The organism is Paucibacter sp. M5-1, from assembly GCF_027498415.2.
Lineage (GTDB): Bacteria > Pseudomonadota > Gammaproteobacteria > Burkholderiales > Burkholderiaceae_C > Roseateles_E.
On sequence record NZ_JAPZLM020000001.1, the window covers coordinates 4,574,254 to 4,629,792 of the forward strand.

Annotated in this window: 49 protein-coding genes (2 of these 49 cut by a window edge); 21 read left to right on the forward strand and 28 right to left on the reverse strand. The window is 68.7% G+C overall.

Translation table 11 applies throughout. The features are described from left to right. On the reverse strand, positions 1-1,108 hold the 5' portion of the coding sequence (locus O5M90_RS21770) for an ATP-binding protein (RefSeq protein ID WP_269838078.1). It extends 263 nt beyond the left edge of the window; only the first 1,108 of its 1,371 coding nucleotides appear in the window; it begins with the start codon at positions 1,106-1,108; the stop codon falls past the left edge of the window. Beyond that, a complete protein-coding gene (locus tag O5M90_RS21775; RefSeq protein WP_137941364.1) occupies positions 1,105-1,782 on the reverse strand; it encodes a response regulator transcription factor in 678 nt (225 codons plus the stop codon). Before O5M90_RS21775 ends, O5M90_RS21770 begins: the two co-directional genes overlap by 4 nt. A gap of 194 nt (positions 1,783-1,976) precedes the next feature. Between O5M90_RS21775 and O5M90_RS21780 the strand changes: the two genes are divergently transcribed. Then, the gene (locus O5M90_RS21780; RefSeq protein ID WP_269838077.1) at positions 1,977-2,744 is read left to right on the forward strand and encodes a MipA/OmpV family protein; all 768 of its coding nucleotides are present in this window, start codon (positions 1,977-1,979) and stop codon (positions 2,742-2,744) included. Positions 2,745-2,772: 28 nt separating this feature from the next. Further along, positions 2,773-3,459: a haloacid dehalogenase type II gene (locus tag O5M90_RS21785; protein WP_269838076.1), complete on the forward strand. Its 687-nt coding sequence runs from the start codon at positions 2,773-2,775 to the stop codon at positions 3,457-3,459. Here O5M90_RS21785 and O5M90_RS21790 read toward each other — a convergent pair whose 3' ends face one another. After that, positions 3,460-4,677: a 6-phosphofructokinase gene (locus O5M90_RS21790; RefSeq protein ID WP_269838075.1), complete on the reverse strand. Its 1,218-nt coding sequence runs from the start codon at positions 4,675-4,677 to the stop codon at positions 3,460-3,462. Between the two features lie 193 nt (positions 4,678-4,870). Here O5M90_RS21790 and O5M90_RS21795 point away from each other — a divergent pair, with 193 nt between their 5' ends. The 3 genes from O5M90_RS21795 (at position 4,871) to O5M90_RS21805 (ending at position 8,001) form a co-directional block, all read left to right on the forward strand. Continuing rightward, positions 4,871-6,415 (forward strand): methyl-accepting chemotaxis protein, encoded by a 1,545-nt coding sequence (locus O5M90_RS21795; RefSeq protein ID WP_269838074.1) that lies wholly within the window; start codon positions 4,871-4,873, stop codon positions 6,413-6,415. 102 nt (positions 6,416-6,517) lie between these two features. Next, positions 6,518-7,639, forward strand: a complete 1,122-nt coding sequence (ald, locus tag O5M90_RS21800) for an alanine dehydrogenase (protein ID WP_440402330.1) — start codon at positions 6,518-6,520, stop codon at positions 7,637-7,639. Positions 7,640-7,689: 50 nt separating this feature from the next. Continuing rightward, positions 7,690-8,001 carry a DUF883 family protein gene (locus tag O5M90_RS21805; RefSeq protein WP_137941369.1) on the forward strand — a complete coding sequence of 104 codons (312 nt, stop codon included), beginning with the start codon at positions 7,690-7,692 and terminating at the stop codon, positions 7,999-8,001. On the opposite strand, the gene O5M90_RS21810 is transcribed toward O5M90_RS21805, so the two are convergent. Further along, the gene (locus tag O5M90_RS21810) at positions 7,988-10,261 is read right to left on the reverse strand and encodes a GGDEF/EAL domain-containing response regulator (RefSeq protein WP_262971403.1); all 2,274 of its coding nucleotides are present in this window, start codon (positions 10,259-10,261) and stop codon (positions 7,988-7,990) included. The genes O5M90_RS21805 and O5M90_RS21810 overlap by 14 nt on opposite strands. A gap of 209 nt (positions 10,262-10,470) precedes the next feature. Between O5M90_RS21810 and O5M90_RS21815 the strand changes: the two genes are divergently transcribed. Together O5M90_RS21815 and O5M90_RS21820 are read left to right on the forward strand one after the other, a co-directional pair. Continuing rightward, entirely contained in the window at positions 10,471-10,869 is a 399-nt protein-coding gene (locus O5M90_RS21815) for a phage holin family protein (protein WP_269838073.1), read from the forward strand. Beyond that, entirely contained in the window at positions 10,869-11,180 is a 312-nt protein-coding gene (locus O5M90_RS21820; protein WP_269838072.1) for a YqjK family protein, read from the forward strand. Before O5M90_RS21815 ends, O5M90_RS21820 begins: the two co-directional genes overlap by 1 nt. A gap of 2 nt (positions 11,181-11,182) precedes the next feature. On the opposite strand, the gene O5M90_RS21825 is transcribed toward O5M90_RS21820, so the two are convergent. Both O5M90_RS21825 and O5M90_RS21830 read right to left on the reverse strand, forming a co-directional pair. Continuing rightward, positions 11,183-13,510: a YgiQ family radical SAM protein gene (locus O5M90_RS21825; RefSeq protein ID WP_262971401.1), complete on the reverse strand. Its 2,328-nt coding sequence runs from the start codon at positions 13,508-13,510 to the stop codon at positions 11,183-11,185. 91 nt (positions 13,511-13,601) lie between these two features. After that, a complete protein-coding gene (locus O5M90_RS21830; protein ID WP_262971400.1) occupies positions 13,602-14,312 on the reverse strand; it encodes a TetR family transcriptional regulator in 711 nt (236 codons plus the stop codon). A 147-nt stretch (positions 14,313-14,459) separates the two neighbouring features. Here O5M90_RS21830 and O5M90_RS21835 point away from each other — a divergent pair, with 147 nt between their 5' ends. The 4 genes from O5M90_RS21835 to O5M90_RS21850 are packed head-to-tail and all read left to right on the forward strand — an operon-like array spanning position 14,460 to position 20,910. After that, positions 14,460-15,695: an efflux RND transporter periplasmic adaptor subunit gene (locus tag O5M90_RS21835; RefSeq protein WP_440402522.1), complete on the forward strand. Its 1,236-nt coding sequence runs from the start codon at positions 14,460-14,462 to the stop codon at positions 15,693-15,695. A gap of 18 nt (positions 15,696-15,713) precedes the next feature. Further along, on the forward strand, positions 15,714-18,878 hold the full coding sequence (locus O5M90_RS21840; RefSeq protein ID WP_269838071.1) for an efflux RND transporter permease subunit: 3,165 nt from the start codon (positions 15,714-15,716) through the stop codon (positions 18,876-18,878). A gap of 1 nt (position 18,879) precedes the next feature. Continuing rightward, complete coding sequence (locus O5M90_RS21845; RefSeq protein WP_269838070.1) at positions 18,880-20,259, forward strand: efflux transporter outer membrane subunit; 1,380 nt, start codon at positions 18,880-18,882, stop codon at positions 20,257-20,259. A 39-nt stretch (positions 20,260-20,298) separates the two neighbouring features. Then, entirely contained in the window at positions 20,299-20,910 is a 612-nt protein-coding gene (locus tag O5M90_RS21850; protein ID WP_262971397.1) for a trimeric intracellular cation channel family protein, read from the forward strand. Positions 20,911-20,926: 16 nt separating this feature from the next. Here the strand turns inward: O5M90_RS21850 and O5M90_RS21855 are convergent, their stop codons facing one another. The 3 genes from O5M90_RS21855 to O5M90_RS21865 form a co-directional block, all read right to left on the reverse strand. Then, positions 20,927-21,151 (reverse strand): hypothetical protein, encoded by a 225-nt coding sequence (locus O5M90_RS21855; protein WP_137941378.1) that lies wholly within the window; start codon positions 21,149-21,151, stop codon positions 20,927-20,929. A gap of 292 nt (positions 21,152-21,443) precedes the next feature. Next, positions 21,444-21,650, reverse strand: coding sequence for a cold-shock protein (locus O5M90_RS21860; protein WP_137941637.1), 207 nt, complete (start codon positions 21,648-21,650; stop codon positions 21,444-21,446). Positions 21,651-21,866: 216 nt separating this feature from the next. Continuing rightward, positions 21,867-24,095: a molybdopterin-dependent oxidoreductase gene (locus O5M90_RS21865; protein ID WP_269838069.1), complete on the reverse strand. Its 2,229-nt coding sequence runs from the start codon at positions 24,093-24,095 to the stop codon at positions 21,867-21,869. Between the two features lie 166 nt (positions 24,096-24,261). Between O5M90_RS21865 and O5M90_RS21870 the strand changes: the two genes are divergently transcribed. Then, a complete protein-coding gene (locus O5M90_RS21870; RefSeq protein ID WP_137941380.1) occupies positions 24,262-25,371 on the forward strand; it encodes a serine hydrolase domain-containing protein in 1,110 nt (369 codons plus the stop codon). Positions 25,372-25,477: 106 nt separating this feature from the next. Next, positions 25,478-25,855: a DUF3060 domain-containing protein gene (locus O5M90_RS21875; protein WP_269838068.1), complete on the forward strand. Its 378-nt coding sequence runs from the start codon at positions 25,478-25,480 to the stop codon at positions 25,853-25,855. Positions 25,856-25,885: 30 nt separating this feature from the next. On the opposite strand, the gene O5M90_RS21880 is transcribed toward O5M90_RS21875, so the two are convergent. From O5M90_RS21880 to O5M90_RS21900, 5 genes are all read right to left on the reverse strand, one after another. Continuing rightward, positions 25,886-26,431: a protein tyrosine phosphatase family protein gene (locus tag O5M90_RS21880; protein WP_269838067.1), complete on the reverse strand. Its 546-nt coding sequence runs from the start codon at positions 26,429-26,431 to the stop codon at positions 25,886-25,888. 103 nt (positions 26,432-26,534) lie between these two features. Continuing rightward, positions 26,535-27,299 carry a LytR/AlgR family response regulator transcription factor gene (locus O5M90_RS21885; RefSeq protein ID WP_137941383.1) on the reverse strand — a complete coding sequence of 255 codons (765 nt, stop codon included), beginning with the start codon at positions 27,297-27,299 and terminating at the stop codon, positions 26,535-26,537. Beyond that, positions 27,296-28,417 carry a histidine kinase gene (locus O5M90_RS21890; protein ID WP_269838066.1) on the reverse strand — a complete coding sequence of 374 codons (1,122 nt, stop codon included), beginning with the start codon at positions 28,415-28,417 and terminating at the stop codon, positions 27,296-27,298. The genes O5M90_RS21885 and O5M90_RS21890 overlap by 4 nt, the downstream gene beginning before the upstream one ends. Continuing rightward, entirely contained in the window at positions 28,414-29,535 is a 1,122-nt protein-coding gene (locus O5M90_RS21895; RefSeq protein ID WP_137941385.1) for a sensor histidine kinase, read from the reverse strand. The genes O5M90_RS21890 and O5M90_RS21895 overlap by 4 nt, the downstream gene beginning before the upstream one ends. A gap of 85 nt (positions 29,536-29,620) precedes the next feature. After that, positions 29,621-29,998, reverse strand: coding sequence for a YciI family protein (locus O5M90_RS21900; RefSeq protein WP_269838065.1), 378 nt, complete (start codon positions 29,996-29,998; stop codon positions 29,621-29,623). 106 nt (positions 29,999-30,104) lie between these two features. On the opposite strand from O5M90_RS21900, the gene O5M90_RS21905 reads away from it, so the two are divergent. Then, positions 30,105-30,953 (forward strand): alpha/beta fold hydrolase, encoded by an 849-nt coding sequence (locus O5M90_RS21905; RefSeq protein ID WP_269838064.1) that lies wholly within the window; start codon positions 30,105-30,107, stop codon positions 30,951-30,953. A gap of 3 nt (positions 30,954-30,956) precedes the next feature. Here the strand turns inward: O5M90_RS21905 and O5M90_RS21910 are convergent, their stop codons facing one another. From O5M90_RS21910 to O5M90_RS21925, 4 genes are all read right to left on the reverse strand, one after another. Further along, positions 30,957-32,186, reverse strand: a complete 1,230-nt coding sequence (locus tag O5M90_RS21910; RefSeq protein ID WP_137941638.1) for a glycerophosphodiester phosphodiesterase — start codon at positions 32,184-32,186, stop codon at positions 30,957-30,959. Positions 32,187-32,309: 123 nt separating this feature from the next. After that, positions 32,310-32,708, reverse strand: a complete 399-nt coding sequence (locus tag O5M90_RS21915; RefSeq protein ID WP_440402523.1) for a PilZ domain-containing protein — start codon at positions 32,706-32,708, stop codon at positions 32,310-32,312. Between the two features lie 9 nt (positions 32,709-32,717). Beyond that, a complete protein-coding gene (locus O5M90_RS21920) occupies positions 32,718-33,161 on the reverse strand; it encodes a hypothetical protein (protein WP_137941389.1) in 444 nt (147 codons plus the stop codon). A 148-nt stretch (positions 33,162-33,309) separates the two neighbouring features. Further along, positions 33,310-34,341, reverse strand: coding sequence for an MBL fold metallo-hydrolase (locus O5M90_RS21925; protein WP_269838063.1), 1,032 nt, complete (start codon positions 34,339-34,341; stop codon positions 33,310-33,312). 146 nt (positions 34,342-34,487) lie between these two features. Here O5M90_RS21925 and O5M90_RS21930 point away from each other — a divergent pair, with 146 nt between their 5' ends. From O5M90_RS21930 to O5M90_RS21945, 4 genes are all read left to right on the forward strand, one after another. Continuing rightward, positions 34,488-35,132, forward strand: coding sequence for a TetR/AcrR family transcriptional regulator (locus O5M90_RS21930; RefSeq protein ID WP_440402332.1), 645 nt, complete (start codon positions 34,488-34,490; stop codon positions 35,130-35,132). Further along, on the forward strand, positions 35,129-35,710 hold the full coding sequence (locus tag O5M90_RS21935) for a DUF1134 domain-containing protein (RefSeq protein WP_137941392.1): 582 nt from the start codon (positions 35,129-35,131) through the stop codon (positions 35,708-35,710). Before O5M90_RS21930 ends, O5M90_RS21935 begins: the two co-directional genes overlap by 4 nt. A gap of 149 nt (positions 35,711-35,859) precedes the next feature. Beyond that, the gene (locus O5M90_RS21940) at positions 35,860-37,356 is read left to right on the forward strand and encodes a PhoX family protein (RefSeq protein ID WP_137941393.1); all 1,497 of its coding nucleotides are present in this window, start codon (positions 35,860-35,862) and stop codon (positions 37,354-37,356) included. A 35-nt stretch (positions 37,357-37,391) separates the two neighbouring features. Continuing rightward, positions 37,392-37,967, forward strand: coding sequence for a PEP-CTERM sorting domain-containing protein (locus O5M90_RS21945; protein ID WP_269838061.1), 576 nt, complete (start codon positions 37,392-37,394; stop codon positions 37,965-37,967). A 7-nt stretch (positions 37,968-37,974) separates the two neighbouring features. On the opposite strand, the gene O5M90_RS21950 is transcribed toward O5M90_RS21945, so the two are convergent. Further along, positions 37,975-38,748 carry a GGDEF domain-containing protein gene (locus O5M90_RS21950; RefSeq protein WP_269838060.1) on the reverse strand — a complete coding sequence of 258 codons (774 nt, stop codon included), beginning with the start codon at positions 38,746-38,748 and terminating at the stop codon, positions 37,975-37,977. A gap of 208 nt (positions 38,749-38,956) precedes the next feature. Here O5M90_RS21950 and O5M90_RS21955 point away from each other — a divergent pair, with 208 nt between their 5' ends. Further along, complete coding sequence (locus tag O5M90_RS21955) at positions 38,957-39,391, forward strand: globin family protein (RefSeq protein ID WP_262971385.1); 435 nt, start codon at positions 38,957-38,959, stop codon at positions 39,389-39,391. Here O5M90_RS21955 and O5M90_RS21960 read toward each other — a convergent pair. Further along, a complete protein-coding gene (locus O5M90_RS21960; protein WP_269838059.1) occupies positions 39,381-44,717 on the reverse strand; it encodes a diguanylate cyclase in 5,337 nt (1,778 codons plus the stop codon). The genes O5M90_RS21955 and O5M90_RS21960 overlap by 11 nt on opposite strands. A 170-nt stretch (positions 44,718-44,887) precedes the next feature. On the opposite strand from O5M90_RS21960, the gene O5M90_RS21965 reads away from it, so the two are divergent. Next, positions 44,888-46,075 carry an esterase/lipase family protein gene (locus O5M90_RS21965; protein WP_269838058.1) on the forward strand — a complete coding sequence of 396 codons (1,188 nt, stop codon included), beginning with the start codon at positions 44,888-44,890 and terminating at the stop codon, positions 46,073-46,075. 6 nt (positions 46,076-46,081) lie between these two features. On the opposite strand, the gene O5M90_RS21970 is transcribed toward O5M90_RS21965, so the two are convergent. From O5M90_RS21970 to O5M90_RS22005, 8 genes are read right to left on the reverse strand one after another with little or no spacing between them, the layout of a single operon-like run. Then, positions 46,082-47,083 carry an aldo/keto reductase gene (locus O5M90_RS21970; RefSeq protein WP_269838057.1) on the reverse strand — a complete coding sequence of 334 codons (1,002 nt, stop codon included), beginning with the start codon at positions 47,081-47,083 and terminating at the stop codon, positions 46,082-46,084. Positions 47,084-47,099: 16 nt separating this feature from the next. Next, entirely contained in the window at positions 47,100-47,480 is a 381-nt protein-coding gene (locus O5M90_RS21975; RefSeq protein ID WP_269838056.1) for a hypothetical protein, read from the reverse strand. A gap of 7 nt (positions 47,481-47,487) precedes the next feature. Next, positions 47,488-48,543 carry a DMT family transporter gene (locus O5M90_RS21980; protein ID WP_262971380.1) on the reverse strand — a complete coding sequence of 352 codons (1,056 nt, stop codon included), beginning with the start codon at positions 48,541-48,543 and terminating at the stop codon, positions 47,488-47,490. Between the two features lie 12 nt (positions 48,544-48,555). Continuing rightward, positions 48,556-49,593 carry a Cj0069 family protein gene (locus O5M90_RS21985; RefSeq protein ID WP_269838055.1) on the reverse strand — a complete coding sequence of 346 codons (1,038 nt, stop codon included), beginning with the start codon at positions 49,591-49,593 and terminating at the stop codon, positions 48,556-48,558. Between the two features lie 39 nt (positions 49,594-49,632). Continuing rightward, entirely contained in the window at positions 49,633-50,331 is a 699-nt protein-coding gene (locus O5M90_RS21990) for a Fe-Mn family superoxide dismutase (protein WP_262971378.1), read from the reverse strand. A gap of 9 nt (positions 50,332-50,340) precedes the next feature. Further along, the gene (chrA, locus tag O5M90_RS21995) at positions 50,341-51,693 is read right to left on the reverse strand and encodes a chromate efflux transporter (RefSeq protein WP_269838053.1); all 1,353 of its coding nucleotides are present in this window, start codon (positions 51,691-51,693) and stop codon (positions 50,341-50,343) included. After that, positions 51,690-52,610, reverse strand: a complete 921-nt coding sequence (locus O5M90_RS22000; RefSeq protein WP_269838052.1) for a chromate resistance protein ChrB domain-containing protein — start codon at positions 52,608-52,610, stop codon at positions 51,690-51,692. The genes chrA and O5M90_RS22000 overlap by 4 nt, the downstream gene beginning before the upstream one ends. 59 nt (positions 52,611-52,669) lie before the next feature. Next, entirely contained in the window at positions 52,670-54,679 is a 2,010-nt protein-coding gene (locus tag O5M90_RS22005; protein WP_269838051.1) for an amidohydrolase, read from the reverse strand. A gap of 208 nt (positions 54,680-54,887) precedes the next feature. On the opposite strand from O5M90_RS22005, the gene O5M90_RS22010 reads away from it, so the two are divergent. Beyond that, positions 54,888-55,539 carry the 5' portion of a tetratricopeptide repeat protein gene (locus tag O5M90_RS22010; RefSeq protein WP_269838050.1) on the forward strand. The gene runs 629 nt beyond the window's last position, so the window shows 652 of its 1,281 coding nt (coding positions 1-652); it begins with the start codon at positions 54,888-54,890; its stop codon lies beyond the right edge, outside the window.

The window sequence follows — 55,539 nt, forward strand, 5'->3', positions numbered from 1 at the left end:
CACCCGCGCTGTAGCGGATCGCGTTGTCCACCAGGTTGTCGACCACCGAGCAGAAGCCGCTGCGCTCCAGCAGCGCCTCGTGATGATCGGGGGCCAGCAGCTCCAGCTGGGTGCCGCGCTGGCGCGCCAGCGGGGCCAGCAGCGCGATGCGCTCGCGCAGCAGCGCGGCCGCGTCCAGGCGCTCGGGCTTGAGCGTCTGCACCGTGGTCTCGGCGCGCGCCAGGGTCAGCAGCTGGGCCAGCAGATGCGAGACCCGCGCGATGCCGGCGCGCAGCGCGCCGGCCGCCTCGGCGCGGGCCTGCGGCTCCTGTTCGCTGAGCAGCAGATGGGCTTGCGCGTTGGCGGCGGCCAGCGGCGTGCGCAGCTCGTGCGCCGCGTCGGCCAGAAAGCGCCGCTCCGCCTCCAGGCGCTGGCCTTCGCGCAGCAGCAGGCCGTTGAGCGCGCTGACCAGCGGGGCGGTCTCGGTGTAGAGCTTGTCCACCTGCACCGGCGCCAGATCGCCGGCGCCGCGCTTCGCGATGCGCTGGGCCAGCAGGGCCAGCGGGCGCAGGCCGGCGCGCACGCTGAACCAGATCACCAGGCCGTGCCAGAGGAAGACGCCCAGCTGGGACTGCAGGACCAGCCAGAGCACCGGCAGCACCGCGCCGAGGTCGGCTTCGCGAGGCTCGGCGATCAGCAGCACGCGCCCCTGGCCCGGGTCTGCGCGCTGCACCAGCCAGCGCGCGGCCTCGCCCGCCGCAGGTTCCGCGTCCAGCCGGGTGGCCGGGGCGTTGACGCTGCGATAGAGCAGCCGGCCCTGAGCGTCCCAGACCTGGTAGGCCGGATGCAGGCCCGCGCCCACGTCATCGCCCAGACCCAGCAGGGCCAGCACCGCATCGTCGGTGGCCTTCAGGCGCTGCGCCAGCTCGGCCTCGGGGCTGGCCGCGGCGGACACGAGCACCGTGGCCATCTGCTGCAGCCGCGCCTCCACCTCGGTCTCGCCCCAGGCCACGCCGCGCCAGGTCAGCAGCCCGGCCAGCACCAGCCAGGCCACAAAGAGGGCAAACGCCTGCCAGGCGATCAGGCGACCGCTCAGCGAGGCCGGCGCCCAGCGTGCCGCCGGGTTCACGAGGAGGCGGCGCAGGCCGGCGCCTCCAGCACATAGCCGACGCCGCGCACCGTGGCGATCCAGTCATTGCCCAGCTTCTTGCGCAGCTTGTAGACATGGACATCGATGGCATTGCTGTCCAGCAGCTCGCCGCCGCCGAGGCCGCGCTCGATCTGCTCGCGCGTCAGCACCCGGCCGGGCTCGGCCGCCAGGGTCAGCAGGATGTCGTACTCGCGCGCCGACAGGGCCACCTCGACCTCGGCCAGCAGCACGCGCCGGCGCGCGGTGTCTATCACCAGCTCGCCGAGCTGCCAGGTGTTGCTGGACTGGCCGCTGTGGCGGCGCAGCAGCGCACGCACCCGCGACAGCAGTTCCTCCATCGCGAAGGGTTTGCCCAGATAGTCGTCGGCGCCGGCGTCCAGCCCCTCGACCCGCTCCTCGACGCTGTCGCGCGCGGTGATCAGCATCACCGGCGTGGCCCGGCCCAGCGCGCGCCACCAGGCCAGCAGCGCCAGCCCGCTCTCGTCCGGCAGGCCGATGTCCAGCAGCAGCAGATCGAAGGGCAGCTCGGCGAGAAAGCGCCGCGCGTCGCCGGCGCTGCGCAGCCACACGACCCGGTGGCCGGCCATGCTCAGCACGCGTTGCAGTGAATGCCCCAGAGGCAGGTCGTCCTCGATCAGAAGAATGCTGGACATGGTGGGTCTGCCCCCTCCTTGGTGGGCCGCGCCGGCAACGGCAGCGGATTCTAGAAGCGCCGCCCGCGCATCGCCGTGGCGGCGCCACCGCAGGCCTTCATCAAGGCTTCATGCGGGGCCGCGGCGCTTCATCGCCGCTTCATTGCCGGCTTTGCACACTGACCGGTGTCATCAACTGCGAGACCGAAACCCTCATGAGAGTTAGCCTTGTTCTGCCCCTGGTCCTGCTGGCCGCCTGCGGTCCGGCCACCGCTGCCGACAGCGACTGGCGCTTGCGCGGCGGCGTCGCTGCGCTGGCCCAGCCCAAATACGTCGGCGCCGACAAGCAGCGCCTGCTGGCCGCGCCGTTGATCGAGGCGCGCTGGCGCAAGCAGGTCTTCCTCGGCAGTTTGCGCGGCCTCGGCTACGAGGCCGAGCTGGGCGAGGGCGCCAGCGTCAGCGCCGCGCTGGCCGTCGACACCCATCAGCGCCGCCGCAAGGACGGCCTGCGCGTGCAGGCGCTCGACGAGATCAAGCTGGCGCCGGCGTTGCGCCTGGGTGCCGAGCTGGCGCTGGGGCCGGTGTTCGTCAATGCGGTCAGCAGCACGCGGCTGGGCAAGGACAGCAAGCCCGGCGGGCGCGGCAGCAGCGTGGAGCTCGAAGCCGGCTACGGCCTGCTGCCCGCTCCCGGCCTGGCGCTGGCCTTCGGCGTCTCGGCCAAGCTGATGGATGCCAAACTGGGCCAGGCCCTGCTGGGCATCAACAGCGCCCAGGCCGCCGCCTCGGGGCTGCGGCCGCACCAGGTCGGCGCCGGCCTGCACAGCCTGGGGGTGTTCGGCCAGGCCAGCTACCAGCTGGGCGCCGACTGGCAGCTGTTCGCCAAGCTGGGTGTCGCCAGCCTGCGCGGCGATGCGGCCGGCAGCCCGCTGGTGCAGCGGAAGAACCAGCCGACTTTGGCCGTCGCAGCCAGCCGCAGCTTCTGAGGCGAGGCCGGGCCATGCACAATGGCTCATGCCCAATGTCCTGCTCTTCGATGTCTTCGGCACCCTGGTCGACTGGCGCGGCTCGATCGCGGCCGAGCTGCTGCCGCTGCTGGGCCGCGCGCGTGCCGAGGCCTTTGCCGACGCCTGGCGGGCCCAATACCAGCCGGCGATGGAGGAGGTCAGAGCCGGCCGCCTGCCCTTCTGCAAGCTCGATGTGCTGCATCGGCGCAATCTGGACATCGTGCTGAAGGACTTCGGCCTTGACCATCTGGACGAGGCGGCGCGGCGCGAGCTGAATCTGGCCTGGCACCGGCTGGCGGCCTGGCCCGATGTCGGCGCCGCGCTGCAGCGGCTGCGCCGGCGCTTTCGCCTCGCGCCCTGCTCGAACGGCAATATCTCGCTGATGGCCGATCTCGCCCGCCTGAACGGCTGGCATTGGGACGCGATCACCGGTGCCGAGCTGGCGCGCGACTACAAGCCCAAGGCCATCGTCTATCTGACGGCCGCGCTCGCCTTCGACGCCGCGCCCGAGGACGCGCTGATGGTGGCCGCGCACAGCTCGGACCTGGCCGCCGCCCGGGCCGCGGGCCTGGCCACGGCCTTCATCGCGCGGCCCGATGAGCAGGGGCCGGGACGCGGCGAGAGCCGGGCCGTCGGGCCGGTTGACTATGAGGCGCAGAGCCTGACCGAACTGGCCGACATGCTGGGCTGCTGATCAGCCCGGGTTGAGCACCTTGGCGACCGGGTTGGGCCGCAGCCGGAATGCATCGGGCATGCCCGAGCCCAGCAGCGGGCGCAGATAGAGTCGGAAGGCATCGGTGACGTCGGTGCCTTCGGCACTGATGAACTCGTCCTCCATCACCCGGGTCTTGCCGGCCACGGCGGCCAGCGGCAGCAGCTCGTAGTCGACCGAGTAGAAGCCGGTGCGCTTGATCGCGACCGAACCGTCGCGGTCGCCGTGGAAGGCGAACTGCACCGCCTTCTCGCCGACCTCGCGGGCCTCGCGCTGGTCGACGTCCGACACGCAGCCGATGAAGCTGCGCTGCAGATAGCCGAAGGTGTCGCCGCGCACCCGCTTGATGCCCAGCTTGCTCTTGATCTCCTCGCACAGCAGATCGGCCAGCGCGCCGGTGCCGGAGAGCTGCACATTGCCATGGTCGTCGCGCTCCAGGTCGCGGGCCAGCTGGGCCAGCATCGGGGCACCGGAGGCGTCATGGATGCCCTCCGAGACCGCCACCACGCAGCGGCCATGGCGCTCGTACATCGCTTTCACATCGGCCAGGAAGCGCTCGGTCTCGAACACCCGCTCGGGCAGGTAGATCAGATGCGGGCCGTCGTCGGCGAACTTCTTGCCCAGCGCCGAGGCGGCCGTCAGGAAGCCGGCATGGCGACCCATCACCACGCCCAGATAGACGCCCGGCAGCGCGGCATTGTCCAGATTGGCGCCGGCGAAAGCCTGGGCCACGAAGCGCGCGGCCGAGGGGAAACCGGGCGTGTGGTCGTTGCCGACCAGGTCGTTGTCTATGGTCTTGGGGATGTGGATGCAGCGCAGCGGATAGCCGGCGGCGGCGGCCTCCTCGGCGACGATGCGCACCGTGTCCGAGGAGTCATTGCCGCCGATATAGAAGAAGTGGCTGATGCCGTGGGCCTGCAGCACCTTGAAGATCTTGTGGCAGTAGGCGGCGTCGGGCTTGTCGCGGGTCGAGCCCAGCGCCGACGAGGGCGTGCTCGCGACCAGCTCCAGGTTGTGGCTGGTCTCCTGCGTCAGGTCGACAAAGTCCTCGCTGACGATGCCGCGCACGCCGTGCCGCGCGCCGTAGACCAGGTCCACCGGGCGGCTGCGCCGCGCCTCCAGCACCACACCCACCATCGACTGGTTGATCACCGCCGTCGGGCCGCCGCCCTGGGCGACGAGGATTTTGCAGGCTGACATCCATCACTCCCTGACTGGTTTGCAGTGGCGCCGATTGTGGCCCAAAGCCCGGCCGCGGTGCGCTCAGCGAGCGCTTTGGGCGCTCTGCGTAGCGGGGCGCCGTATGAAGGGTAACAAGGGGTTTTTTCATGCGAGCCGGGAGCCCGCAAGCGTCGCCTACTGGCTGAAGGAACCCCAACTCAGAGAGACACTGATGAACTTAGACCAGATGAAGATATCGACCCGACTGGGTTTCGGATTTGGCGCGATGGCCGCGCTGATCCTGCTGCTGGGCCTGCTGGCCTGGGCCAAGCTGGACGCGATGGACAGCCACTTCAAGCTGGCGATGGAAGACCGCTATCCCAAGGTCAAGGCCTTCAACTCGATCAAGGCCACCAACAGCCAGGTGGCGCTGTCGCTGCGCAATCTGGCCATCATGACCGAGCCGGCCGATATCGAGGCCGAGTTCGCGCTGATCGACGCGGCCTCCAAGTCGACCGGGGCCACCATCGACGCAATGACCAAGATCATGACGACGCCGGGCGGCAAGGCCGGTATCGCCAAGCTCAACGAGGCCCGTGCCGCCTACCGGGTCGAGCGCGAAAAGGTCACCAAGGCCTTGCGGGCCGGCGATGTCGAAACCGCCAAGGCCGTGCTGCTGAAGGACATGAAGCCCAAGCAGCAGGCCTATATGGCGGCCGCCGATGAGCTGATCACGCTGGGCAACAAGCTGATGGACCTGTCCAGCCAGCAGGCCGAGCAGGAGGCGCGCAGCGCCAAGCTGCAGATGGGGCTGTTGATCGGCGCGGCGCTGGGCCTGGCGCTAGGCCTGAGCTGGTGGCTGATACGCTCGATCACCACGCCGCTCAACGAGGCCGTGCGGGTGGCCAGCGGCGTGGCCGCCGGTGATCTGTCGCTGCCGATCTCGGCCGGCGGCAGCAACGAGACCGGCCGCCTGCTGAACGCGCTGCGCGAGATGCAGGCCCGCCTGTCGGCCATCGTGCGCGAGGTGCGCGATGGCGCCGAGAGCGTCGCCACAGCCTCGGCCCAGATCTCCTCGGGCAACCACGATCTGTCGGCCCGCACCGAGCAGCAGGCCTCGGCACTCGAAGAAACCGCCGCCTCGATGGAGCAGCTGGGCAGCACCGTCAAGGGCAATGCCGACAATGCCCAGCAGGCCAATCAGCTGGCGCTGGCCGCGTCCCAGGTGGCGGGCCAGGGCGGCGAGGCGGTCAGCCAGGTGGTGGGCACGATGCGCGAGATCAGCGCCAGCTCGAAGAAGATCGCCGACATCATCGGCGTGATCGACGGCATCGCCTTCCAGACCAATATCCTGGCGCTGAACGCCGCTGTCGAGGCGGCCCGCGCCGGCGAGCAGGGCCGCGGCTTTGCGGTCGTCGCCAGCGAGGTGCGCTCGCTGGCCGGGCGCTCGGCAGAGGCGGCCAAGGAGATCAAGTCGCTGATCGTCGCCAGCGTCGAGCGGGTCGAGCTGGGCAGCAGCCAGGTGGACCGCGCCGGCAGCACCATTGAGGAGGTGGTGGCCTCGATACGCCGCGTCACCGACATCATGGGCGAGATCAGCGCCGCCAGCAGCGAGCAGAGCTCGGGCGTGGCCCAGGTTGGCGAGGCCGTTACCCAGATGGACCGCGCCACGCAGGAGAATGCCGCCCTGGTCGAGGAATCGGCCGCCGCGGCCGAGAGCCTGAAGCAGCAGGCCCAGCAGCTGGTGCAGGCGGTCGCGGTGTTCCGGCTGCGCTGAGATAAGCCGAGCTAATGCCTGTGAAGCGGTGCGAATGCCGCTTCACAGCAGGGCCGCTCGGTCGTACAAGACGGGCTCCCAACACAAGATCCGGAGACCCTCATGCGCATCGGCTGTCCCAGCGAAATCAAGAACCATGAGTACCGCGTCGGCCTGACGCCGGCCAGCGTGCGCGAGCTCAGCGCGCGCGGCCATCAGGTGCTGGTGCAGGCCGGCGCCGGCGCGGCGATCGGGCTGAGCGACGCGCAGTACCTGGCCGCCGGCGCGCGTCTGGCGCCCGATTCGGCCGAGGTGTTCGCCTGGGCCGAGATGATCGTCAAGGTCAAGGAGCCGCAGCCGCAGGAGTGCGCGCTGCTGCGCGAGGGCCAGATCCTCTACACCTATCTGCATCTGGCGCCCGACCCCGAGCAGGCGGCGGCGCTGCAGCGCTCCGGCGCGGTCTGCATCGCCTACGAGACCATCACCGGGCCTGGCGGCGGCCTGCCGCTGCTGGCGCCGATGAGCGAGGTGGCGGGGCGCATGGCTATCCAGGCCGGCGCCGCGCATCTGGAGAAGAGCAAGGGCGGCATGGGCGTGCTGCTGGGCGGGGTGCCGGGTGTTGCCCCCGGCCATGTGGTCATCATCGGCGCCGGCGTGGTCGGCAGCCATGCGCTGCAGATGGCGGTGGGCCTGGGCGCGCGCGTCACGGTGCTGGATCGCAATGTCGACGCGCTGCGCCGGCTCGATCTGGTCTATGGCAACCGCATCACCACCCTGTTCTCCAGCGCGCAAGCCCTGGAGGACGCGGTGCTGGCGGCCGATCTGGTGATCGGCGGGGTGCTGATCCCGGGCGCGGCCGCGCCCAAGCTGGTGACGCGGGCCATGGTGTCGCAGATGCGCCAGGGCGCGGTGCTGGTGGATGTGGCGATCGACCAGGGCGGCTGCTTCGAGACCTCGCATGCCACCACCCATGCCGATCCGACCTTTGTCGTCGACGGCGTGGTGCACTACTGCGTCGCCAATATGCCCGGCGCGGTGGCCCGCACCTCGACGCTGGCGCTGAACAACGCCACCATCGCCCACGCGCTCGCGCTGGCCGACAAGGGCTGGCGCCGCGCGATGGCGGACAACCCGCATCTGCTGGCCGGCCTGAATGTGGCGGCCGGCCAGATCACCCATGCGGCAGTGGCCGCAGCCCTGGGCCGCGAGCATGTGGCGGCCGAGCGCCTGCTGGTCGCCCAGTGAGGGAAAACGCGGTAAGGTAGGGGCAGTGTTCAACCCACCAGGAGAGGTTCATGATCGAAACCCAGCAAAGCCAGAAAGACCGTCTGATGAGCGATCTGCATGCCGTCGTGGCCGAGGCCGAGAGTCTGCTGCGGGCCACGGCCGGCCAGGCCGGCGAGGGTGCCAGCGAGATGCGTGCCAAGGTTCAGGCCAGCCTGGACCGCGCCAAGCGCAATCTGCATGATTTGCAGGACGCTGCGGTCGAAAAGGCGCGCGCCGCCGGCCGCGCCACCGATGCCTATGTGCACGACAACCCCTGGCAGGCCATGGGCGTGGCCGCCGGCGTGGGCCTCTTGCTGGGCCTGCTGATCAGCCGGCGCTGATCTGCAAGGGCAGGCCCGGCGCCCGGGTCTGCTGCATCCAGGACTCCAGCTGTTCGGCCGGCATTGGCCGGGCGAACAGCCAGCCCTGACCCTCGTGGCAGCCCAGCGCCAGCAACTGCTGGCGCTGCTGCTCGGTTTCCACGCCCTCGGCGATCACGGTCAGGCCCAGGCCGCGGCCCAGGTTGATGACCATCTGCGCGATCGTCAGGCCGGCGCTGGAGTTCTGCGCCTCGCGCACAAAGGCGCGGTCGATCTTGAGCCGCTCGACATCGAGCTGGCGCAGATGGCTGAGGCTGGAGAAGCCGGTGCCGAAGTCGTCGATCGCCACGGTGGCGCCGGTGCGCTTGATATCGGCCAGCAGATGCAGCACCAGCTCGGTGTCCTCCATGGCCATCGATTCGGTGATTTCCAGCTCCAGATTCCTGGCGTTGACGCCGGTGTCCTGCAGCGCGCTGTTGAGGCTGGCGACAAAGCCGGGGTGGCGGAACTGGGCCAGAGAGATGTTCACGCACATGCGGAAATCGCCATAGCCCTGGTCTTCCATGCGCTTGAGTTGATGGCAGGCGGTGCGCAGCACAAACTCGCCGATGCTGATGATCAGCCCGCTCTGCTCGGCCAGCGGGATGAACTGGTCGGGCGGCACGAACTTGCCGTCCTCGGTGCGCCAGCGCAGCAAGGCCTCGGCACCGAGCGGCAGCGCGCTTGCCAGATCGACCTGGGGCTGGTAGACGACGAACAGCCGGTTTTCCTCGAAGCCGGCGCGCAGGCCCTTGAGCAGCTTGAAGCGCTCGCGCGCATCGGTGCCCATGGCCGGCGAGAAGTATTGCGAGGCGCCACGGTGCTGCTGCTTGGCACGCTTGAGCGCGATCTGCGCGTCCAGCAGCAGTTCGGAGCCCACCGAGGCGGACTCGGCCAGCCGCACCAGGCCGGTGGTGGCCGAGATCTGCAGGCGCTCGCCGGCCACGTCGAAGGGCTCGGCAAAGACCGCGCGGATGCTGTCGCTGTTGACCACCACCTCGGGCCCCATCAGGCCGAACACATCGGCGGCGACCCGGGCCATCGAGGTGTTCAGCCCCAGGGTCTCGCCCAGGCGCAGCGCCACCGACTGCAGCACCTGGTCGCCAAAGCCGTGGCCGAAGGCGTCGTTGACGTCAGAAAAATCGTCCAGATCGATCAGCGCCAAGGTGATGCCGGCCGGGTCCTTCAGGTTCTGGTCCAGCAGCTCGATGAAGCGCACCCGGTTGGGCAGGCGCAGCAGCTGGTCGCTGTAGGCGTGGTCCAGCAGCTGGCTGTAGAGCATCACGTTCTCGAAGCCCACCACGATATTGGAGCAGAAGGCGCGCAGCAGCTGCAGCTCCATGGCATCGAGCTCGCGGCCCACATCGACCAGAGCCGCCATCGAGCGGCCGCTGGCCAGCCCGAAGTACAGGCAGGTGCCGTTCTCGAACAGATGGCGGCGCTGCTGCAGGCAGCGCTGCAGGCGCTCGCGCACCGTGACCACCTGAACCGAGGCCAGCGGCGCGTTGATCAGGCCGCTGTACTGACCGGCCGCCGCGACGATGCGCACATCGCCGAGCTTGCCACCCGCGTCGGTGCCGGCCTGGGCGCAGACCAGGCCCTCGGGCAGGATGCCCAGCAAGGCGCAGAGCTGGGTCACCACGCCCTCGGCGAAGCGGTGCAGGCCACGCAGCCGGCTCAGCTCGGTGCTGGCCTCGACAATCATCTCCAGGCCCTGACGGTTTGCCTCCAGCGCGCAGATCTGCTTGTAGGAACGGATCGCGGCGGTCAGCACCGTGTAGAGCCGGGTGCGGGTCAGCTCGGACTTGGTCTTGTAGTCGTTGATGTCATAGGCCTGCACCGTCTCGATCTCGGGTGCATAGCCGGGCTGGCCGGTGCGCAGCACGATGCGTACCGCATGCTGGTTCAATTCCTCGCGGATCTGGCGCACCAGCTGCAGGCCGGCATTCTCGGACTCCATCACCACATCGAGCAGCACCACCGCCAGCTCATGCTCCTGGCTCATCAAGGCGCGCGCCTGCGAGGCCGAGCTGGCGTGCAGGAAAATCAGCGGCCGGCCTTCGATCTTCAGGCCCTGCATGGCCAGCTCGGTGGCCTTGTGAACATCGGCATCGTCGTCGACGATCAGCACCCGCCAGGGACTGAGCGGCTCGTGGCCGGCCTGGTCTGCACCTTCCGGATGGTCCAGGAACTCCAGCAGATCGTCCTCTGGGGCGCTGGCTGGATGCATGTTGTCGGGCATGGGTTGGATCCTGTGCTGCCGCTCTATGGCGGCAATCTCCTAGATTAGGGGAAGAATGGCAGGCCGCACATCGGCGCTATCGCTCTTGACCGTTTGCGCTCGTTATAGACGATTTGCCGCCGCATCCTGCGACGATCTAACAACAACCGGGGCGCGGCTCCGTGATATTGCCGCTAAGCTGGCCGGCAAGTGAAGACCAAGGAGATGGCATGGACAACAAGAACGAGGCGGATGCAGCGCCGAGCGGTGGGCTGATCGGGGCCTTGCAGCGCCTGGGCGAGCACGGCCTGGAACTGCTGCAGGTGCGGCTGTCCCTGCTGGGCACCGAGCTGGAGGCCGAGAAGCTGCGCCTGCTGACCGCCTTGCTGCGGGCCTTGCTGGCCCTGGTGCTGGTGGCCTTGGCCTTGGGCCTGCTGAGTGTCGCGCTGGTGCTGCTATGCCCCGATCCCTGGCGCTGGCTGGCGGCCTTGCTGCTGGGCCTGGTCTATGTCGGCGGGGCCTACGGCCTGTGGCAGAAGGCGCGGGAGCAGATGAGCGCGCCGGGCGGCTTGTTCGCGGCCAGCGTGGCCGAGCTGGCGCGCGATCGCGACGCGCTGAGGGGCTCCTGATGTTCAGTCTGGCCGAGGCACGGGTCCGGCAGCGCCAGCTGGAGCTGCGGCTGCGCAGCGCCGAGCTGCGCGCCGCCTTGCAGCAGGACGGGCGGGCGCTGCAGACGCCGCTGCTCTGGGCCGACCGCGGCCTGCAGGCCTGGGCCTGGCTGCGCGGTGTGCCCTGGACGGGCCGACTGCTCGCCAGCGGGGCGGCTCTGCTGCTGCTGCGCCGGCCGAGCCGGCTGCTGGGCCTGGCGGCGCGGGGCTTTGGCTGGTGGCGGCTCGGACAGCGGTTGCTGGCGCTGTGGCGCCGCCCACCGCCGACCTGAACTCAGCGCCCCGGCTTGGCCTTCCTGACGGCGGGCCGGGGCGGGCGGCTGCCGGTATCCCGCGGCGGCAGTCCGGTGTGTTGGGTCAAGATCTGACCCTTGAGCGGCGGGGTGCGCACGGCCTGCTTGGCCAGTGGTTTGGCGACCGAGGTCTTGACGCCGGTCGGCGTCGAGTTCTTGCGCCGGGCGCTCTCGTAGCTGCCGTCGGTGACCGGCTGGAAACTCGGGATCAGGTGGTGCTTGCCATTGCCGATCAGGTCGGCCCGGCCCATGGTCTTCAGCGCCTCGCGCAGCAGCGGCCAGTTGTTGGCGTCGTGATAGCGCAGAAAGGCCTTGTGCAGGCGGCGGCGGCGGTCGCCGCGCACGATGTCGACCGTCTCGCTGTCGTGGGTGACCTTCTTCAGCGGGTTCTTGTTCGAGTGGTACATGGCCGTGGCCGTGGCCATCGGGCTGGGGTAGAAGGTCTGCACCTGGTCGGCGCGGAAGCCGTTCTTCTTCAGCCAGACCGCCAGATTCATCATGTCCTCGTCCGAGGTGCCCGGGTGGGCGGCGATGAAATAGGGGATCAGGTACTGCTTCTTGCCGGCCTCTTCGCTGGCCTGCTCGAACATCTTCTTGAACTTGTCGTAGGTGCCGATGCCCGGCTTCATCATCTTGGACAGCGGCCCGCCCTCGGTGTGCTCGGGCGCGATCTTCAGATAGCCGCCGACATGGTGGGTCACCAGCTCCTTGACGTACTCGGGCGACTGGATCGCCAGGTCGTAGCGCAGGCCCGAGCCGATCAGGATCTTCTTGACGCCTCGCAAGGCCCGCGCGCGGCGGTACATCTTGATCAGCGGATCGTGATTGGTGTTCAGGTTCGGGCAGATGCCGGGATAGACGCAGCTGGGCTTGCGGCAGGCGGCCTCGATCTCGGGCGACTTGCAGCCGATGCGGTACATATTGGCCGTCGGGCCGCCGAGGTCGGAGACCACGCCGGTGAAGCCCTTGACCTTGTCGCGCATCTCCTCGATCTCGCGGATCACCGAGTCTTCCGAACGGCTCTGGATGATGCGGCCCTCGTGCTCGGTGATCGAGCAGAAGGTGCAGCCACCGAAGCAGCCGCGCATGATGTTGACCGAGAAGCGGATCATCTCCCAGGCCGGGATCTTGGTCTCGCCCTCGTGGCTGCCGTTCGCATCGGCATAGCTCGGGTGCGGCGCGCGGGCATAGGGCAGGTCGAAGACATGGTCCATCTCGGCCGTGCTCAGCGGGATCGGCGGCGGATTGATCCACAGATCGCGTTCGCCATGGCGCTGCACCAGCGCGCGGGCATTGCCCGGATTGGTCTCCAGATGCAGCACCCGGTTGGCATGGGCATAGAGCACTGGGTCGCTCTTGACCTGCTCATAGGCCGGCAGGCGGATCACGGTCTTGTCGCGCGGCGGCAGCGTGATCTTGGCCGGGCGGTGGATGGTGATGGGCTTGGGCGCGTCTGCCGCCGGCTTGTCGCCGCTCGCGCTGCTGCAGGAGGCGCCCTGGTCGGCGGCGGTCTCCTCGATGGTCTGGTAGGGGCTGATCAGATCGTCGATGCGGCCCGGCGTGTCGACCGAGGTCGAGTCGAGCTGGAACCACTCGTGCGAGCTCGGATCATCGGTGCGGCGCATGAAGGCGGTGCCGCGCACATCGGTCAGGCTCTCGATCGGCTCGCGCCGCGCCAGCCGGTGAGCGATCTCGACAATGGCGCGCTCGGCATTGCCATAGACCAGCAGATCGGCCTTGGCGTCCACCAGGATGGAGCGACGCACCTTGTCGCTCCAGTAGTCGTAATGCGCGATGCGGCGCAGCGAGGCCTCGATGCCGCCGATCACGATGGGCACCTCGTTCCAGGCTTCCTTGCAGCGCTGGGTGTAGACCAGCGTGGCGCGGTCGGGCCGCTTGCCGCCCTGGCCGCCGGGCGTGTAGGCGTCGTCGGAGCGGATCTTGCGATCGGCCGTGTAGCGGTTGATCATCGAATCCATATTGCCGGCCGCCACGCCAAAGAACAGATTCGGTTTGCCCAGGGCCTTGAAGGGGTCGACGCTCTGCCAGTCGGGCTGGGCGATGATGCCGACCCGAAAGCCCTGCGCCTCCAGCGTGCGGCCGATCACCGCCATGCCGAAGCTGGCGTGGTCCACATAGGCGTCGCCGGTGACGATGATGATGTCGCAGCTGTCCCAGCCCAGCTGGTCCATCTCGGCCCGGCTCATCGGCAGGAACGGCGCCGGCCCGAAGCGCTTGGCCCAGAACGGGCGGTAGGCCGTCAGGGCCTTGTTGGGCTTGGGCGGGGCGATGGTGGTGTGGGCGGACATGGCGGTGGGGCTGGCGGGCAACCCGCTATTGTCCTTGACCTGGGGCAAACCCGGTCATTGCCAATGCAAATCAAGGGGATTGGCGGTGTATTTATTCCGCCTGCCGGGCGTTGCTGCAGGCGCCGGCCAGTCCCAGCCGGGCGTGCTCGGCCGCGCTGAGCGGCGGCAGCAGCCCCGCATCGTTGCCGCGGGCCAGGCTGCCGAGAAAGCCCTCGATGGCGGTCTGGCCGACCTCGATCAGGTCGAAGCCGTCCTGATCGATCACCCACTGGTGCAGCAGCCCGTCGACCAGGGCCACCAGGGCCACGGCGGCCAGCGACACATTCAGCCCGGCCGGCAGCAGGCCTTCGGCGATGGCGCGCTCGAAGGCGGCGCGGTTCTGGGCCCGCCAGCCCTGCATCGCCTGCAGCTTGCGCTCCTGCAGGGCCTGCAGTTCGCCGGTGTACTCGACCTTCTTCATCGCGATCTCGAAGACCCGACGGGTGCGCTCGTTATGGACCGCGCAATGGAAGATGTTGACTAGGCCCCAGCGCAGCTCGGTCAAGGTCAGCGGCGGCGCCTCGCCCTCGGACTGCAGGCTCATGCCTTCTTCCAGCGGCATCGTGGCGCGGTCCATCATGGCCTGGAACAGCTCGGCCTTGTCCTTGAAGTGCCAGTAGACCGCGCCACGGGTCAGGCCGGCGGCCTCGGCGATCTGCTGCAGCGAGGTGCGTGACACCCCTTGCCGCAGAAACAGGTGTTCCGCTGCATCGAGCAGGTGGTGGCGCGTCTCCTGCGCCTCTTGTTTGGTTTTGCGTGCCATGACCCCAGGATTTTATACGGGTTTACATACATCCATGAATGTATGTGTATATACTCCGGGTCAACCCCGAGTTCAAGCCGCTGGCGTCATCCGTCGTACCCCTGTCGGCCGCGAGGCGCACCAATTTCAAGAGAGGCCCCACCCGTGATCTGTTCAGCATCATCCCAACAGCAGCCCGCCCCCCTCAGCCTGGGCAGCCGTGTGCTCTATCTGGTCCCGCTGACGGTGGCGATCGCCGCCGTGCTGCTGGGCTGTTCCAAGGAAGGCGCAGCCCCGGCCAAGGGTGGCGGCATGCCGCCGCCGGCGGTGGGCGTGGTCACGGCGGCCTTGCAGCCGGTGGCCGTGCAGACCGAGCTGCCGGGCCGGGTCGAGGCCCAGCGCGTTGCCCAGGTGCGAGCCCGTGTCAACGGCGTCGTGCTCAAGCGCCTGTTCACCGAAGGCGCCGAGGTCAAGGCCGGTCAGGCCCTGTTCCAGATCGATCCGGCGCCGTATCAGGCGGCCTATGACAGTGCCCAGGCCCAGCTGGCCAAGGCGCAGGCCAATCTGAGCCAGGCCGCCGCCCAGGCGGAGCGCAACAAGCCCCTGGTCGAGGCTCGGGCGATCAGCCAGCAGGAATACCTGGTGGCGGTGGCTGCTGCCAAGCAGGCCGAGGCTGATGTGGCCGCCGCCAAGGCCGCGATCACGACGGCCAAGCTCAATCTGGACTATGCGGCCGTCAGCGCACCGATCGCTGGCCGCATCGGCCGTGCGCTGGTGACCGAGGGCGCGCTGGTCAGCGCCGCCGAAGCCACCCAGCTGGCGCTGATCCAGCAGACCTCGTCGGTCTATGTCAACTTCACGCAAAGCGCCAATGAGGTGCAGCAGTTGCGGCGTGCGCTGGCGGCCGGCCAGCTGCGCTCGGCCGGCGGGGCAGATGGAAAACAGGCCGCCCAGGTGCAGGTGCTGCTGGACGACGGCAGCACGAAGACCGGCAAGCTGCTGTTCACCGATCTGACGGTGGACACGAGCTCGGGCCAGGTCTCGCTGCGCGCCGAGGTGCCCAATGCCGACAGCGCGCTGCTGCCCGGCCAATATGTCCGGGTGCGCCTGGCCCAGGCCGAGCGGCCGGCGGCCATGCTGCTGCCGCAGCAGGCGGTGACGCGCAGCAACACCGGCGACACGGTGCTGGTGGTCGGCGCCGACAACAAGCCCCAGCAGCGCCCGGTCAAGATTGGCGGCGCCCAGGGCAATCAGTGGGTGGTGCTGGACGGCCTGAAGCCCGGCGAGAAGGTGATTGCCGACGGCTTCCAGAAGATGTTCGTGCCCGGCGCACCGGTCAACCCCGTGCCCTGGTCGCCCGCTGGCTCGGCGCCCGCAGCCGCGGCCTCGGCCGCCAGCCGTTAAGACAGGCAGGACTCAGCTATGGCACGTTTTTTCATCGACCGCCCGATCTTCGCCTGGGTGATCGCGCTCTTCATTCTGGTCTTCGGCGGGGTCGCGATCACGCAATTGCCGGTGGCGCAGTACCCGACGGTCGCGCCGCCTTCGCTGGCCATCAATGTGGCTTATCCCGGGGCCTCGGCCAAGACGCTGGACGAGAGCGTGGTCTCGGTCATCGAGCAGGAGCTCAATGGCGCGCCCGGCCTGGCCTATATGGAATCGGTCAGCCAGGCCAATGGCACGGGTGCGATCACCGTGACCTTCGAGCCCGGCACCAATATCGACCTGGCCCAGGTCGAGATCCAGAACCGCCTGTCGCGCGCCAACCCGCGCCTGCCGGCGGCGGTGACACAGCAGGGTGTGCGCGTCGACAAGGCGCGCAGCAACTTCCTGCTCTTCGTCACGCTGTCCAGCAAGGATGGCTCGATGGATCCGGTGGCCCTGGGTGACTACGCGGCGCGCAATATCGTGCCCGAGATCCAGCGCATTCCCGGCATCGGCCAGGCCCAGCTCTTCGGCACCGAGCGCGCAATGCGCATCTGGCTGGAGCCGGCCAAGATGTTGTCCTTCAACATCAGCCCGGCCGAGGTCAATGCCGCGATCCGTGCGCAGAACGCGCTGGTGCCGGCCGGCACGATGGGCGATCTGCCCAATCTGTCCAGCCAGACCATGTCGGCCACCGTGGTGGTCAAGGGTCAGCTGGAGAATGTCGAGCAGTTCGGCAATATCGTGCTGCGCGCCAATGCCGATGGCTCCAGCGTGCGGCTCAAGGATGTCGCCCGCATCGAGCTGGGCGGCCAGGGTTACAGCACCTATGCGCGCCTGAACGGCAAGCCCTCCACCGGCATCGGCGTGCAGCTCTCGCCCAGCGGCAATGCGCTGGCGGCGGCCACCGCCGTCAAGCAGCGCATGGCCGAGCTGGAGCGCTTCTTCCCGGCGGGCGTGATCTATGAGACGCCCTACGACTCGTCGAAGTTCGTCGACATCTCCATCACCCAGGTGGTGCACACCCTGGTCGAGGCCATCGTGCTGGTCTTCCTGGTGATGTATCTGTTCCTGCAGAACTGGCGCTACACGCTGATTCCCACCCTGGTCGTGCCGGTGGCCCTGCTGGGCACCTTCGCGGTGATGCTGGGCATGGGCTACTCGATCAACGTGCTGACGCTGTTCGGCATGGTGCTGGCGATCGGCATCCTGGTCGATGACGCCATCGTCGTGGTCGAGAACGTCGAGCGCATCATGAGCGAGGAGGGGCTGTCGCCCCGCGAGGCCACGAAGAAGGCGATGGGCCAGATCTCGGGCGCCATCATCGGCATCACCGTGGTGCTGGTGGCGGTGTTCGTGCCGATGGCCTTCTTCAGCGGCTCGGTCGGCAATATCTACCGCCAGTTCTCGCTGGCCATGGTGGCCTCGATCTCGCTGTCGGCGCTGATGGCGCTGACCCTGACCCCGGCGCTGTGCGCGACCCTGCTGAAGCCGGTCGAGGCCGGCCACCACCATGACAAGCGCGGCTTCTTCGGCTGGTTCAACCGCGGCTTCTCGCGCACCGCCAAGGGCTATGAGGGCTGGGTCGCCAAGCTGCTCAAGCGCGCCCCCAGCATGATGGTGGCCTTTCTGGCCATCGTCACCGTGGTGGGCTGGCTCTATCTGCGCCTGCCGACCTCCTTCCTGCCCAATGAGGACCAGGGCTATCTGATCGTCAATGTGCAACTGCCCCCGGGCGCAACGGCGGCCCGTACCGAGGCAGCGGTCAAGTCGGTCGAGGACTTCATGCTCAAGCAGCCCGAGGTGCAGTCCACCATCGGTGTGATCGGTTTCTCGTTCTCCGGCCAAGGCCAGAATGCCGCGCTGGTGTTCGTGCCGCTGAAGCCCTGGGAGGAGCGGACCAAGCCCGAGAACAGCGCCAGCGCGCTGGCTGGCCGTGCCTTTGGCGCGATGATGATGGGGGTGCGCGACGCCTTTATCTACCCGCTGTCGCCGCCGCCCATTCCCGAGCTGGGCACGGCCACTGGCTTCGCGCTGCGCCTGCAGGACCGCGCCGGCCTGGGCCACGAGGCCTTGCTGGCCGCGCGCAACCAGCTGATGGGCATGGCGGCCCAGAGCAAGATCATCACCGGCATGCGCCCCGATGGCCTGGAAGACGCGCCCCAGCTGCAGATCGACATCGACCGCGACAAGGCCAATGCCCTGGGCATCAGCTATGACGCCATCGCCGCGGTGCTCGGCACCCAGCTGGGCTCGTCCTATGTCAACGACTTCCCTAACCAGGGTCGTCTGCAGCGCGTTGTCGTGCAGGCCGATGCCCAGGCCCGCATGCAGCCCGAGGACCTGCTGCGTCTGAACGTCAACAACGCCCAGGGCAAGTCGGTGCCGCTGTCGGCCTTTGCCTCGACCCGCTGGATCAGCGGCCAGATGCAGGCCACCCGCTACAACGGTTATCCGGCAATGCGCTTGGCCGGCGATGCCGCTCCCGGCGCCTCGACCGGCGACGCGATGAAGGAGCTGGAGGCTATGGTGGCCAAGCTGCCGGCCGGCATCGGCTATGAGTGGACCGGCCTGTCCCGCGAGGAAAAGCTCTCTGGCGCCCAGGCCACCGTGCTGCTGGCCTTCTCGCTGCTGGCGGTGTTTCTGTGCCTGGCCGCGCTGTATGAGAGCTGGTCGATCCCGTTCTCGGTGCTGCTGGTCGTGCCGCTGGGCATTCTGGGCGCGGTGCTGGGAGCGACCCTGCGCGGCATGCCCAATGATGTCTACTTCAAGGTCGGCCTGATCACCATCATCGGTCTGTCGGCCAAGAACGCGATCCTGATTATCGAGTTCGCCAAGGACCTGCAGGCCCAGGGCAAGGGCCTGATCGAGGCCATTCTCGAAGCCGCCCATCTGCGCTTCCGCCCCATCATCATGACCTCGATGGCCTTCATCCTGGGCGTGACCCCGCTGTTCTTCGCCAGCGGTGCCGGCTCGGCCAGCCAGCGCGCGATCGGCACCGGCGTGCTCTCGGGCATGCTGACCGCGACCTTCCTGGCCGTGCTCTTCGTGCCGGTGTTCTTCCTGGTGGTGCGGCGCGTGTTCAAGGGCAGCGAGCGGCAGCGCAAGATGTACGCCCACGAGCTGGAAGCCAATCCGGTGCGCGACGCCGAAGGAATCTGAGATGCATAAGAACAATCCCCTGACCTTTGTGAGCACCGCCGTCGCCGCGCTGCTGCTGGCCGGCTGCACCAATCTGGCGCCCGCGCACCAGCGCCCGGCCGCCCCGGTGGCGCAGAGCTGGCCGGCGCCGGCGGCCGCTACCGGCCAGGCTGCGGCCGAGCTGGCCTGGCCGCAGTTCTATGCCGGCGATGCGCGGCTGGCCGAGCTGATCAAGCTGGCGCTGCAGAACAACCGCGATCTGCGCGTGGCGCTGCTGAATGTCGAGCAGGCGCGGGCGCTGGCCCGTGTGGTCGATGCCAACCGCCTGCCGACCGTCGGCGTTGGCCTGTCCGGCAGCCGACAGCCGACCGCCGACGGCGGCAGCACGCGCAATTACCAGGCCGGTCTGCAGATCACCGCCTTCGAGCTGGACCTGTTCGGCAAGATCAAGAACCAGAGCGACGCGGCGATGGCCCGCTATCTGGCCACGGTCGAGGGCGGCCGCGCCGCGCAGATCGCCCTGGTCTCCGGTGTGGCGTCCAGCTATCTGGCCCTGCAGGCCGATGAGGAGCTGCTGGCGCTGGCACGCCAGACCCTGGCGACGCGCGAGGACAGCCTGCGCCTGACCCGGCTGCGCTACGACGTCGGCGCGGCCTCGGCGCTGGATCTCAGTAGCGCCGAGTCGGCCGCTGCAGCCGCGCGCGCCACCGTTGCCCAAACCCAGCGCCAGCGCGATCAGGACCAGAACGCGCTGGTGCTGCTGCTGGGCCAGCCGCTGCCGGCTGCGCTGCCGCAGGGACAGGCGCTGGCCGCGCTGCAGCTGGCCGATGTGCCGGCCGGTCTGCCGTCCGAGGTCTTGGTGACGCGCCCCGATGTCTTGCAGGCCGAGCAGCAGCTGATCGCGGCCAGCGCCAATATCGGTGCCGCGCGCGCGGCCTTCTTCCCCAGCATCACGCTGACCACCAGCCTGGGCACGGCCAGCAGCCAGCTGTCCGAGCTGTTCAGTAACACTGCCTGGACCTTCACCTCGCAGGCGCTGATGCCGCTGTTTGATGCCGGCCGCAACCGCGCCAATCTGGAGGCCGCCAAGGCCGCCCAGGGCATTGCGGTGGCGCAGTACGAGAAGGCGGTGCAGACCGCCTTCCGCGAGGTAGCCGACGCACTGGCCGGCCGCGCCACCTTGGATGAGCAGCTGCAGGCGCAGCAGGCCCAGGCCGAGGCCGAGGGCCAGCGCCTGAAGCTGGTCGAGCTGCGCTATGCCAACGGCGCCTCCAACAATCTGGAGCTGCTCGACGCCCAGCGCGCCAGCTTCGCCGCCCAGCAGGCGGTGCTGCAGGTGCGCCTGGCCAAGCTGCTCAACGGTGTGCAGCTCTACAAGGTGCTGGGGGGCGGCCTGGGCTGATACATTGCCGCCCATTGCTCTTGAAGCCATGGTGCGGCGATGTCGGTGCTCTATCTGCTGGATCTGCTCGGTGTCGCGGTGTTCGCGGTCAGCGGTGCGCTGGCGGCCGGCCATCTGGGCCTGGACCCGGTCGGCGTCATCGTCTTTGCGGCGCTGACCGCCGTCGGCGGCGGCACCTTGCGTGACCTGCTGCTGGGCCGTCATCCGATCTTCTGGATGAGCGACGTCCGCTATCTCTATGTGATTGCGGCCGCGGCGCTGGCGACCACTTTGTGGGTGCGCTGGTTTGTCGTGCCGATGCAGTCGCTGCTGGTGGCCGATGCGCTGGGGCTGGCGCTGTTCGCGCTCTGCGGTGCGCAGCTGGCCGAGGCCCGGCGCCTGCGCGGCATCGTCATCGTGCTGCTGGGCACGATGACCGGTGTCGGCGGCGGGGTGCTGCGCGATGTGCTCAGCGGCCAGGTGCCGCTGCTGCTGCGCAAGGACATCTATGCCTCGGCAGCGATCGCCGGCATCGTCGCCTATCTGCTGCTGCAGCGCCTGGGCCTGCCGCGCCCCTGGGCCTTCGGCATCGGGCTGGCCGCTGTGGCCGGCATCCGGCTCGGCGCGCTGGCCTGGGGCTGGCAGCTGCCGGCATTTCGTTTGCCGGCTTGAAGCCAGGACCTGGGCCTCAGTGCGTGCGCACCCAGGCCAGACCTTCGTTGGTGGCGTAGCGCAGGGCGGCACGTTCGCTGATGAAGCGTGGCGTGAAGCGCATCACGCGGTCATGGCTGGCCATGCCGCGGCCGGAGCGTATCGAGACCGAGGCGGCAAAGCTGCCATCGGCTTGGGGTTTGATCATCGGTGAGACAAGGTATTTGCCCACCTCTATGCTGTTCTTGTGCATATTTTTCATGGAGGTGTGCGCCAGGACGCTGTGTCTCGGCGCGATAAGGGATTGAACGCTCGAATGAAGACCTGCCGCATCAGCAAAGCTGGCGCATGGGTGTTCATCGACGGTGTTCGGTGGTTTGTGACCTCGAGAGGTCAGGGCATTGGCTTGGGAGGCCGCCCGCTGCGTACTTGCCGGTTTCTTTTTATGGTCTTGGCAGGTATTTGAAGCACGGTGGGTCGGGTTGAGCCGACCCACCGTTTGGCTTTGATGCGATCAAAGCAGGTGACGCTCACGCGTCACCATCGACAGCCAATTACAGGCCGCGGATGTTCGAAGCTTGCAGACCCTTGGGGCCTTGCTTGACTTCGAATTCCACCTTCTGGTTTTCAGCCAGAGTGCGGAAGCCGCCGTTGTTCTTGATTTCGCTGTGGTGGGCGAACAGGTCCTTGGAGCCGTCTTCCGGCGTGATGAAGCCGAAGCCCTTGCCGTCGTCAAACCATTTCACGGTGCCAGTTTGCATAGTCGTCATGATGTGTTCCTTTGGAAACAAATTAAAAAACCACCTCGCAGCCACATGGCCGGCGAGGACAGAAACACTCAAGAACAGTCAAACGGGAGTTGAAACTGAAGCGAGCCGCTCGCGAACGATCATGCGGGGCTGCAGATTGAAGACCTTGAAGAAACGGTCTTGTGCGTATCTATGCGCCGAGCATACCACAGTAGTGCCCCACCGCCCTCAACTGATTGAGACCGGTGCCAAGCGCACCGCCACACCGCTGAGCACGGCATTGCCCGACAGCGGGTCGCGCAGCCCCTCGTCCAGCAGCGCATTCATATTGACGCCCGGCCGCTGCGCCGCCAGCGAGAGCCGGCTGCCGGCCAGGTCATGGCCCCAGCCATGCGGCAGGCTGACGACGCCGGGCCGCATTTCCGCGCTCAGCGCCACCCGTACCTGCAGCTCGCCCGCCGCGCTGCTGAGCCGAGCCATGCCCGCCTCGCTGAGGCCGTAGCGTTTGGCATCGTCGGGATGAACCAGCAAGGTGCAGCGCTCCGGCCCCTTGGCCAGGGTCGGCAGGTTGTGCATCCAGCTATTGCCCGAGCGCACATCGCGTCGCCCGATGAGCAGCAACTCGGGCACTGGTGCTTCGAGTGCCGCATCGACAGCGCCCAGATCGTCCAGCAGCAAAGGCGGCGCGAGCTCGATGCAACCCGAGGGTGTGCGCAGCAGCTCGGGGATGCGCGGCTGCAGCTCGCCCAGATCGATGCCGCCCGGCGCGGCGCGCACCTTGGCCAGGGTCAGGCCTTGCGGGTTCTTGCCGAAGCCGTCGCCATAGGGCCCGCTGCGCAGCGCCAGATCGACCAGGCGCTCCGGGCCGCGCCAGGGCTTCAGCGCTTGCAGCACGGCTGCCGCATGGGCGCCGGCCAGGCGCTGCACATCGGCCGCAATCGCGGCATCGTCGAGCGCCTGCAAATCGCCGCGCCAGTCGCGGCCTTCGATCATCGCCGTGAGACGCAGCAAGGTCTCCCATTCCTCGGGCTGGCCGGCCGGCTTGTCGAACACCGGGCCGGAGAAGCGCGCATGGTTGCGGTAGGAAAACTGCGGGAAGGCCAGGTCGTAATGCAGGTCCTCCAGCGGCGACAGCCCGGGCAAGATCACATCGGCGTGGCGGCTGGTCTCGTTCAGATAGATGTCCAGGCTGAGCATGAAATCCAGGCTGTCGAGCGCGGCGGCCAGGCGCGGGCCATTCGGCGCCGACAACACCGGATTGGCCGCGATGGCGATCACGGCGCGCACCTGACCCTCGCCAGCGGTTGCTATCTCCTCGGCCAGCAAGGTGATAGGCAGCTCGCCGAAGACCTCGGGCGCGTCCGAGACCCGGCTGCGGCGCCGGCCGGTGCTGATGCCTTTGCCGCTGCCGGGCTGGCCCAGCGTGTTGGCGGCAAAGGCGGCCGCCTTCGGGAACATCGCACCGCCGGGCGCGTCGAGCTGGCCGGTCAGCACATTCAGCACATCGACCAGCCAGCTGTTGAGCGTGCCGAAGCGCTGGGTGCAGGTGCCGATGCGGCCATAGACGGCAGCGCGTGGCGCCAGCGCCAGCTCGCGGGCCAGGCGGCGCTGGGTGGCGGCATCGATGCCGCAGCCGGCGGCCATGCGCTCGGGCGGATAGTCCAGCAAGACCTGGCGCAGCGCGGCCAGGCCCTGGACATAGGGCGCGAGCCGGCCGAGCCGCAGCAGACCCTCATCGAACATCGTGTGGGCCAGGCCCAGCAGCAGGAAGACATCGCCGCCGGGAAGAATCGCCAGATGCTCATCGGCCTGGGCCGCCGTCTCGCTGCGGCGCGGATCGACCACGACGATGCGGCCGCCCCGCGCGCGCATGGCCTTGGCCTTGCCGCGGTAGTCGGGCACGGTCCACAGGCTGCCGTTGCTGACCATCGGATTGGCGCCCAGCATCAGCAGGTAGTCGCAGCGCTCGATATCGGGCACGGGAACCGACAGCCAGTGGCCGAACATCAGTCCGCTGGACAGCTGCTTGGGCATCTGGTCCAGGGTCGAGGCCGAGAACACATTGCGCGAGCCCAGGGCTTTGACCAGGCGCGGGAAGTAGCTCAGCAGGCTGATCTTGTGGGCGCTGGGGTTGCCGATCACGGTGGCCACCGCATCGCGGCCGTGCGTGTCGAGTATCGGCAGCAGGCGCCGCTCGATCTCGGCAAACGCCTCGTCCCAGCTGGCCTCGACGAACTCACCGGCGCTGTTCTTGATCAGTGGTGCGCGCAAGCGGTCGGGGTCTTCGTGCAGGTCTTTCAGCGACACGCCCTTGGGGCAGATGTAGCCGTGGCTGAAGACATCCTGCGCGGCGCCGCGAATGCTGATGACCTTGGTCCCCTCGGTCATGATCTCCAGCCCGCAGCAGGCTTCGCACAAGGGGCAGATGCGGTAGTGGCTTTGCTGCGGCTCGCTCATGTTTTGTCTCCTGCTGGCTGGCGGGTCGATTGTGCGCGGCCGGCATTGAGGGGGGCGGTCATCTTGGTGACAGTCCGTGGTCAGGGTAAGTGCGGCCTCGGCCGGTCTTGTGCGCAAGCTGGGGCGACGCGGAGAATCGGGCCAGGCAAGTGGAGCGGCGGTCCCTATGAAACGCTATGCATGGCTGATATCCCTGGCGCTGCTCGGCGCCTGTGGTGGTGGCAGCGGCGAGGGCGGTGCCGCCCCGCCGGTCACTACCGCGCCGCTTGAATGGCGGGCCACCGCGTCGAGTGAATGGCCTCACAGCAGCGCCGCTGCGGCGGGGCTGTCCGAGGCCCAGCTGGATCAGGCCTTCCAGGCCGGGCGCGAGCTGCCCGGGCTCTACGGAATGCTGCTGCTGCGGCGCGGCGCCCTGGTGGGCGAGGCCTACTACAACGGCAAGGGTGCCGACGACCTGCTGCAGCTGCGCTCCGTCACCAAGACCGTGATGGCCACCTTGATCGGCATGGCGATTGCCGAGGGAACGATTGCCAGCATCGATCAGCCCATTGCCGACTATCTGGCCGCCGACTACGGCGTCCTGCTGACAAACAAGCCGGGCCTGCGCATCCGCGATCTGCTGACCATGACTGCCGGGCTGCGCTGGGACGAAAGCACCGCAGCCGGCTACAACGACTGGGTGTTGTCGCCCGACCCGACCCGCTATGTACTGCAGCGCGAAGCGGTCGACCCACCCGGCCAGCGCTTTGCCTACAACTCAGGCACCAGCCATCTGCTGTCGGTGATCCTCAGCAAGGCCGCCGGCCTCAGCACCGAGCAGTACGCGGCGCAAAAGCTGTTCGCGCCATTGGGCATCACGCGCTGGGGCTGGGCCAGGCTGGGCGACGGATACCACAACGGAGCCGCCGATCTGCAGCTGCGCGCTCGTGACCTGGCGAAGCTGGCCCTGCTGTGGCAGCAGGGCGGGCGCTGGCAACAGCAGCAGCTGGTGCCCGCCGACTGGATGGCTGCGGCGGGCCGGTCGCAGATCTCGCGCAGCAATCCGCTCGGTGGTCTGGCGATCACGGACTATGGCTATCTGTGGTGGCTGGGCCAGCAGGGCGGGCAGGCCTTCCAACTGGCCTGGGGCTATGGGGGTCAGTTCGTGCTGACCCTGCCGGGCCGGGACTTCAGCGTGGTGATGCTGAACCAGCACAACGTCGCCCAGGCGCCGCAGCAGGAGAGCCGCAGCATGGGTTTGCTGGTGCAGAACGTGCTGCCGGCCTTGCTGCCTTAGGGACTTTGCAAGCCGGCCGGTGCCGGCGGCCACCGATGCTTCATGCCCTCTTCATCGAGTGCGCGACAGACTCCCTTCATCGTCATTCGATGTCAGAGGAGTTCGCATGGGTTCAACAATCAAGCCAGGGCTGTGGCGGCGGGGCGTGCTGCTGCTGGGAGTGCTGGCACTGGCCGGCTGCGTCGGTGGCAGCGATGAGGGCTCGCGCTATGTCGTCGACGGCATCCGGGTCAAGGCCACGGTCAACAAGAGCGAGGCCTACGACATCGAGATCAACGGCGGTGACTGCGAACTCACTGTGGCGGCCAACAACACGGTCAAGCGCCTGCTGATCACCGGCCTGAGCAACAAGGTCATGGTGGAGGCCGGCACGCAGATCGAGGTGATCGACTTCACGGGCGGCGGCAACACGGTTTATGTACCCAAGGGCTTCAAGACCCGGGTCGTCAATACCGGCTCCGATAACAAGGTGGTGGAGCGCTGAGGCCGGTCCTGGATGGACGCATAGCCCTGTTCAGAACGGGTCGAAGACGATCCCGTGCTCCGCCAGCAGTTCCTGCACCAGGCGCTTCCAAGGCCCGGAGGGCGTCCAGACCCGGCTGACCGCGGTCCAGGCTTCTTCGGGAACCGCGCCCTCGTTGGTGACCCGGTACAGAAAGCTGAAGACGGACGCCCGCATATTGACCTGGCAATGCACGAACACCGACAGCTGCTGGGCTCGCCAGCCGCGAATCTGGCGTTCGAAGGCTCGATAATCGGCGGCACTGGGGTGGCCCCAGACCACGGGCACATTTACGAAGAGCAGGCCTTGGTCGCGCAGGATGTCGGGCTCGGCCGCCAAGGCGTCGCCGACCGTCGGCGGGGCCAGATAGAGCACGGCGTCTATGCCCTGCGCCTTCAACGTGGCAAGCCATGCGGCCGAGGGCTGGCCGGCGGTGAGCCAGCGTTCGTCGAGGCGTATCAGGTTGGGAGGTGGTTTGGCAGGGGCATCGGCCCGGCTCGGATGGGGCAGGCAGGCGGCCAGCAGGCCGGCAATCAGCAGGGGGCGGCGTTCTGTCATGGCGAGGCTTTCGACGGCATTGGCCACTGTATGAGCAGCGACGGCCCGCGCGACTGCGGACCGTCCCAGCGAAGCTGCACTTCGTCGCAAATAGCCGAGCGATCTACATCTGCTTGAACAAATGAGCGTAGCTCTCCGCCACCAGCAAGGTGTCGGCGCTTTCCTTCAGCTTGACCTGCAGGCGGCCACGGAAGTCGCGGGTGACGCCGGCCACGGCGGCGGCGTTGACCAGGGTGGAGCGGTGGATCTGCCAGAACTGCTGCGGGTCGAGTTCGTCGACCAGTTCTTTCAGCGGCTTGCGGATCAGCGCTTCGCTGTCGCGCGTCGCGACCCGGGTGTATTTGCTGTCGGACTGGAAGTACAGCACCTCGTCGACCGTGATCAGCTTCAGGGTCTGGCCCACCGAGGCATTGATCCAACGCAGCGGCGTTCGCTGTGCGGGCTCGGGTCTGGCCGCCAGCTGGTTCAGCACGCCGCCGAGATCGGCCGGCGGGCCGGCCAGGCGCTGCTTGACCCGGCCGATCGCGGTGAACAACCGGGCGGCGACCAGTGGCTTGAGCACATAGTCGACCGCGCCCTGATCGAAGGCCGCCACCGCGTACTGGTCGTAGGCGGTGACGAAGACCACATGGCTGCGCCCGGCCACCTGGCGGGCCACGTCCAGGCCGGTGGCACCGGGCATCTGGATGTCGAGAAAGAGCACATCCGGCTTGTGCCGGTCCAGCAGCCGCAGCGCCTCGACGCCATCGGCCGCCTCGCCGACGATGGCCAGCTCGGGCCAGAGCTGGCCCAGGCGTTCGATCAGCTCGTGGCGCAGTGTTTCCTCATCCTCGGCCACCACGGCCGTCGGTGCGCTCAAAGACCTCATGGGTTCAACTCCAGCGTGAACAGGGTGGCGTCTTCGCTGCTGCGGCAGATCAGCCGGGCCGGGCCGCCGCTGAGCGCGCGCACGCGCTCGGCCAGCGCGCGCAATTCCTCGTCGTCGCCGCACAGACCGGGCTTGTCAAAGGCCAGCAACAGGCGCAAGCCGCCGCGAGGCAGGGCCTCGGCGGCCAGGGTGCAACGGCCGGGCAGGCCATCGGCCAGGCGCAGCGCGCGCTGCAGCAGCGGCAGCAGCAGCATCGGTGGCAGCGCGCAGCCGTTCAGGGACTCTGGCCACTGGGCGTTGAAGCTCACCGCAGCCTTGCTGCGACCGGCTACCACGGCCAAATAGCTGTCCAGCAGCTCGGCCTCCGATTCCAGGCTGCCGCCGGCCTCGCGCAGCCGCGGCAGGGCCACGCGCAGATGGCGGATCAGCCGCTCCATCTGAGCCGCCGCCTCCGGGTCGGCGCGGTCATAGGCCTGTTCGATATCGACCAGGGTCTCGAACAGGAACTGCGGTTCGACCTGGGCCTGCATCGCGGCCAGCCGTGCCGCCATGGCCTGGCGTGCCATCACGCTCTGCTCATGCAGCAGGCGCTGCAGCCGGGCCTGGGCGCGCCCGCGGCGCTCCAGCATCTCGAACAGGGCGACGGTCAGGCCGCAGGGAATGAAGGCCGAGAGCCCGTCGCCGACAAAGCGGCTCCAGAGCACAGGCATTTGCTTGGTCTCGCCCTTGCGCTGCCGCATCAGCTCGTTGACCGAGGGCCAGTCCAGCACCCGCACCAGGCCCCACAACACCAGCAGGGCCAGCATCGAGCCGACCAGGGTGGCCAGGCCCAGGCGCCAGGCGCGCAGCGGATGATCCGGATCGCTGCGTGCGGCCGGCAGCCAGAACAGCATCAGCAGCAGGGTCACGATGGCCGGCGAGAACAGCTGCCGCGTCAGCGCCAGCCACCATTGCGGATGGTCGTCGATATAGGCCAGGCTGCTCAAGTCGATCAGGCCGTAGAGCAGGCCCATCAGGCTGAACCAGCCCAGCTCGGCCAAAGTCATCGAGCGCCAGGAGGCCAGCACATGGGCCAGTCCCGAGTGCGGGGAGGGCGCGGCCGTCAGGACCGCGCTCATGCGGCAGCCCCGGCAGGCAGCCCCGGCAGCAGCCGGACCGGCAGCCGCACCCGCGCGACGACGCCACGCGGCACCAGCGCCTCCAGCTCCAGCGCGGCACGGCCGCCGAACAGGGCGGCCAGCCGCGCGCGGGTATTGGCCAGGCCGACGCCGGAGCCACCGCTGGCGGCAAAGCCCTGACCGTCGTCGCGCACCTCGACGGCCAGCTCGCCGGCCTGGGCATGGGCGCTGATCAGGATGTGACCGCCCTCGGGCAGCGGCGACAAGCCGTGCTTGATCGCGTTCTCGACCAGGGTCGGCAGCACCATAGGCGGCAGGCTGGCGGCCAGCAGCCCGGGCTCGGCCTCGATCTCAAAGCTCAGGCGCTCGCCCATGCGCATCTGCAGAATCGTCAGATAGCTGCGCACCAGCTCCAGCTCCTGGCCCAAGGTCGACTCGCTTTGCCGCATGCTGGGCAGGGCGGCGCGCAGATAGGCGATCAGGCTGACCAGCATGTCGCGGCCGCGGTCCGGCGCGGTCTCGTACAGGCGTTTGACATTGGCCAGGGTGTTGAACAGGAAGTGCGGCTCGATCTGCGCATTCAGCGCCGAGAGCTGGGCCTCGAGCTGCTGGGCATGCAGGGTCTCGTGCTGGCGGGCGGTGGCGAGCAACTGCTGCCGGGTCTGGCGTTCGCCGCGCGCCGCCACCAGCAGGGCATAGGCGACGCCGCCCAGCAGTATCCACAGCAAGGTGGTCGAGATGGCCCAGCTCCATTTGAACTGCGCGCTGGCATCGCCCAGATTGGCCACCCAATGCCGCACCAGGGCGCTGCTGAACGCGGCGCCGGCCACCGCGAGGCCGCGCCACAGCATGGGCAGCCGGCGCGGCCGCGCCAGCCAGGCCTCGACCAGCGCGATCGCCAGCAGCAGCATCAGGCCGGTGATCAGGTTCTGGCGCGTGAAGCGCACCAGCGAATGAAGCCACTCGGCCAGCATGTCGCTGCTGGTGTACCAGGACAGGGCCCGCGAGAGCGCGATCAGCAAGCAGAAATAGAACACCAGGGCAATCACGCGCAGATTGAAGATCTGCACAAAGGCCTGCCGGGCGGTCAGCGTGGCTTGGGTGGGCGGGGTGGGCATGGGCGGATTCTCGCGCCGGCTCGGGGGCTGCGCCAGACGATGCGACGAAATCGGACCGGCGGGGATGGAATCGCCCAGCGGGGGCTCAGGAAGGCGCCGGCGCCGGGCCGACCCAGCCTGGCTGGAAGACCCGCATCTCGTGCAGCTCGTAGCTGAAGGTGCGGCTTTGCATCGAAGGGTCGGCGTCCATCAGGGCCCGGGCCTCCTGCGCCGAGGCCGCCTTCAGCACCAGCAGGCCCTTGTCGCCATAGCGGGCGCCCATGGCCAGCCGGCCCTCGCTGCGCAGCCGGGCCAAGTGCTGGGAGTGGGCGCGGAAATTGGCCTGCTCGCCGGGCGGCTTGGCCGCGTCCCAGGCCGCACCGGTGCGTATCTCGACCGCGAACAGCAGCTCCATGCTGGGGGGCTGGGCCATTGCCGCGCCGGCCAGGCACAGCAGCAGAAGCATATGGCAGAGCAGGCGCATCGCAGCATCTCCGTCGGAACACAACGGCCCCAGTCTAGGCGGCGGCCGGTATGGGACCCACTGCGGTTTGCCCTGCATACTGCGGGCCTTCAACCAGGAGTCGGGAATGAGGATTGATATCGGCGGCGGCGTGCGTTTGTTCGTGGATGTGGAGGGTCCGGGCCTGGTGCCCGACGGGCCGGCGATGCGGGAGAAACCGACGCTGATCTGCATGCATGGCGGCCCGGGCTTTGATCACAGCGCCTTCAAGCCTGGCTTCTCGGCCCTGGCCGACCTGGCGCAGATCGTCTATTACGACCATCGCGGCCATGGCCGCAGCGATGCGCGGCCGCGCGAGGAATGGACGCTGGATACCTGGGCCGACGATATCGTGAGGCTCTCGGACGCCCTGGGCATCGTCAAGCCCATCGTGCTGGGCCAGAGCTTTGGCGGTTTTGTCGCGCAGCGCTATATCGCGCGCCATCCGGGCCATGCGGCCAAGGTCATCCTGTCCAGCACCTCCCACCATATGGGCCTGGATCGCAAGCTGGCGATGTTCGAGCGTCTGGGCGGGCCGCAGGCGCGGGCCTGTGCCGAGGCCTTCTGGACCCGACCCGACCCCGCCAGCTGGGAAGCCTACTGGGCCGCCTGCCGCAAGCTCTACAACACCCGCGAACCGCTGGACCCGCAGGCCGGCGAACGTGTGCTGGCCAATATCGACATCCTCTTGCACTTCGTCGCCGGCGAGAAGCAGGGGCTGGATCTGCGGCCCGGCCTGGCGGGCGCGCAATGCCCGGTGCTGGTGCTGGCCGGCGACGAGGATCCGGTCTGCCCGCTCGAGGATGCGCGCGAGATCGCCGCGGCGCTGCCGGAAGCGCTGACGAGCTTCATCAGCGTGCCGGGCGCCGGTCACGGCACCTGGCGCGACAAGCCGCAGGAGGCCTATGCCATCCTGCGGCGCTTCATCGAGGCCTGAGCTTTACTTCTTCTGCTGATCGCGACGGCGCTTGGCCGTCCACAGCAGGGCCAGGCCGGCCGTCATCAAGGCATAGGTCTGCGGCTCCGGCACGGCGGCCAGCGCGGCCACACCGGTGTCGGTGAAGTCGGTGAACACGCCGTCGACGCCCAGGCGCAGATAGGCCTCGATCTCGGCCTGGCCGGACTCGAAGCCGAGGATGCCGGCGTCGTCGCGCATGGTCCAGGTGTGGACGAACAGGCCGTTCTTGTGGGCTTGCTCGATCACGCCGGTGCTGCCGACCACCAGGCGGTCCAGGCCGTTGACGACGCCGTCGCCGTTGCGGTCCACGCCGTCGGCTACGGTCTTCAGCAGATAGGGTTTCCAGGGGCCAATGCCGTCCGCATAGGTGGCGACAAAGGACAGGCCGACATTGCTGACCAGATCGGCAAAGCTCAGCAGGCCGCCGGCGGCCTTGACGTCGAAGGGCTGGTCATAGGGCGCGACCAGGGACATCGAACCATCGGGCTTGACGTCGTCGGCGTCGACCAGCTGCACCAGCTTGATGTCGGTACGGGTGTTCAGATACTGCAGATTGCCGACCTCGAAGCTCTGGATGAAGACCGGCGCCGCGGCGTTGTTGCCATAGGCGGCGTGCAGGGTGCTGACCAGCTTGTCCTCGAAATAGCGCTTGTCCAGCCCCAGGCCTTGCGACACGCCCTGCATATAGGTCGAGTGCTTGAGCTCCGGATAGATGCCGATGGTGCGGCCGGTTTCCAGGCTCTTGGCCTTGGCCAGCGCGATCACCTCGTCCAGCGTCGGAATCTGGAACTGGCCGTTGAACTCCTGCGGCCGGTTGGCACGCGGCTGCACAGCGCGCAGGGTTTTGAGCTCGGCCAGCGTGAAGTCTTCGACGAACCAGTCGGTGGTCGCGACGCCGTCCACCGTCTTGGTGGTCTTGCGCCCGGCAAAGCCGGCGATGCTGGCGACATTGGTGGTCGCGCCTATGGTGGGCTCGTGGCGCGCTACCAGGATGCCGTCCTTGGTCATCACCAGATCGGGCTCGATGTAGTTGGCGCCCAGCTCGATGGCCTTGGCATAGGCCTCCAGCGTGTGCTCGGGCAGATAGCCGGAGGCGCCGCGGTGGGCGATGATGATGGGGGCCTGGCCGTTCAGCGTGTTCCAGGCCTGGGCCGGCACGGCGCCCAGCAGCAGGGTGGCCGCGAGCGCGGCCAGGGTCAGTTTGGCTTGCATGGTCTTTTGCTCCTCTGAAGTTGTCCTATCGTCGCGGCGCGATATGACACCTCGACGCGGCGCAGCGTAGAAGCGTTAGTCCAAACGGACTATGGGGCAAGACCTGCCCCTAGTTTGAAGCGCTCAGCTCGAGATCAGGGCCTTGAGCTCGCGCTCCAGCAGCGCGGCGTCGCCCAGATTGATCTCCAGCAGGCGGCGCAGATGGGTGATGCTCTCGATGTCGATGCTGCGGCACAGCAATCCGACATGCTCACCCTCCACATGGGCCACCTCGCCGGCCATCGCGATGCCCACCTCCATCTGCGCCAGGCTGATGTTCAGCAGGCAGGGGTCTCCCACCGCGACCGCGCCAGAGCGCGGCAGGCGCAGCAGCGCGCCCTTCAGCGACAGATCCTGCACCTTGATGTCCAGGCGCTCGGTGGTGGTGGTCAGCTGCGCATCGGTATCGAAGGCGACGCGGGCGAAGTGGCGGCGTTCGGTGGTGATGATGGGCTCCCGAAGCTGACGAAGGGTGCAATTGATGCTAGCAGATCAGATGTCGTCCTGACCGTGAATCGTGCTGCGGTCGATGGCCTGCTCCAGGCGCTGCGGCGCCACCGCTTCCAACCCCATCGATTCGAGCAGATACCAGGCGGCGCGCAGCAGCGCGGCGGTCTCCTGGCGCGCTTCGTCGGCGGCCAGCCCGCCCATCTCGCCGGCGCGCGCCAGTGCCTGCTGGTTGCCGCGCGCCTGGGCATGACCGCGCGCATCGAAGCGCGGGGCGGCATAGCGCTCGGCGACGCGGCGCAGCAAGGCCTGCAGCTCCTCGTTCTGTTCCTGTTCGTTGAGCAGACGACACAGATCGCCGAGCAGCTGTTCGGCCGCCGCGGCCAGCAGCCGGGCCGCGTGGTCGCTGCCGCCGGCCAGATAGAGGGCGGCGGCCAGATCCACATATTCCAGGGCCCGGGCCAGCTTGGGCAGATCGCTGCCGCTCATGAGGGCCGGACTCGGGCTTGGGGTTGATCGGACATGCGAAGCCTCCCGGGCGCTTGATTTGTGGGTCGATATGCCAAGGCCGCCAGTTTAGGCGCCAGCCGCAGCGCCGGAGTGAGGCTTTGTTCACGCCGGCGACCCGCTTGCCCGTTCAGTCGCGCCACCAGGGCTGCGCCGGCGGCGGCGATCCGATGGCGATGCGCTCACCCATGCGCGGCGTGGTCAGTGCCACGCCCTGCGCGGCCGCCAGCGCGACGATGCGCTCGAACGGTTCCTGCCAGGGGTGCAGGGCCAGATCGAAAGTGCCGTTGTGCACCGGCAGCAGATGGCGGCCGCGCAGGTCCAGATGGGCTTGCAGGCTTTGCTCGGGCTGCATATGGACATCGGCCCAGTCCTGGTTGTAGGCGCCGGTCTCGATCAGGGTCAGGTCGAAGGGGCCGAAGCGCTCGCCGATGGTCTTGAAACCGGCGAAATAGCCGCTGTCGCCGCTGAAGAAGACACGCTGCTGCTCGCCGATGATGACCCAGGAGGCCCACAGATTGCGGTTGCCGTCGCGCAGGCCGCGGCCCGAGAAATGCTGGGCTGGCGTCGCGACGAAGCGCAGCGCGCCGACCCGGGTCTCCTGCCACCAGTCAAGCTGGCGCACCTGGGCCGCCGGGATGCCCCAGCCGATCAGCGTGTCGCCGACACCCAGCGGTGTCAGGAACAGCTCGGTCTTGGCCGCCAGCGCCAGCACGGCGTCGTGGTCCAGATGGTCGTAATGGTCATGCGACAGGATCACCGCCTTGATCGGCGGCAGCTCGTCCAGGCTGATCGGCGGTGCATGAAAGCGCTTCGGGCCGAGAAAGCTCAGCGGCGAGGCGCGCTCGGCGAACACCGGATCGGTCAGCCAGAACTCGCCGCCCAGCTTCAGCAGCAGCGTCGAGTGGCCGAGCCGGTACAGGCTGCCCTCGGGCGCGGCCAGCAACTCGGCCCGGCTCAGCGCCTGCACCGGGATGGGCTTGGCCGGGCTGGCGTCGGCCGGCTTGTCGAACATGAAGCGCCACATCACGGCCAGCGTCTTGCCCAGGCCCATGCCCTGCGGACGCACCGGATTGCGGAACTTGCCGTCGACGAACTGGGCCGAGCCGGCATAGGGGCTGGTGGCGGGCGCGGAGCAGGCTTTCAGAAGGCTGTAGGTCATGAGGAGGATGAGGCTGAGAAGGGTCAGACGGACGAGGGCACGCGGCATTCGGTAGGTCACCAAAATTACACTGCACAGTGTAGTACCTAAATCTGAAAAGTAAACTGTAGGGTGTAAAATCCTGCGGTTCCCGAGGATTGATGCCGATGACCGAACTGCCGCCGCCGAGCCGACTGACCGACCGCAAGCGCGAGGCCATCGTGCAGGCGGCGCTGGCCGAGTTCCGCCAACATGGCTTTGGCGGCACCAGCATGGACCGCATCGCGGCCGTCGCCGAGGTCTCCAAGCGCACGGTCTACAACCACTTCGCCAGCAAGGACGAGCTGTTCGCGGCCATCCTGCAGCAGCTGTGGGCGCGCAGCCGGGCGCTGGGCGAGCCGGTCTACCAGGCCGAGCGGTCGCTGCGCGAGCAGCTGCTGGAGCTGCTGGGCCTGAAGCTGCGCCTGCTCAATGACGCCAGCTTCATGGACCTGGCGCGGGTCGTGATGGCCGAGATGATGCACACGCCGGAGCGCGCCCAGGCCATGGTGGCGCGGCTCGGCGAAAAGGAGCAGGGGCTGCCGCAATGGATCGCCGCCGCCCAGGCCGATGGCCGGCTGCGCCCGGCCGACCCGCAGTACGCCGCCCAGCAGCTGCAGGGCTTGCTGAAGGCCTTCGCCTTCTGGCCCCAGCTGGCGCTGGGCCAGCCGCCCTTGCCCGAGGCTGTGCAGCAGCAGGTTTTGCGGGACAGCGTCGAGATGTTCCTGGGTTTTTACGCTAGTGTTGAGCCCCTCAAGGAGAACGCCCGATGACATTCGATATCGATCGCCGCAGCGCACTGGGCCGTCTCGGCGCCGGCTGCCTGGCACTGAGCCCGGCCGCCCTGCTGGCAGCCGAGGATGAGGCCAAGACCTATGACGAGGACTCGATCCTGAAGGCCGCCACCGAGTTCTTCGGCAGCACCACCGAAGGCCTGGCCAAGGTGATCGAGAAGGCCTTCAAGGAGCAGGGGCGGCCGAACGCCTATATCAAGGGCGAGGAGGCCTCGGCCGCGCTGACCGTGGGCCTGCGCTATGGCGACGGCCAGTTGCAGATGAAGAGCGGCGCCACGGCGCGGGTCTTCTGGGCCGGCCCGTCGATCGGGCTGGACGCCGGTGCCAACGCCTCCAAGGTCTTCACCCTGGTCTACAAGCTGCCCAATGCGGCGGCCATCTACCAGCGTTTCCCCGGTGTCGAGGGCAGCCTCTACTACATCGGCGGCGCCGGCATCAATTACCAGCGCAACAAAGGCATCACCTTGGCGCCCATCCGCCTGGGCGTGGGCCTGCGCAGCGGCGCCAGCGTCGGCTATCTGCATTACCGGCGCGAGAAGTCGCTCAACCCCTTCTGACCCTTCAGCGCAAGAGCAGGGTATCGGCCTAGTCCGATCGGTCCTGTTGCGTCCGCACTGCTGACATCAGCGCTCCAGAGAATCGCGTCCGCTGCCTGCCCCCTCCGGGCAGCAAGTCCGACAGCCAACGCCATCTCTGGAGATTTCTGATGAGCCAGCAAGACCTGACCCTAGCGTCCAATTTTTCCCCGTCGCGCCGTGGCCTGCTGAAAAGCGCCTCGGCCTCGGCCGCCCTGCCTTTCATCGCCACCCTGGGTGCCCTGCATGCCCGCGAGGCCGCCGCAGCCGGCAATACGGTGCTCGTGGACAGCGCCTATGGCCCGATCGCGCCGGTCAACGACCTGACGACCGGTCTGCCGCTGCTGCAGCTGCCGCCCGGCTTCAGCTACAAGAGCTATGGCTGGACCGGCGATGCGATGAGCAATGGCAAGGCCTGCCCGGCCGCTCACGACGGCATGGGCGTGGTGCAAAGCCGCAAGGTCGGCCGCAGCACCGAGCTGGTGCTGGTGCGCAACCACGAAGTCAGCACCGGCAGCGATGCCAGCTTCTTCGGCGCGCCGGCCGTCTATGACACCGGCACCGGCTTCTCGAACGGCGGCACCACCAATCTGGTGTTCCGCGACGGCGCCTTTGTGCGCATCGACGCCAACCTCGGCGGCACCCGCACCAACTGCGCCGGCGGCATCACGCCCTGGGGTACCTGGCTGACCTGCGAGGAAGTCGGCTCCGACAGCATCAGCAGCGCCGGCCGCAAGCACGGCTATGTGTTCGAGTGCGCGGCCGATCCGGCCCAGACCAGCGCCGAACCCATCATCGGCATGGGCCGCTTTGCCCATGAGGCAGTCGCGATCGACCCGAGCAATGGCTATGCCTACCTGACCGAGGACAGCTCGGGCAAATCGGGCTTCTACCGCTACATCCCCGATGTCCACCCCGGCAAGCTCGGTAGCCTGGCCCAGGGCGGCAAGCTGCAGATGGCCAAGGTCAAGGGCCAGAACAACGTCAATATCGCACCGGCCGAGCTGGAACAGGCCTATGAGCTGGAGTGGGTGGACATCGCCAACCCCGACCAGAACCGCGGCACCGCCACCGCCGTCAATGGCACGACGATCAGCAGCTGCGCCGGCCCCTTCGTGCAGGGCTGGGCCCAGGGCGCGCTGCGCATGAACCGCGGCGAAGGCATCTGGTACTACGCCGGCAAGATGTATGTGATGGACACCTCGGGCGGCAATGTCGGCCGTGGCGCGATCTGGGAGCTGGACCTGGCCAGCCAGCTGATCACCTGCATCTACGCCAGCGCCTCCGAAGTGGTCGGCGATGCCGGCGACAACCTGACGGTGAGCCCGCGCGGCGGCATCGTGATCTGCGAGGACGGCGGCGGCGTCACCGACAGCTTCGGCTTCGGCGCCCGCCTGATGGGCCTGACCGCCGAGGGCGACACCTTCATCTTCTGCAAGAACAACGTCAACGTGACGGCCGCCCAACTCAGCGCTGCCGGCAAGCGCAGCTCGCTGGCCGGCGACCGTCGCGGCTCCGAGTTCTGCGGCGCCTGCTTCGACCCGACCGGCCGCTACCTCTTCGTCAACATCCAGACCCCCGGTATCACGCTGGCGATCACCGGCCCCTGGGGCAACGGTTCGCTGTGAGTCCGCTGCAAGCCAACACATCCAAGGAATCGCATATGAAAACCACCCTCATCGCCGCCGCCCTGCTGGCCCTGGCTGCCCAGGCCCATGCCGCCCAGTACACCGGTGCGCAAGGCACAGCCGTTGTCGGCACCGACTATGTCACGGCCAGCGAGCTGTTCTTCGACCTGGACTTCGCCAGCCGCGGCAGCGTCACGCTGAGCTTCGCGGTCGAGGCCCAGGACCTGGTGAGCCCCTTGCTGAGCTTCAACTCGGTCGTGCGCAACCTCTCCGGCCTGGGCTTCGAAGGCGTCAGCGTCAAGCTCGACGGCGCCAGCTTCGCGCTGCCGCAGGGCACGGTCACGACCGACGGTTTCCAGCCGGTGCAGAGCTGGGGCAGCAACAGCAGCGCGCTGTGGGCCCAGTTCGGCGGCCCCGGCGTCACGACCGAGTTCTACATCGGCAATCCGCTGCTGCAGGCCGGCGCTGGCGACTGGACCCTGGACCTGAGCGGCCGCCAGGTCGGCGATGTCTTCAACATCACCGTGGCCGTACCGGAGCCGGAGAGCTATGCACTGATGCTGGTCGGTCTGGCCGCGGTCGGCTGGGTGGCGCGTCGCCGCAAGAGCTGAGCCACGCTCAGCTCAGCACCCCGGTGCGCACGCAATTGCGTCCGTCGCGCCGGGCGCTGATCAGGCCCGCCTCGGCGCGGGCCATCAGCTGGCTGATGCTGTCACCGCTGCGCAGCGCCGTCATGCCCAGGCTGACGCCGACGCGCAGCTCCTCGTGCAGCGGCGCCCAGTGATGGGCCTGGACCGCGCGGCGGATGCGCTCGCAGACCGTGCGCGCGGTCGACAGCTCGACCTCGCTGAGCACCAGCACCAGCGACTCGCCGCTGTAGCGCAGCGCCAGATCCTTGGCGCGGCAATGGGCGCGCACGATGGCGCCGACCTCGCGCAGCACCGCATCGCCCAGACCCGGCGTCAGCGCGACGCGCGAAGGCTGCAGCGGATCGAGTTCCATGCGCACCAGGCACAGGCCGCGGTTGCCGGCCAGGGCCTGCTGCATCATCGGCGGCAGGCGCAGCTCCAGCGCCTCGCGGCGGGCCAGTCCAGTCAGCGCGTCCTGCTGGCTGGCATCGGGCTGGCTGTCGCTGCGCGTCAGGCGCAGCTGCAGGCCCTCGACCACGACCTTGTGGAACTGCTGGTACAGCGTCAAGGCCTGCGCATGCTCGCCGGCCGCCGTGTGCTGCTCGCTCAAGGCTTCCAGCGCCTGCGCCAGCAGCGCGCGAGCGCGCCAGTCCAGCGCATTTTTCGCCAGCAGCGGCTCGACCAGGCTGCGGCAGCGCTGCGCCTGGCCCTCGGCAAGAGCGTGTTCGGCGGCCTGGACTTCCGCATCGGGGGCGCTGTCCATGTCAGTGCTCGCTTCTGAGCGGACGGGCTTGAGCGCGTGCATGTGAAACCTGTGACGTGTCTGTAACAACAGTCTGAGGATAGCGCGAATCGGCCCCGATTTCATCTAGTGAAAGCCGCAACAAAGGCAACAAAGCGGCGGGGGCCTCGCAACCGTGCTGATACGGCCGCCGCGCAAGCTCGGGGCTGTGCAATCACAGGAGCCCTCCATGTCCCTCAGTTCTACCCAGATCACGCTGGTGCGCCGCAGCTTCGCGCTGGTCGAGCCGATTTCCGGCCAGGCCGCAGCGCTGTTCTATGGTCATTTGTTTGACGCGGATCCCGGGCTGCGCCGCCTGTTTCACGGCGATATGCAGGCCCAGGGCCACAAGCTGATGCAGATGATAGGCGCGGCCGTGGCCCTGCTGGACCAGCCCGAGCGGCTGCTGCCGGTGTTGCGCCAGCTCGGCACGCGCCATGGCGGCTATGGCGTGCAGGCCGCCCACTACGAGACGGTTGGCGCCGCGCTGATCAAGACCCTGGCCCAGGGCCTGGGTCCGGCCTTCAACGCCGAGACCCGCGCCGCCTGGCTGGCCGTCTATGCCCTGGTCAGCGGCACGATGCAAAGCGCCTGCGCCCGCCAGCCGGCCGAGATCAGCGGCTGACCACGCAGTTGCGGCCCTGGTGCTTGGCGGCGTAAAGCGCTTCGTCGGCGCGCAGCAGCAGCTCGTCGATCCGGCAGTCACCGGCGCGCAGCGCGGTGATGCCGAAGCTGGCGGTCAGCGCGCCGCCCGCCTGGTCGGGCATCAGGGCGGCGATCTGGGCGCGCAGCCGCTCGACCAGCGGCTGGGCCGCCGCCAGCTCGGTCTGCGGCAGCAGCAGCGCGAACTCCTCGCCGCCGAGCCGGCCGATCACATCGAGCCGGCGCACCAGCTGCGCGCAGGCCTGCACCACCTGACGGATCGCGGCATCGCCGCCGGCATGGCCCAGGCTGTCGTTGATGCGCTTGAAGTGGTCGATGTCCATCATCACCAGGGCTAGCGGCAGGCTGTGGCGGCGTGCCCGCTCCAGCTCGCGCTCGGCCTGCTCGATGAAGCTGCGCCGGTTCGCGACGCCGGTCAGTGCATCGGTGGTGGCCAGACGCTGCAGCTCCAGTTCCAGCTGCTTGCGCTCGGTGATGTCGACGATGGTGGCCAGGTCGGCGAGCTCGCCGTTGTAGCTGACCGGCACCATGGACACCATCACCCACAGCACGCTGCCGCCCGAGCCCAGCAGGCTGACCTCCTCATCGACCAGCCGGCCCTCGCGCAGGAACTTGGCGTGCAGCCGCGTGCGCTCCTGCGGGTCGCGGTAGAAGGATTCGGCCGGCCGGCCGACGATCTCGCCCAGCGGCCGGTCGGCCAGGCGGGCCGCCGCCTCATTGGCATAGATCAGCAGCGCATCGCTGCGCCGCGTCAAGGTCATCGGCACCGGCGCGTTGTCCAGGATGGTGCGCAGACGCTGCTCGCTGTCGCGCAGCTCCTGCGTGCGCTGCTCGACGCGCTGCTCCAGCCCGGCCGTCAGCTCCTGTAGCTCGGCCACCAGGCGGGCGTTGTCAACCGCATTGACGACATTGGCGCACAGCAGCTCCAGAAACTCGACCCGGCCGGCGGTGAAGACGCCGGCCGCCGAGGCGTTCTCCAGGTAGAGCGCGCCGACCGTCCGGCCCTGCTTGAGCAGCGGCGTGGACAGCACCGAGCGGGCCTCGCGCGCCGCGAAATAGGGCTCGCGCTGCGCGTCAGTGGCGCTGCGCGCATCATCGATCAGCACGGTCTTGCCGCCGGCCAGCACGCGGCGCAGCAGGCTCAGCGGCAGCCGCTCGCCGGCCTGTTCGAGCGCCAGCGGTGCCATCTCGCTCTCGGTGTCGCCGAGCCCGACATCCGCCCTGAGCGTCCAGCGCAGCGCGGCTGCGGCGCCGGCCCGATCGTGTCCGCTGGCCAGCACGATGGCGGCGCGCTGCGCACCGGCGTTCTCGCCGACCACCCGCAGCAGGCGTCGCAGCAGGCGCGGCAGCTCGGCCTCGGCATTGATGGCCTGCATGGCCTTCATCAGGCTGCTGATGTCGACCGCATCGCTGCGGCGCGGTGCCTCGGGTGTCGGCATCGGCAGGGTCCGCTGGGCCACGCCCGGCGCGCCCCATTGCAGCCAGTGCAGCCGGGCCTGGGCCAGCGCCGCCTGCGCGGCGGCCGGCTCCTGCGGCAAGGTGGCGGCCAGGTAGCGGCCGCGCGCGCCGTGCGCCAGACCCGCGTCCAGCGGGGTGCCGGTCAGCGGCAGCTCGGCGCTGGCCACGGCGGCATCGAAGGCCGGCAGCGCGTCCTCGCCGCGCGCCCAGGCCAGCTCGGCTGCCAGCAGATGGTATTTGGCGCTGAAGGTGCCGGGGCCGGCCTCGTTCCAGCGGCCCAGCTTGTGCAGCGCCGTCTCGGCCTCGGTCAGCGCGGCCTCGCGTGCGACCGCGTCGCCGGCACAGCGCAGCCCGGCCAGCGCCGCGATGAAGACCACCAGCGGCACCGCATGCATGCCGCGCGCGGCGGCGAACAAGGCGCTGGCGGCGCGCGCCTCCAGCAAGGCCTCGGCCAGACGCTCGGCCAGGAAATGCAGCAGCGCGCGCCAGGCATGCAGAAACATCAGCCCGGTCTGGTCCTTGCGCTGCTGGTAGACCGCCGCCAGCGCCTGGCCGGAGCAGGATCCGCTCTCCAGCGCCTGGGCCGGCAGTGTTGGCAGCAGCAGCTCCTGCACCAGGGCCAGCAGCGCGTCCTGATAGTCGGCGGCCACCGGCTGGCGCATGCGCTGCAGCGCATCGCGGTGCACGGTCAGGCTTTGCGCCAGCGCCGGCAGCGGCTGGCCGGCCAGGAAGGCGTGGCAGTCATGCACATAGAGACCCAGGCCGGCATGGCGCAGATTGCCTCCCTCCAGGCCGTTGCGATGGGTCTCCATCAGGCCCGGCAGCCCCTGGCTCAGCGGCTCGATCCAGTGCTGCAGAAAGGCATTGAAGGAGAAGCCGGCATGGGCATAGACCTGCAGCCAGCCGTGCTCGCGCACCAGCTGCATCGACAGCCGGCCCAGCGCATAGGCCTGGCGATAGTCGCCGAGGAACTCGGCCCACATCAGGCCCAGCACCGAGTAGGCCGACAGCGCCCCCGGCACATGGCCATGGGCCATCATCAGCCGCACCTGGAACACCGTCAGCAGCGGCAGCAGGGCCGGCCGCGCGATATAGGCGGCGGCCGTCATCTTGGCGCTGATCGAGATCAGCTGCAGCATGCGCGCATCGCTCATCGGCGCCAGCGCGGCCAGTGCCGGCAGGCCCAGCGCGTTGACCTCGTCACGGACCGCCGCGACCAGGGCCACCACCTGGGCCGGCGAGTCGGCCTGCGGCAGCTCGGCGCCCAGCATGGCCAGCACCTGCAGGCCCAGGTCCAGGGTCTCGCTGAGCTGGCCCTGGGCATAGCTGGCCTCGATGCGCACCTCCAGCAGCCGGGCGCGCTGGGCCGGCTCGCTGAGCCTGGCCAGCGCGGCAGCGAGCAGCTCGTCCATGCGGCCATGCCGGCCGCTCAGATAAGCCATGCGGGCCGCCTGCAGATGCAATTCCAGCAGCGCCTCGGGCCGCTCGGCCCAGGCCGCCGGGTCCTGCAGGCGCAGCGCCATCTCGGCATAGTCGGCGGCCAGATCGAAGGCGGCCGCATGCATCGCCTGCTGCGAGGCCTGCTCGTTGGCCAGGGCCAGCGCGGCGCGTTCGTCGGCCTCGCTGATCAGAGCCTGGGCGGCATTCAGATGGTTCAACACATGGAAGGGCAGGGCCGCCGGTTGCTGGTGGCGCGAGCGCAGCAGGCGGCCGATCTGCAGATGCAGGCGTGCGCGCGAGTGCTCGGGCACCAGGCGCCAGGCCGCCTCCTGCACGCGGTCATGGGCGAAGGCATAGCGCACCGCGGCCTCGCTCGGCGCCAGATGGGCGGCGTAGCGGTAGAGCTTGTTGCCGGGCACCAGCAGCTGGGCCTGCAGCGCCGGCAGCAGGCCGGCGGCGACCTCGGCGCCGGGGCGGTCTAGGGCGGTGGCCAGCGTGCCGAGGTCGAAACTCCCGCCCAGGAAGGCACCGACCGAGAGCGTCCGGCGGCAGTCCTCGGGCAGGGGCTGGAGCTGCGCCAGCATCAGCTCGACGACGTTGTCTGCCATCTGCGTCTGGGCGATCTGTGCGGCCGACCAGTCCCAGCGCTGGCGCGCGAGGTCGAAATGGATCAAGCGGCGCTGCGCCAGTTCCTCGACGAAGCGGCGCAGGAAGTAGGGGTTGCCGGCGGTCTTGGCCAGGCATAGCGCGGCCAGCTCGGCGACCTCGGCGGCCGGTCTGTGCAGACTGTCGGCCAGCAACTGGCCGATCTCGCTGGCGCCCAGCGGCGCGATGGCCAGTGCCAGAAAGCGCGGCCCCAGTGCGCGCAGCTCGGCCAGGTCCTGGCTCAGCGGGTGTTCGGGGGGCAGCTCGTTGTCACGCCAGGCCAGCACGATCAGGGTGTGGCGCAGCTCGGTATCGCCGGCCCATTCGCGCAGCAGGCGGCGCGAGCTGCGGTCGGCCCATTGCAGATCGTCCAGGAACAGGGTCTGAGGCTCGTCCTCGCTGGCCAGCGCCGCCAGGCACAGGCGCAGGCTGCGCATGAAGCGGCTTTCGGCCTCGGCCGGTGCCAGCGCCACCGGCGCTGCCGGCTCGCCCAGCAGCGGCCTGAACTCGGCGATGGCCTCGGTCACGACGGCCGCCGCGCTGCCCAGCCGCTCGCACAGGCGTTCGCGCCAGAACTGCTGGCGCGCCGGCGCCTGGGCCAGAATCTGCTCGGCGCGCTGGGCCAGCAGGCTCAGCAGCGCGCCATAGGGCTGGTGCTGGCCGAACTGGTTGAACTTGGCCGCGACAAAGCTGCCGCGCTGGGCCAGCAGGCTGCGCTGCGCGGCGTTGACGAGTGCAGTCTTGCCTATGCCCGAGAAGCCGGCGATGCCGACCAGCTGGCTCGCGCCGGCTGCGGCGGCCTCGAAGGCCGCGCCGAGCTGGCGCAGCTCGGTCTCGCGGCCATAGAGCCGGCCGCTGAGCTGGAAGCGGCCGCTGCGGTCGCCGCGGCCCGGCATGAAATGGGGCGGTTCGCGGCCCTCGGTCAGCGCCGTCAGGCACAGGGCCAGGTCTTGCCTGAGGGCCGGGTGGCTCTGGTAGCGGGCCTCGGGTTCCTTCTGCAGGCAGCGTTCCAGCACGGCCGCCAGCGCCGGCGAGGCATCGGCGCGCCGGGCGGTGGCCAGCGGCGCCGGCACGGCCAGATGGGCATGGACGGCCTGGGCAGCGTCCTGGCACTCGAACAGCGGTGCGCCGGTCAGGGCCTCGTACAGCGTGGCGCCGAGGCTGTAGAAATCGGCCCGGTAGTCGACATCGCGACTCATCCGGCCGGTCTGCTCGGGGGCCAGCGTGGCCAGGCTGCCGTCCAGCGCGTCGGCGCGCAGCAGCAGCGCGCGCTCCTGGGCGATCTCGGCGGCGATGCCGAAGTCGCACAACAGCATGCGCGCCAGCGGATCGTCATGCTGGGCCAGCAGCACATTGCCCGGATGCAGGTCGCGGTGCACGACACCTTGCTCATGGATGACTTCCAAGGCATCGACCAGGGCCAGTCCCAGGCGCAGCACGGCCGGCTGGCTCAGCGGCGCGGCGCCGCTGCGCAGCCGCTGCCGCAGGGTCTGCAGGCCCAGGTCGGGCAGGCGCATATAGGGCCGGCCCGCATGGCTGGCCAGGGCCTCGGGGCGCAGGATATGCGGGTGATCGAAACGCCGCGCGATCTCGAACTCGTAGCGAAAGCGCGCCAGCTCGGCGGCGCTGGGCATGGCCGCTCTCAGATAGACCAGCACCGCCCGCTGACCCCGGGCATCGACCGCACGCATCACGCCGTTGCGCCGGCTGCCGGGCAGTTGTTCGGTGATCTGCCACCCATTCACACTGTCACCGGGACCCCAACCAAGGTCCCCCTGTGCCTGACGAAGCATCTGAAACCGCTTTTCTCTGTCTGTCACCGATGAGCTGCAAATGTAACCGCCTGACCGTGACAGCCCGGCGCAGACCGTGGCTAGGGGCATGATGGGGCCTGGACGCCGACCCGGAGAGCGCTGTGAAGAAACCATCCCAACGACCGGCCGCGCTGATCCGCGATCTGCGCGGCGGCCTGCGCCTGATCACCGACGGGGTCGGCGGCGTGACCGGCCTGGTCGAGAGCCTGCATGGCCGCATAGCCCGTGTCGCGCCGCCGCTGGGCCAGGTGGCGGATGCGCCGACGCGCGGCATCACCGGTCTGGTCTATCGCAGCATCCGCGGCACGACCGGCCTGGTGGGCGCGGGCCTGGACGCGGCGCTGGCCCGCCTGCAACAGCAGTTGCAGGCGCAGTTACAGGATGAGCCCGACGCCCAATCTGGTCGGCGCCGCGAGGCCGTGGTGGCCGCGCTCAATGGCGTGCTGGGCGACCATCTGCTGCGCAGCGGCAACCCGCTGGCGCAGCCGCTGGAACTGCGCTTTCAGGGCAGCGGACCTAAGCCGCTGCTGCTGATCCATGGCCTGTGCATGAACGACCGGCAATGGCTGCGCGACGGCCATGACCATGGCCAGGCGCTGGCCGCCGAGCTGGGCTTCACGCCCATCTATGCGCGCTACAACAGCGGCCTGCATATCTCGGCCAACGGTCTGGCCCTGGCCGAGGAACTCGAGCGCCTGCTGCAACGCTGGCCCGAGCCGGTCGAGGAGCTGGCCATCATCGGCCACAGCATGGGCGGCCTGGTCGCACGCAGTGCCGTCCAGCAGGCCTTGCAGCGCGATATGGCCTGGCCCCTGCTGCTGCGCCGCCTGGTCTTTCTGGGCAGCCCGCACCACGGCGCGCCGCTGGAGCGGGCCGGCAATTGGCTGCACCAGGGCCTGGGGCTGAGCCCCTATCTGGCGCCGTTCACGCGCCTGTCGGGCCTGCGCAGCGCCGGCATCACCGACCTGCGCCACGGCAATCTGCTGGAGGCCGACTGGGTCGGCGAAAGCCGTTTTGCCGGCCGCGACCGGCGCGTGGTCGTGCCGCTGCCGCAGGGCGTGAGCTGCTATGCGGTGGCCGGCACGCTGGGGCGCAGCGACGGCGGCCGGCTCGCAGATGGGCTGGGGGACGGGCTGGTGCCGCTGGACAGCGCGCTGGGCCGCCATGCCCATCCGCAGCGCCGGCTGCGTCTGCCGGCCTCGAACCACTGGGTCGCGCGCGGCACCCACCACCTGGACCTGCTGAGCAGCCCGGCCGTCTATGCCCGGCTGCGGCGCTGGCTGGCCTGAGCCGGCTCAGCGCCGGGTCGGGAAGGGATAGGCCGGGTCGTTATAGCCCGGCGTCGAGGCATGACCCGGCACCACCAGCGAATCGACCAGGGCCTCGTCCTCGGCTTCGATGCTGCAGTCCAGCGCGCCCAGATAGTCCCGCCACTGGGCCAGGGTGCGCGGGCCGGCGATCACCGCGCTGACGGCGCGGTGGGCCAGCACCCAGGCGGTGGCGAAATGGCTCAGGGAACGGCCGCTGCCCTCGCAATGCGCCTTCAGCGTCTGCGCGATCTGCAGCGACTCCTCGCGGAACTCGGTCTCCAGCATGCGCTTGTCGCCACGGCCGGCGCGCGTGCCCTCGGCCGGCGCGGCACCGGGCGCGTACTTGCCCGACAGCACGCCGCGCGCGATCGGGCTGTAGGGCACGACGCCGATGCCGTGGTGGGCGCAGACCGGCAGCACCTCGACCTCGGGCTGGCGGTTCAGCAGGTTGTAATAGGGCTGGCAGACCACCGGACCCGGCATGTTCAGCGAGCGCGCCTGATGGACGATCTCGGCGATGCGCCAGCCACGGAAGTTCGACAGTCCCCAGTAGCGGATCTTGCCGGCGCGCAGCAGCGCATCGATGGCGCGCAGCGGCTCCTCCAGGTCCATGCCCAGGTAGTCGCGGTGCAGGTAGTAGATGTCGATATGGTCGGTGCCCAGGCGCTGCAGGCTGGCCTCGCATTCGCGCAACATCCAGGCGCGCGAATACTGCGACTCGTTGGGCCGGCCCGACATCTTGTTGCCCAGCTTGGTGGCCAGCACCCAGTCGTGGCGGGCGCCGTCCTTGAGCAGCGCGCCGACCATGGTCTCGGAGGCGCCGGTGCTGTAGACATCGGCGGTGTCGATGAAGTTGACGCCCTGTTCGCGGGCATGGGCGACGATGCTGCGCGCCTCGGTGATATCGGTCTGGTCGCCGAACATCATCGTGCCCAGGCACAGCGTGGAGACCTGGAGTGGGGACTTGCCGAGGGAGCGGTAGTGCATCGTGAAGCTTTCTTTCCTATCGTTGCAAAGTGAGTTCGAGTCTGAGCGCGCGCTCGGACTTGTTGGACCACATCCAGCAGTAGTCCTGGTCGACGGCGGCCAGCAAGCGGCCCTCGGCCGCGCCGGTGCCGTCGATCTTCTCCGGATACGTGACCTTCTCGCCTTCGTGATAGTGGATGTTGAAGTTCGTCGGCCCTTCGGCCTTGAAGCTCCAGGTCACCGTCTGGCCCTTGGACAGCTTGCCGCAGACCTCGGCGAACTGGGCCGGCGCGATGCTGGCCTTGTGCTCGAAGCGGCCGGATTCGCTCCAGCGAATCTCGACCAGCTCGGCCCGGGCGGCGAACGACGCCAGGCTCAGCAGGGCGGACAGGGCGATCAACGGCAAATGGGTTTTCATCGGGGTGTCAATGCTTGTGGACGTGGTGCACATCAGGCACATGGGCATGGCTGTGGCTCAGCGGGGGATGGTAATGCCGATGGCTGTGGGCGACGCCGGGCATGGGGTCGTGGGCATGGTCATGATGCCCGTCGTCATGCCTATGGGCATGCTCGTGCGTCAGCGCTTCGTGCTGATGCTCGTGTCCATGGGTTTCGGACAGATGCACGAGCACGCCCAGCAGCATCAGCCCGCCGCCCAGCGCCATGCCCCAGCCTGCCGAGCGGTCGCCCAGGGCAAAGGCGGCAAAGGCTCCGATGAAGGGCGCGAAGGCAAACACCGAGCCGGTGCGGGCGGCGCCAAAAGCGCGCTGGGCCAGCAGATAGAAGCGCAGGCTCAGACCGTAGCCGGTGGCGCCGACGGCCAGCAGGCCCAAGGCGGCGAGCAGGCCGGGCGTGGGTTCGCCAGACAGCCAGGCCAGGGAGGCGGTGGCCGACGCGCCCAGCGCCGCCTTGACCAGCACCACCTGGCCCGGATCGCGCTCGGCCAGCGCGCGCGACAAGGTGTTGTCCATGCCCCAGGCCGCTGTGGCCAGCAGCACGGCCAGCAGACCGAGCCACTGACTGCCACCGCTGAGCCCCTGTTCGAGCACCAGCAGCAGTCCGCCGGCCAGCAACAGCAACATCGCCGCCCAGACCCGGCGTTCCATGGTCTCGCCATAGAGACGCCAGGCCAGCATGGCGGTGAACAGCGCCTCCAGGGTCAGCATCAGCGAGGCGCCGGTGCCACTGCTGCGCTGCAGGCCCCAGGCCATCGCGACCGGGCCGATGACGGCCCCGAAGCAGGCGACGGCCAGCAGCCGAGGCAGGTCCGAGCGCAGCAGGCGCGCTTCCTTCTCGACCGGTTGGCGCAGCAGGCCACCGACCAGGGCCGCGCCGGCATACAAGAAGGCGGCGGTGGTGAACGGGCCCAGACCCAGGCCCAGTTGCTGAACCAGCGGCGTGCTGAGGCCGAACAGCGCTGCCGCCAGCAGCGCCAGCAAGCCGCCTTTGAGTGCGGGAAGATCAGACGCGGTGCTTGCCATCAGGAGCTCATTTCACCATGCGGTCAAGCGTGCCTTCACCGCCGCCACCAGGGGGTCGATGGCCGACGGCGGGAACGGCGACACGCTGCTGACGTTGATCTCGCAGAGCACGAAACGTTCGGCCTGCTCGGCCGTGGGCTCGCCGAACATGAAGTCGCAATCCCACAGCATCGGCAGTTGCTCCCGTGCGAGGCCGACCCGCTGCCTCAGGAGCTCGATCCAGCCGGTCTCCAGCAGCCGTCTGAGTGACTGGAACTGCGGCCGGTCGGCCGGGTGATAGTGGCGCGGCCCTGGCGTCGGTGCCGCCTCGCCCGCTCTGCCGGGGTGAAGCGCATTGAGCGCTTGATGGCCGAAACCCACGACCCTATCCTCGACAAGGTAGGCGCGCACCATGCCATCGACCAAGCGGGGCTGCCAGGCTTGGTCGACCATATGGCCACCATGCTCCGGCTCGAAATAGGGTGCGAGATGCGACAGCAATGTGCTCATATCGATGCGCTGCTCCTCGCAGCCGCGCTGGGCATGGCGCACCGCCAGCAGCGCCGAGCCAGCGAGTTGCTCGACCCGCCACACCCCGATGCCGCTGTGGCCGCGGTGCTGCTTGAGCACCCGCGCGCCGATCTGCAAGCGCTGAGGCAGTTCTTCGGCCAGTTGCGCGAGGCTGTCGACACGGACTGTATCGCTGCCGAAGGGCAGCCCGCGCACATCCAGCAGCACGTCCTTGGTGCCCAGGCGCAGGATGACGTCCGGATGCGTGCTGACGAAGACGCCGGCTTGCGCGAGCTCGCGCAACAGCGTGTCGAGCCGATCCCGACGGCGGCCGGATTCGATCGGATTGCTCCAGACCAGCACGCCGTCGACGCGGCGCAGCTGCTCGGCGACCTCGTCGGCAAAATCATCGTGGTAGATGGCCGGTTCTGCCAAGACGCCCGCAGCAGCGAAGGCTTCGAACAGCATCGCGAAGCGGCTCTCGCCCGGGTCGCAGCGTTGGCGTGCCCCGTGGTCGCCGGGATAGAGCAGGGCCAGGGTCGGTGGGTGCTCGGCAGCCATTGCTCAGTCCTTCAACGCGGGCGGGATCGCCGGGCGCCTTCAACCGGCCGTGCCGCTGGGCTGCAGCTCGCGCCCCTCACGGGACCAGCGGTCGATGCCACCAACCAGAAAGCGCGCCCGGATGCCTTGAGCGCGCAGTCGCAGCGCGGTCGCACGACCGACTTCATGGCCATAGACACAGTAGACCAGCACCTCGCTCCCCGTGGCCAGTGTTGCGGCCCATTCGGCGACGCGGGCCGGATTGCGCCAGCAGGCGCCGGGCAACATCGTCGCGGCCTGTTCGTAGATCGCCTCACGGCGCACATCGAGCAGGCTGACCCGCCTGGGATCGACCGTGTCCGGATCGACTGCCAGTCCCTCGCTGGCCGCATGCACGGCCTGCTGGTAGCGCTGGTAGACCTCGCCCCAGGCGATGGTGGCCATGAAATCATCGACATCAGCGCCAGCCTGGGCGCCATGATCGAGAGGCTTGGCAAGCTCGCGCGCGTCCATCGCCAGGATCGGCGTACCGCCGGCCAGCGCCTCTTCGGGGTTTGCCACCCACTGGTTGAGCAGCCGGCCCTCGCGCGGATGCAAGCTCAGCAGCAACCGGCCCGAACCGTCGCCCGAGGCCTTGCCCATCGCGACAAAGTCCTCGCGCCAGCCCTCCACGCTACCGAAGCTGGCGCTCAGGGCCAGCGCCATCGCCGGGGCCATGTCTTGCCCGGCACGGCCGGGGGCTTGAATCGGTGTGTCCATCAATACTCCTCAGCGAAGCGCCAGGCCGGGCAACAGGGTGATGCCCAGGCCGATCAAGGCGCAAATCCCCAGCAGCGGCATCACACCCAGCTTGAAGCGAAACAGGGCCAGCGCCGCGCCCAGCGCGATCAGGGCCGAGGCCCCGTCGAAGCGGCCGGCGAAGCCCTGGGGCCACAGCACGTGATAGGCGAAAAACATCGCCAGATTCAGGATCACGCCGACCACGGCGGCGGTGATGACCGTCAACGGCGCGGTGAATTTCAGATTGCCGTGGGTGCTCTCGATCAGCGGGCCGCCGGCGAAGATGAAGATGAAAGACGGCAGGAAGGTGAAGAAGGTCACCACGCTGGCTGCCGTCGCACCGGCCAGCAGCAGCGCATCAGGTCCGAACACTTGCTGGGTCCAGCCACCGACAAAGCCGACGAAGGCCACCACCATGATCAGCGGGCCGGGTGTGGTCTCGCCCAGCGCCAGGCCATCGATCATCTGCGCGGCGCTGAGCCACTGGTGCTGCTCGACCGCGCCCTGGTAGACATAGGGCAGCACCGCATAGGCGCCGCCGAAGGTCAAAAGCGCGGCCTTGGTGAAGAACCAGCCCATCCGGGTCAAGGTTCCTTCGAAGCCATAGGCCGCGACCAACAGCGCCATCGCAGTCAGCCAGAGGCCCAGCCCAATCCCCAGGACCTGGACCAGGCGGCTGCGCTTGAAGCACGCATGGCCGGGTGTGGGCGTGTCGTCGTCGATCAGTGCCGGCCCGTAGCTCTGCTTGGCCACCCCGTGGCCGCCGCCGATGGCAAAGACCTGTGGCGCATGGCGCCCGCCGAAGTGGCCGATGACGGCCGCCAGCAACACGATCAGGGGGAAGGGCGCATCGAGCGCGAAGATCGCAACAAAGGCCGCCGCAGCGATACCCCACAGCCAGCCGTTCTTCAAAGCCCGGCTGCCGATGCGGTGGGCGGCATGCAGGACCAAGGCCGTCACCGCCGGCTTGATCCCATAGAACAGGCCGGCCACCAAGGGCATCTCGCCGAAGGCGATATAGATCCAGGACAGCGCGATCAGGATGAAGAGCGAAGGCAGCACGAACAGGGCGCCGGCGACGAGGCCGCCCCGGGTCCTGTGCATCAGCCAGCCGATATAGGTGGCCAGCTGCTGCGCCTCGGGGCCGGGCAGCAGCATGCAGTAGTTCAGCGCGTGCAGAAAGCGCTTCTCGCTGATCCAGCGGCGCCGCTCGACCAGCTCGGTGTGCATGATGGCGATCTGCCCCGCCGGGCCACCAAAGCTGATAAAGCCCAGCTTGAGCCAGAAGCGCAGGGCCTGCCAGAAGCTGACCGGTTCGGGGCGGGAGGGGGCGCTGCTCATTCGGCCTGGTCCTTGTTGAAGGCGGTCTGCAGACCTTCGAAAACGCCGGCCGCGGCCAGCAGCAGCTGGTCATCGTCGGCAATCGCCTCGCGCATACCGGCCAGCACCTTCTCGACGCCGGGCGCCTCCGGGGGCTGGATGCCGCCCACATCGAGGCTGTGCACCAGCAGGCCCAGGCGCAGCAGGGTAGGTGTTTCCAGGCCGAAACTGGCCAGCAGGGTCTCGAAGGTCACGCGCGCGCCGACATGGCTGAAGGTGGCACCATCGAAATCAAAGCCCAGCGCCTTCTTCGGGCAGTCGGCCGGCGACTTCAGCCACAGAAAGCGCGCCTCGGGATCGATATGTCGGCGTATCAGCCAGGCGCTGGCCAGTCGGTCCACCCAGGGGCGCTGGCGTGTGGCCCAGAGCCGGCCACGATAGCGCGCCGGATCCAGCCGGGCGATGGCGTGGGCGGCTGACCGGGGTTCGTCGGGCGACATGGCCTGGTGGGCGCGCTGTTCCAGCGCCTGCAGCGCGGCCTCGGCCTGGCGCTGTGCCTCGCCGGCAAAGAAGTCGATGGACACCAGCTGCTCAAAGCTCTTGCGCAGCTTGCGGCTCTGCTTCAGCAACTCGACCGCGTTGTCCGCACGGCAGGCGCTGATCTGGCCCATCAGTTCGGCGAACTCGGCGTCGCGTGCGAACAGCGGCGGGAACTCCGCCGTTTCGCTGATGGTAGCCAGCAGATGGGCCTGACCGGCGTGGGCGCGCACATCCTCGGCCACGGAGGCCAAGGTCCGGGCATGAGACTCCTGCTCAGGAAGCAGGTAGACACCATCCCGCAAAACCGCCGCGCCGCAAGCCTTCAGCGCGCGCCAGCTGCGCATGCGGGCGGTGGCGTTCTCGGTCGGCAGCGAGAGTATCAGTAGCAACCATTTCATTTGTAGATATTAATACACAAGGTAGTAATATCTACATAAATATTTGGCGAGTAGCCGTTTCAGACGTAGCAGCTGCAGCCCAAGGCGCCCCAGAATGCCCCGGTCTCCGGCCCGCTGCTGCGAGCCGTGCTGGCGACGGCTGTGTGGTCATGCCCATGCAGGCCGCAGGCGCTGGCACAGGCGCACATCGCCGCGTAGTGGTAGCGCTTCTCCTGCTCGGAGGCGCCGACGGCAGCGCTCTTGCGCGCCTGATAGCCGCCGTAGCGGCGCACCGGCGACCAGTCGGGCGAGGCCGGCGGCAGCGGCGGGGCCAGCGATTCATAAGTGCCGCTGCCGTGCACCGGCTGGCCGGCGACGATGGTCAGCACCGAGGTGATGTCCTGGATCTGGTCTTCCGGCACGCTCAGGTAGTCGCGGTCCAGCACCGCCAGGTCGCCGAAGGCGCCGGCTTTCAGCACGCCCTTCTTGCCGCTCTCGCGCGAGAACCAGGCGCCATCGGCCGTCATCAGGCGCAGCGCGGCGATGCGGTCCAGGCGCCGCTCCTCGGGGTAGAGCAGGGTGCCACCAATGGTGCGACCCGACACCAGCCAGTACAGCGCCTGCCAGGGGTTGTAGCTGTTGACGCGGGTGGCGTCGGTGCCCAGGGTCACCGGCAGGCCTTGCGCCAGCATGCGCGTGACCGGCGGGGTCTCGGCCGTGGCCTTCAGGCCGTAGCGGCGGATGAAGTACTCGCCCTGCATCGACATGCGGTTCTGGATGGCGACGCCGCCGCCCAGCTTCTTGATGCGTTCCAGATTGGGCGGCGAGACGGTCTCGCAATGGTCGAAGAACCAGCCGAGCTTGTCGATCGGCAGCTCGCGATGCACCTTCTCGAACACATCGAGCGCGCGCGAGATCGTCTGGTCATAGGTGGCATGCATGCGCCAGGGCCAGCCATTGCCGGCCAGGAAGCGCACCACCCCTTCCAGATCGCCCTCCATCGCCTGCGGCATCTCGGGTCTGGGCATCAGGAAGTCCTCGAAATCCGCTGCCGAGAAGGCCAGCATCTCGCCGGCACCGTTGAGCCTGTAGAAATCGCTGCCGTCGCCGGGGCGGCCCATCTTGGCCCAGCGCTGGAAGTCGGCCAGTTCGCTCTTGGCCTTCTGCGGGAACAGGTTGTAGGCGATGCGCAGCGTCAACCGGCCTTCCTTGGCCAGCTTGTCGATGATGGTGTAGTCGTCCGGGTAGTTCTGGAAGCCGCCGCCGGCGTCGCCGACCGAGGTCACGCCCAGGCGGTTCTCCTCGCGCATGAAGTGCAGGGTCGAGTTCAGCTGTTGCTCGGGGTCGAGCTTGGGGCCGAAGTTCAGCGTGTTGTAGAGCACGAAGGCGTTCGGTTCGGCCAGCAGCAATCCGGTCGGCTCGCCGGTCTTGGCATCGCGCTCGATGATGGCGCCGGGCGGCTGCGGCGTGTCCTTGGTGTAGCCGACGGCGCGCAGCGCCGCGCGGTTCAGGAAGGCCATGTTGTAGAGGTTCAGCACGAACACCGGCGTGTCCGGTGCGGCCGCGTTCAGCTCGGCCAGCGTGGGCATGCGTTTCTCGTCGAACTGGAACTCGTTCCAGCCGCCGACCACCCGCAGCCATTGCGGCGAGGGCGTGCGCGCCGCCTGCTCGCGCAGCATCTCCAGCGCCGCACCGAGGCTGCGCACGCCGTCCCAGCGCAACTCCAGGTTGTAGTTCAGGCCGCCGCGGATGATGTGCATGTGCGAGTCGATCAGGCCCGGGATCACGCGGCGCTTGGCCAGGTCGACGATGCGGGTCCGGCTGTCGGCCAACTTGCTGATCTCGGCGTCGCTGCCGACGGCCATCACCAGCCCGGCCTTCAGCGCGATGGCCGTGGCCTCGGGCTTGGCCGGATCGAGCGTGGTGATGCGGCCGTTGCGCAGGATCAGATCGGGCGCGGCGCGACCATCGCCACCCTGGGCCAGCGTCGGCCCGGCCAGCACGCCCAGACCCAGGGCTGCAGCGGCCTCAAGGAAGTCGCGGCGCGAGGAGGGCGGCTCGCCGCCCTGAATGATCAGTTGTTTGAACATGGGATGGACCTCGTCGGCAAGAGTGGCGGATGCTGGTCCATCGTCGTGCCTAGGCCTGCTCTTGTCCTGCCTTCGTCGGCCGGGCTCCGGCTCCCTCGTAAGAGGCAGGCGCGGGGCCTGCCTGCCGTGGCTTGGGATCTTGTTGTCGGGTTTGTTTTGCCGGCATCATGCCGGTGCTCGGCGTGTCGACCGATGCCTGGAGAGATGGATGAAAGACGCTGTGGGACAGGCCCTGACGGGCGCCAATGCGCAGGCCCTGGATCTGCTGGAACAAGGGCTGCATCAGTTTCGCTGCCTCAACGGAGATCCGCTGGCCAGCGCCGAGGCCGCGCTGGCGGCCGCACCCGAGCTGGTGATGGGCCAGGTGCTGAAGGCCTGGCTGCTGCTGCTGAGCACCGAGGCCCCGGCGCTGGCACCGGCCCGCGCCGCCTTGGCTGCCGCGCAGGCCCTGCCGCACAACGCGCGCGAAGCCCTGCATCTGCGCGCCATCGAGGCGCTCTGCAAGGGCCGCTGGCACGAAGCCGGCCGGGTGCTGGAAGACCTCAGCTGCGACTATCCGCTGGACGCGCTGGCCTTGCAGGCCGGCCAGCAGATCGATTTCTTCACCGGCGATGCACGCATGCTGCGTGACCGCATGGCGCGTGTGCTGCCGGACTGGTCGGCGGCATTGCCGGGCTGGCACGCGGTGCTGGGCATGTATGCGTTCGGGCTGGAGGAGAACGGCGACTATCGCCATGCCGAGCAGCTGGGCCGCGAGGCCGTGGCGCTGCAGCCTCAGGACGCCTGGGCCCAGCATGCGGTGGCTCATGTGATGGAAATGCAGGGCCGGCGTCGCGAGGGGATGGCCTGGATGCGCGACA

Coding starts and splice junctions, on each gene's coding strand:
- O5M90_RS21865 (WP_269838069.1), bottom strand. CDS start 24,095: ATGAGCGAGCCGCAGCAAAGCCACTACCGCATCTGCCCCTTGTGCGAA.
- O5M90_RS21805 (WP_137941369.1), top strand. CDS start 7,690: ATGATCGAAACCCAGCAAAGCCAGAAAGACCGTCTGATGAGCGATCTG.
- O5M90_RS21815 (WP_269838073.1), top strand. CDS start 10,471: ATGGACAACAAGAACGAGGCGGATGCAGCGCCGAGCGGTGGGCTGATC.
- O5M90_RS21870 (WP_137941380.1), top strand. CDS start 24,262: ATGAAACGCTATGCATGGCTGATATCCCTGGCGCTGCTCGGCGCCTGT.
- O5M90_RS21795 (WP_269838074.1), top strand. CDS start 4,871: ATGAACTTAGACCAGATGAAGATATCGACCCGACTGGGTTTCGGATTT.
- O5M90_RS21810 (WP_262971403.1), bottom strand. CDS start 10,261: ATGCCCGACAACATGCATCCAGCCAGCGCCCCAGAGGACGATCTGCTG.
- O5M90_RS21855 (WP_137941378.1), bottom strand. CDS start 21,151: ATGAAAAATATGCACAAGAACAGCATAGAGGTGGGCAAATACCTTGTC.
- O5M90_RS22005 (WP_269838051.1), bottom strand. CDS start 54,679: ATGTTCAAACAACTGATCATTCAGGGCGGCGAGCCGCCCTCCTCGCGC.
- O5M90_RS21790 (WP_269838075.1), bottom strand. CDS start 4,677: ATGTCAGCCTGCAAAATCCTCGTCGCCCAGGGCGGCGGCCCGACGGCG.
- O5M90_RS21945 (WP_269838061.1), top strand. CDS start 37,392: ATGAAAACCACCCTCATCGCCGCCGCCCTGCTGGCCCTGGCTGCCCAG.
- ald (WP_440402330.1), top strand. CDS start 6,518: ATGCGCATCGGCTGTCCCAGCGAAATCAAGAACCATGAGTACCGCGTC.
- O5M90_RS21845 (WP_269838070.1), top strand. CDS start 18,880: ATGCATAAGAACAATCCCCTGACCTTTGTGAGCACCGCCGTCGCCGCG.
- O5M90_RS21875 (WP_269838068.1), top strand. CDS start 25,478: ATGGGTTCAACAATCAAGCCAGGGCTGTGGCGGCGGGGCGTGCTGCTG.
- O5M90_RS22000 (WP_269838052.1), bottom strand. CDS start 52,610: ATGAAATGGTTGCTACTGATACTCTCGCTGCCGACCGAGAACGCCACC.
- O5M90_RS21905 (WP_269838064.1), top strand. CDS start 30,105: ATGAGGATTGATATCGGCGGCGGCGTGCGTTTGTTCGTGGATGTGGAG.
- O5M90_RS21880 (WP_269838067.1), bottom strand. CDS start 26,431: ATGACAGAACGCCGCCCCCTGCTGATTGCCGGCCTGCTGGCCGCCTGC.
- O5M90_RS21910 (WP_137941638.1), bottom strand. CDS start 32,186: ATGCAAGCCAAACTGACCCTGGCCGCGCTCGCGGCCACCCTGCTGCTG.
- O5M90_RS21980 (WP_262971380.1), bottom strand. CDS start 48,543: ATGGCAAGCACCGCGTCTGATCTTCCCGCACTCAAAGGCGGCTTGCTG.
- O5M90_RS21860 (WP_137941637.1), bottom strand. CDS start 21,650: ATGCAAACTGGCACCGTGAAATGGTTTGACGACGGCAAGGGCTTCGGC.
- O5M90_RS21990 (WP_262971378.1), bottom strand. CDS start 50,331: ATGGACACACCGATTCAAGCCCCCGGCCGTGCCGGGCAAGACATGGCC.
- O5M90_RS21785 (WP_269838076.1), top strand. CDS start 2,773: ATGCCCAATGTCCTGCTCTTCGATGTCTTCGGCACCCTGGTCGACTGG.
- O5M90_RS21775 (WP_137941364.1), bottom strand. CDS start 1,782: ATGTCCAGCATTCTTCTGATCGAGGACGACCTGCCTCTGGGGCATTCA.
- O5M90_RS21970 (WP_269838057.1), bottom strand. CDS start 47,083: ATGCACTACCGCTCCCTCGGCAAGTCCCCACTCCAGGTCTCCACGCTG.
- O5M90_RS21920 (WP_137941389.1), bottom strand. CDS start 33,161: ATGAGCGGCAGCGATCTGCCCAAGCTGGCCCGGGCCCTGGAATATGTG.
- chrA (WP_269838053.1), bottom strand. CDS start 51,693: ATGAGCAGCGCCCCCTCCCGCCCCGAACCGGTCAGCTTCTGGCAGGCC.
- O5M90_RS21885 (WP_137941383.1), bottom strand. CDS start 27,299: ATGAGGTCTTTGAGCGCACCGACGGCCGTGGTGGCCGAGGATGAGGAA.
- O5M90_RS21985 (WP_269838055.1), bottom strand. CDS start 49,593: ATGGCTGCCGAGCACCCACCGACCCTGGCCCTGCTCTATCCCGGCGAC.
- O5M90_RS21955 (WP_262971385.1), top strand. CDS start 38,957: ATGTCCCTCAGTTCTACCCAGATCACGCTGGTGCGCCGCAGCTTCGCG.
- O5M90_RS21820 (WP_269838072.1), top strand. CDS start 10,869: ATGTTCAGTCTGGCCGAGGCACGGGTCCGGCAGCGCCAGCTGGAGCTG.
- O5M90_RS21840 (WP_269838071.1), top strand. CDS start 15,714: ATGGCACGTTTTTTCATCGACCGCCCGATCTTCGCCTGGGTGATCGCG.
- O5M90_RS21935 (WP_137941392.1), top strand. CDS start 35,129: ATGACATTCGATATCGATCGCCGCAGCGCACTGGGCCGTCTCGGCGCC.
- O5M90_RS21780 (WP_269838077.1), top strand. CDS start 1,977: ATGAGAGTTAGCCTTGTTCTGCCCCTGGTCCTGCTGGCCGCCTGCGGT.
- O5M90_RS21975 (WP_269838056.1), bottom strand. CDS start 47,480: ATGAAAACCCATTTGCCGTTGATCGCCCTGTCCGCCCTGCTGAGCCTG.
- O5M90_RS21890 (WP_269838066.1), bottom strand. CDS start 28,417: ATGAGCGCGGTCCTGACGGCCGCGCCCTCCCCGCACTCGGGACTGGCC.
- O5M90_RS21950 (WP_269838060.1), bottom strand. CDS start 38,748: ATGGACAGCGCCCCCGATGCGGAAGTCCAGGCCGCCGAACACGCTCTT.
- O5M90_RS21830 (WP_262971400.1), bottom strand. CDS start 14,312: ATGGCACGCAAAACCAAACAAGAGGCGCAGGAGACGCGCCACCACCTG.
- O5M90_RS21850 (WP_262971397.1), top strand. CDS start 20,299: ATGTCGGTGCTCTATCTGCTGGATCTGCTCGGTGTCGCGGTGTTCGCG.
- O5M90_RS21930 (WP_440402332.1), top strand. CDS start 34,488: ATGACCGAACTGCCGCCGCCGAGCCGACTGACCGACCGCAAGCGCGAG.
- O5M90_RS21895 (WP_137941385.1), bottom strand. CDS start 29,535: ATGCCCACCCCGCCCACCCAAGCCACGCTGACCGCCCGGCAGGCCTTT.
- O5M90_RS21925 (WP_269838063.1), bottom strand. CDS start 34,341: ATGACCTACAGCCTTCTGAAAGCCTGCTCCGCGCCCGCCACCAGCCCC.
- O5M90_RS21900 (WP_269838065.1), bottom strand. CDS start 29,998: ATGCGCCTGCTCTGCCATATGCTTCTGCTGCTGTGCCTGGCCGGCGCG.
- O5M90_RS21940 (WP_137941393.1), top strand. CDS start 35,860: ATGAGCCAGCAAGACCTGACCCTAGCGTCCAATTTTTCCCCGTCGCGC.
- O5M90_RS21825 (WP_262971401.1), bottom strand. CDS start 13,510: ATGTCCGCCCACACCACCATCGCCCCGCCCAAGCCCAACAAGGCCCTG.